Annotated in this window: 55 protein-coding genes (1 of these 55 only partly in view); 18 read left to right on the top strand and 37 right to left on the bottom strand. The window is 63.4% G+C overall.

From position 1 onward, the window contains the following. Window positions 1-92: 92 nt before the first annotated feature. The 4 genes from rpoN to lptC all read right to left on the bottom strand — a co-directional run bounded on the left by rpoN (window position 93) and on the right by lptC (window position 3,931). Entirely contained in the window at window positions 93-1,619 is a 1,527-nt protein-coding gene (gene rpoN, locus ACO07C_RS22185; RefSeq protein ID WP_421916300.1) for an RNA polymerase factor sigma-54, read from the bottom strand. Between the two features lie 197 nt (window positions 1,620-1,816). After that, window positions 1,817-2,635, bottom strand: a complete 819-nt coding sequence (gene lptB / locus ACO07C_RS22180) for an LPS export ABC transporter ATP-binding protein (RefSeq protein ID WP_421916299.1) — start codon at window positions 2,633-2,635, stop codon at window positions 1,817-1,819. After that, window positions 2,635-3,234, bottom strand: coding sequence for an LptA/OstA family protein (locus ACO07C_RS22175; protein WP_421916298.1), 600 nt, complete (start codon window positions 3,232-3,234; stop codon window positions 2,635-2,637). The genes lptB and ACO07C_RS22175 overlap by 1 nt, the downstream gene beginning before the upstream one ends. Continuing rightward, a complete protein-coding gene (gene lptC, locus ACO07C_RS22170; protein ID WP_421916297.1) occupies window positions 3,221-3,931 on the bottom strand; it encodes an LPS export ABC transporter periplasmic protein LptC in 711 nt (236 codons plus the stop codon). The genes ACO07C_RS22175 and lptC overlap by 14 nt, the downstream gene beginning before the upstream one ends. Window positions 3,932-4,232: 301 nt before the next feature. Between lptC and sppA the strand changes: the two genes are divergently transcribed. The 4 genes from sppA to ACO07C_RS22150 all read left to right on the top strand — a co-directional run bounded on the left by sppA (window position 4,233) and on the right by ACO07C_RS22150 (window position 6,932). Then, a complete protein-coding gene (sppA, locus tag ACO07C_RS22165; protein WP_421916296.1) occupies window positions 4,233-5,189 on the top strand; it encodes a signal peptide peptidase SppA in 957 nt (318 codons plus the stop codon). An 82-nt stretch (window positions 5,190-5,271) separates the two neighbouring features. After that, window positions 5,272-5,556 carry an integration host factor subunit beta gene (locus ACO07C_RS22160; protein ID WP_421916295.1) on the top strand — a complete coding sequence of 95 codons (285 nt, stop codon included), beginning with the start codon at window positions 5,272-5,274 and terminating at the stop codon, window positions 5,554-5,556. Between the two features lie 44 nt (window positions 5,557-5,600). Then, window positions 5,601-5,933, top strand: a complete 333-nt coding sequence (locus ACO07C_RS22155; protein WP_421916294.1) for a DUF1049 domain-containing protein — start codon at window positions 5,601-5,603, stop codon at window positions 5,931-5,933. Between the two features lie 33 nt (window positions 5,934-5,966). Beyond that, window positions 5,967-6,932 (top strand): ornithine cyclodeaminase family protein, encoded by a 966-nt coding sequence (locus ACO07C_RS22150; protein ID WP_421916293.1) that lies wholly within the window; start codon window positions 5,967-5,969, stop codon window positions 6,930-6,932. On the opposite strand, the gene ACO07C_RS22145 is transcribed toward ACO07C_RS22150, so the two are convergent. From ACO07C_RS22145 to ACO07C_RS22125, 5 genes are all read right to left on the bottom strand, one after another. Continuing rightward, a complete protein-coding gene (locus tag ACO07C_RS22145; RefSeq protein ID WP_421916292.1) occupies window positions 6,922-7,362 on the bottom strand; it encodes an EVE domain-containing protein in 441 nt (146 codons plus the stop codon). The two genes, ACO07C_RS22150 and ACO07C_RS22145, sit on opposite strands and share 11 nt — an antisense overlap. Next, on the bottom strand, window positions 7,362-7,742 hold the full coding sequence (locus ACO07C_RS22140) for a VOC family protein (protein WP_421916291.1): 381 nt from the start codon (window positions 7,740-7,742) through the stop codon (window positions 7,362-7,364). Before ACO07C_RS22140 ends, ACO07C_RS22145 begins: the two co-directional genes overlap by 1 nt. A 78-nt stretch (window positions 7,743-7,820) precedes the next feature. Beyond that, window positions 7,821-8,510: a helix-turn-helix transcriptional regulator gene (locus ACO07C_RS22135; protein WP_421916290.1), complete on the bottom strand. Its 690-nt coding sequence runs from the start codon at window positions 8,508-8,510 to the stop codon at window positions 7,821-7,823. Between the two features lie 153 nt (window positions 8,511-8,663). Beyond that, the gene (prfH, locus tag ACO07C_RS22130) at window positions 8,664-9,281 is read right to left on the bottom strand and encodes a peptide chain release factor H (RefSeq protein ID WP_421916289.1); all 618 of its coding nucleotides are present in this window, start codon (window positions 9,279-9,281) and stop codon (window positions 8,664-8,666) included. Continuing rightward, window positions 9,268-10,485, bottom strand: a complete 1,218-nt coding sequence (locus tag ACO07C_RS22125; protein WP_421916288.1) for an RNA ligase RtcB family protein — start codon at window positions 10,483-10,485, stop codon at window positions 9,268-9,270. The genes prfH and ACO07C_RS22125 overlap by 14 nt, the downstream gene beginning before the upstream one ends. A 344-nt stretch (window positions 10,486-10,829) precedes the next feature. Between ACO07C_RS22125 and ACO07C_RS22120 the strand changes: the two genes are divergently transcribed. The 6 genes from ACO07C_RS22120 to ACO07C_RS22095 all read left to right on the top strand — a co-directional run bounded on the left by ACO07C_RS22120 (window position 10,830) and on the right by ACO07C_RS22095 (window position 17,810). Further along, entirely contained in the window at window positions 10,830-11,924 is a 1,095-nt protein-coding gene (locus ACO07C_RS22120; protein WP_421916287.1) for an RsmD family RNA methyltransferase, read from the top strand. Further along, entirely contained in the window at window positions 11,925-12,779 is an 855-nt protein-coding gene (locus tag ACO07C_RS22115; protein ID WP_421916286.1) for a TrmH family RNA methyltransferase, read from the top strand. 16 nt (window positions 12,780-12,795) lie between these two features. Continuing rightward, window positions 12,796-13,275 carry a signal peptidase II gene (lspA, locus tag ACO07C_RS22110; protein ID WP_421916285.1) on the top strand — a complete coding sequence of 160 codons (480 nt, stop codon included), beginning with the start codon at window positions 12,796-12,798 and terminating at the stop codon, window positions 13,273-13,275. A 60-nt stretch (window positions 13,276-13,335) separates the two neighbouring features. Then, complete coding sequence (locus ACO07C_RS22105; protein WP_421916284.1) at window positions 13,336-14,325, top strand: MDR family oxidoreductase; 990 nt, start codon at window positions 13,336-13,338, stop codon at window positions 14,323-14,325. A gap of 178 nt (window positions 14,326-14,503) precedes the next feature. Beyond that, window positions 14,504-16,741 (top strand): response regulator, encoded by a 2,238-nt coding sequence (locus ACO07C_RS22100; RefSeq protein WP_421917582.1) that lies wholly within the window; start codon window positions 14,504-14,506, stop codon window positions 16,739-16,741. 193 nt (window positions 16,742-16,934) lie between these two features. Further along, window positions 16,935-17,810: a GNAT family N-acetyltransferase gene (locus ACO07C_RS22095; protein WP_421917581.1), complete on the top strand. Its 876-nt coding sequence runs from the start codon at window positions 16,935-16,937 to the stop codon at window positions 17,808-17,810. 51 nt (window positions 17,811-17,861) lie between these two features. On the opposite strand, the gene ACO07C_RS22090 is transcribed toward ACO07C_RS22095, so the two are convergent. Next, the gene (locus ACO07C_RS22090; RefSeq protein WP_421917580.1) at window positions 17,862-18,494 is read right to left on the bottom strand and encodes a trimeric intracellular cation channel family protein; all 633 of its coding nucleotides are present in this window, start codon (window positions 18,492-18,494) and stop codon (window positions 17,862-17,864) included. Between the two features lie 125 nt (window positions 18,495-18,619). Then, entirely contained in the window at window positions 18,620-19,249 is a 630-nt protein-coding gene (gene grpE / locus ACO07C_RS22085; RefSeq protein WP_421916283.1) for a nucleotide exchange factor GrpE, read from the bottom strand. A 237-nt stretch (window positions 19,250-19,486) separates the two neighbouring features. Between grpE and ACO07C_RS22080 the strand changes: the two genes are divergently transcribed. The 3 genes from ACO07C_RS22080 to ACO07C_RS22070 all read left to right on the top strand — a co-directional run bounded on the left by ACO07C_RS22080 (window position 19,487) and on the right by ACO07C_RS22070 (window position 21,919). Further along, entirely contained in the window at window positions 19,487-19,687 is a 201-nt protein-coding gene (locus ACO07C_RS22080; protein ID WP_421916282.1) for a hypothetical protein, read from the top strand. Window positions 19,688-19,872: 185 nt separating this feature from the next. Next, a complete protein-coding gene (locus ACO07C_RS22075; protein WP_421916281.1) occupies window positions 19,873-20,895 on the top strand; it encodes a fatty acid desaturase in 1,023 nt (340 codons plus the stop codon). Window positions 20,896-20,968: 73 nt separating this feature from the next. Further along, window positions 20,969-21,919 (top strand): phosphoribosylaminoimidazolesuccinocarboxamide synthase, encoded by a 951-nt coding sequence (locus ACO07C_RS22070; RefSeq protein ID WP_421916280.1) that lies wholly within the window; start codon window positions 20,969-20,971, stop codon window positions 21,917-21,919. A 26-nt stretch (window positions 21,920-21,945) separates the two neighbouring features. Here the strand turns inward: ACO07C_RS22070 and ACO07C_RS22065 are convergent, their stop codons facing one another. The 6 genes from ACO07C_RS22065 to cysG all read right to left on the bottom strand — a co-directional run bounded on the left by ACO07C_RS22065 (window position 21,946) and on the right by cysG (window position 28,570). Further along, window positions 21,946-23,556, bottom strand: coding sequence for a GMC family oxidoreductase (locus tag ACO07C_RS22065; RefSeq protein WP_421916279.1), 1,611 nt, complete (start codon window positions 23,554-23,556; stop codon window positions 21,946-21,948). 150 nt (window positions 23,557-23,706) lie between these two features. Beyond that, window positions 23,707-24,240: a DUF934 domain-containing protein gene (locus tag ACO07C_RS22060; protein WP_421916278.1), complete on the bottom strand. Its 534-nt coding sequence runs from the start codon at window positions 24,238-24,240 to the stop codon at window positions 23,707-23,709. 136 nt (window positions 24,241-24,376) lie between these two features. After that, on the bottom strand, window positions 24,377-25,141 hold the full coding sequence (locus ACO07C_RS22055; protein ID WP_421916277.1) for a phosphoadenylyl-sulfate reductase: 765 nt from the start codon (window positions 25,139-25,141) through the stop codon (window positions 24,377-24,379). Continuing rightward, window positions 25,116-26,786 (bottom strand): nitrite/sulfite reductase, encoded by a 1,671-nt coding sequence (locus tag ACO07C_RS22050; RefSeq protein WP_421916276.1) that lies wholly within the window; start codon window positions 26,784-26,786, stop codon window positions 25,116-25,118. Before ACO07C_RS22050 ends, ACO07C_RS22055 begins: the two co-directional genes overlap by 26 nt. Before the next feature lie 39 nt (window positions 26,787-26,825). Next, window positions 26,826-27,122: a DUF2849 domain-containing protein gene (locus tag ACO07C_RS22045; RefSeq protein WP_421916275.1), complete on the bottom strand. Its 297-nt coding sequence runs from the start codon at window positions 27,120-27,122 to the stop codon at window positions 26,826-26,828. Continuing rightward, entirely contained in the window at window positions 27,119-28,570 is a 1,452-nt protein-coding gene (gene cysG, locus ACO07C_RS22040; RefSeq protein ID WP_421916273.1) for a siroheme synthase CysG, read from the bottom strand. The genes ACO07C_RS22045 and cysG overlap by 4 nt, the downstream gene beginning before the upstream one ends. A 438-nt stretch (window positions 28,571-29,008) precedes the next feature. On the opposite strand from cysG, the gene ACO07C_RS22035 reads away from it, so the two are divergent. Beyond that, window positions 29,009-29,458, top strand: a complete 450-nt coding sequence (locus ACO07C_RS22035) for a host attachment protein (protein ID WP_421916272.1) — start codon at window positions 29,009-29,011, stop codon at window positions 29,456-29,458. Window positions 29,459-29,696: 238 nt separating this feature from the next. After that, complete coding sequence (gene ybaL, locus ACO07C_RS22030; RefSeq protein ID WP_421916271.1) at window positions 29,697-31,493, top strand: YbaL family putative K(+) efflux transporter; 1,797 nt, start codon at window positions 29,697-29,699, stop codon at window positions 31,491-31,493. A 31-nt stretch (window positions 31,494-31,524) separates the two neighbouring features. On the opposite strand, the gene ACO07C_RS22025 is transcribed toward ybaL, so the two are convergent. Then, window positions 31,525-32,334 (bottom strand): AraC family transcriptional regulator, encoded by an 810-nt coding sequence (locus ACO07C_RS22025; RefSeq protein WP_421916270.1) that lies wholly within the window; start codon window positions 32,332-32,334, stop codon window positions 31,525-31,527. A 179-nt stretch (window positions 32,335-32,513) separates the two neighbouring features. Here ACO07C_RS22025 and ACO07C_RS22020 point away from each other — a divergent pair, with 179 nt between their 5' ends. Next, a complete protein-coding gene (locus ACO07C_RS22020) occupies window positions 32,514-33,434 on the top strand; it encodes a zinc-binding dehydrogenase (RefSeq protein ID WP_421916269.1) in 921 nt (306 codons plus the stop codon). Between the two features lie 26 nt (window positions 33,435-33,460). Here ACO07C_RS22020 and ACO07C_RS22015 read toward each other — a convergent pair whose 3' ends face one another. From ACO07C_RS22015 to ACO07C_RS21975, 9 genes are all read right to left on the bottom strand, one after another. After that, complete coding sequence (locus tag ACO07C_RS22015) at window positions 33,461-34,213, bottom strand: SDR family NAD(P)-dependent oxidoreductase (protein ID WP_421916268.1); 753 nt, start codon at window positions 34,211-34,213, stop codon at window positions 33,461-33,463. A 150-nt stretch (window positions 34,214-34,363) separates the two neighbouring features. Further along, window positions 34,364-36,634, bottom strand: coding sequence for a transglycosylase domain-containing protein (locus ACO07C_RS22010; RefSeq protein WP_421916267.1), 2,271 nt, complete (start codon window positions 36,632-36,634; stop codon window positions 34,364-34,366). A gap of 24 nt (window positions 36,635-36,658) precedes the next feature. Then, window positions 36,659-37,201 (bottom strand): SGNH hydrolase domain-containing protein, encoded by a 543-nt coding sequence (locus tag ACO07C_RS22005; protein ID WP_421916266.1) that lies wholly within the window; start codon window positions 37,199-37,201, stop codon window positions 36,659-36,661. After that, window positions 37,198-37,986, bottom strand: coding sequence for a hypothetical protein (locus ACO07C_RS22000; RefSeq protein WP_421916265.1), 789 nt, complete (start codon window positions 37,984-37,986; stop codon window positions 37,198-37,200). The genes ACO07C_RS22005 and ACO07C_RS22000 overlap by 4 nt, the downstream gene beginning before the upstream one ends. A gap of 157 nt (window positions 37,987-38,143) precedes the next feature. Continuing rightward, a complete protein-coding gene (locus tag ACO07C_RS21995; RefSeq protein WP_421916263.1) occupies window positions 38,144-38,290 on the bottom strand; it encodes a hypothetical protein in 147 nt (48 codons plus the stop codon). Between the two features lie 32 nt (window positions 38,291-38,322). Beyond that, the gene (locus tag ACO07C_RS21990) at window positions 38,323-38,577 is read right to left on the bottom strand and encodes a GlsB/YeaQ/YmgE family stress response membrane protein (RefSeq protein WP_421916261.1); all 255 of its coding nucleotides are present in this window, start codon (window positions 38,575-38,577) and stop codon (window positions 38,323-38,325) included. A 110-nt stretch (window positions 38,578-38,687) separates the two neighbouring features. Further along, the gene (locus ACO07C_RS21985; RefSeq protein ID WP_421916260.1) at window positions 38,688-38,888 is read right to left on the bottom strand and encodes a hypothetical protein; all 201 of its coding nucleotides are present in this window, start codon (window positions 38,886-38,888) and stop codon (window positions 38,688-38,690) included. Window positions 38,889-38,974: 86 nt separating this feature from the next. Then, complete coding sequence (locus tag ACO07C_RS21980) at window positions 38,975-39,595, bottom strand: ribonuclease D (protein WP_421916259.1); 621 nt, start codon at window positions 39,593-39,595, stop codon at window positions 38,975-38,977. Between the two features lie 127 nt (window positions 39,596-39,722). Further along, entirely contained in the window at window positions 39,723-41,108 is a 1,386-nt protein-coding gene (locus ACO07C_RS21975; RefSeq protein ID WP_421916258.1) for a M20/M25/M40 family metallo-hydrolase, read from the bottom strand. A gap of 433 nt (window positions 41,109-41,541) precedes the next feature. Here ACO07C_RS21975 and polA point away from each other — a divergent pair, with 433 nt between their 5' ends. Next, a complete protein-coding gene (polA, locus tag ACO07C_RS21970) occupies window positions 41,542-44,505 on the top strand; it encodes a DNA polymerase I (RefSeq protein ID WP_421916257.1) in 2,964 nt (987 codons plus the stop codon). A gap of 79 nt (window positions 44,506-44,584) precedes the next feature. Here polA and ACO07C_RS21965 read toward each other — a convergent pair whose 3' ends face one another. From ACO07C_RS21965 to ACO07C_RS21930, 8 genes are all read right to left on the bottom strand, one after another. After that, a complete protein-coding gene (locus tag ACO07C_RS21965) occupies window positions 44,585-44,989 on the bottom strand; it encodes a Fur family transcriptional regulator (protein WP_421916256.1) in 405 nt (134 codons plus the stop codon). 204 nt (window positions 44,990-45,193) lie between these two features. Then, window positions 45,194-46,225 (bottom strand): L-glyceraldehyde 3-phosphate reductase, encoded by a 1,032-nt coding sequence (mgrA, locus tag ACO07C_RS21960; protein WP_421916255.1) that lies wholly within the window; start codon window positions 46,223-46,225, stop codon window positions 45,194-45,196. Window positions 46,226-46,345: 120 nt separating this feature from the next. Next, window positions 46,346-47,488 carry a Gfo/Idh/MocA family protein gene (locus tag ACO07C_RS21955; RefSeq protein WP_421916253.1) on the bottom strand — a complete coding sequence of 381 codons (1,143 nt, stop codon included), beginning with the start codon at window positions 47,486-47,488 and terminating at the stop codon, window positions 46,346-46,348. Between the two features lie 11 nt (window positions 47,489-47,499). Beyond that, window positions 47,500-48,246 carry a sugar phosphate isomerase/epimerase family protein gene (locus ACO07C_RS21950; RefSeq protein WP_421916252.1) on the bottom strand — a complete coding sequence of 249 codons (747 nt, stop codon included), beginning with the start codon at window positions 48,244-48,246 and terminating at the stop codon, window positions 47,500-47,502. A gap of 40 nt (window positions 48,247-48,286) precedes the next feature. Then, window positions 48,287-49,378, bottom strand: a complete 1,092-nt coding sequence (locus ACO07C_RS21945; protein ID WP_421916251.1) for an ABC transporter ATP-binding protein — start codon at window positions 49,376-49,378, stop codon at window positions 48,287-48,289. A gap of 5 nt (window positions 49,379-49,383) precedes the next feature. Further along, window positions 49,384-50,304 (bottom strand): carbohydrate ABC transporter permease, encoded by a 921-nt coding sequence (locus ACO07C_RS21940; protein WP_421916250.1) that lies wholly within the window; start codon window positions 50,302-50,304, stop codon window positions 49,384-49,386. Beyond that, window positions 50,301-51,194, bottom strand: a complete 894-nt coding sequence (locus ACO07C_RS21935) for a carbohydrate ABC transporter permease (RefSeq protein ID WP_421916249.1) — start codon at window positions 51,192-51,194, stop codon at window positions 50,301-50,303. Before ACO07C_RS21935 ends, ACO07C_RS21940 begins: the two co-directional genes overlap by 4 nt. 82 nt (window positions 51,195-51,276) lie before the next feature. Continuing rightward, entirely contained in the window at window positions 51,277-52,515 is a 1,239-nt protein-coding gene (locus ACO07C_RS21930; RefSeq protein ID WP_421916248.1) for an ABC transporter substrate-binding protein, read from the bottom strand. A 418-nt stretch (window positions 52,516-52,933) separates the two neighbouring features. Between ACO07C_RS21930 and ACO07C_RS21925 the strand changes: the two genes are divergently transcribed. Beyond that, on the top strand, window positions 52,934-53,977 hold the full coding sequence (locus ACO07C_RS21925; RefSeq protein ID WP_421916247.1) for a LacI family transcriptional regulator: 1,044 nt from the start codon (window positions 52,934-52,936) through the stop codon (window positions 53,975-53,977). 144 nt (window positions 53,978-54,121) lie between these two features. Here ACO07C_RS21925 and gndA read toward each other — a convergent pair whose 3' ends face one another. Beyond that, a complete protein-coding gene (gene gndA, locus ACO07C_RS21920; protein ID WP_421916246.1) occupies window positions 54,122-55,546 on the bottom strand; it encodes an NADP-dependent phosphogluconate dehydrogenase in 1,425 nt (474 codons plus the stop codon). Window positions 55,547-55,672: 126 nt separating this feature from the next. Continuing rightward, on the bottom strand, window positions 55,673-56,080 hold the end of the coding sequence (locus ACO07C_RS21915; RefSeq protein WP_421916245.1) for a copper resistance CopC/CopD family protein. 1,230 nt of this gene lie beyond the right edge of the window; only the last 408 of its 1,638 coding nucleotides appear in the window; the start codon falls outside the window, past its right edge — the gene reads right to left on this strand; the stop codon is at window positions 55,673-55,675.

The raw sequence follows: 56,080 nt of genomic DNA, 5'->3' as shown, positions 1-56,080 counted from the left end.
GGAGCAGTGGCCCCGTGGACAATGGGGGGTTTCCAGCGCCAACGGTCAGTTCAACCCTCGTGCAACAGGCGTCCAAGCTGAAACGGGCCGTATTAGCGCCCTGCGCTGGCCATGGCGCGCTTTTCGCGCCGCCTTTGCACCGACGAGGGAATATTCATGCCCTCGCGATATTTGGCCACGGTACGCCTGGCGATGTCGACGCCGCTCTCGCGCAACATGTCCACGATCGCATCGTCGGAGAGGACGTCGACCGGTTTCTCCTCGTCGATCAGTTGTTTGATCCGGTCGCGCACCGCCTCCGACGAATGCGCGTCGCCGCCGCCGGAAGCGGCGATCGACGCGGTGAAGAAATAGCGCAGCTCGAACACGCCGCGCGGCGTCAGCATGTACTTGTTGGCCGTGACCCGGCTGACCGTCGATTCGTGCATGCCGATGGCGTCGGCCACGGTGCGCAGGTTCAGCGGCTTGAGCTGGCGCACGCCGTGCACCAGGAAGGCATCCTGCTGGCGCACGATCTCCGACGCAACCTTGAGGATTGTCTTGGCTCGCTGGTCGAGGCTGCGCGTCAGCCAGTTGGCGTTCTGCAGGCACTCGGCCAGGAAATCCTTTTCCGTCTGGTTTTTCGCATGCGGCGACACCTGGGCGAAATAGATATGGTCGACCAGTACGCGCGGCAGCGTTTCGGCATTGAGTTCGACCGTCCAGCTGCCGTCATTGGCCGCGCGCACCTCGACATCGGCGACGATCGCGTCGCTGGTGCCGACCGAAAACGCTGTTCCAGGCCTGGGGTCGAGCGCACGGATCTCGGCCAGCATGTCGAGCAGATCTTCTTCATCGACGCCGCAAATCCGTTTCAGCGTCTGGAAGTCGCGGCGCGCCAGCAGTTCGAGATTGGCGACCAGTGCCTTCATCGCCGGATCGAGGCGGTCGCGCACGGCAAGCTGTAGCGACAGGCACTCGGCGAGGTCACGGGCAAACAGGCCGGCGGGCTCGAAAGTCTGGCAGACCGCCAGGACCTTGGCCACGGTGGCGGCGTCGGCACCCAGACGTGCCGCGATCTCGGCCATGTCGGCGCGCATGTAACCCGCCTCGTCAAGACCGTCGGCCAGTTCGCCGGCAATCAGGCGCGCGGCCGGGTCGGCGAAGGCAAGGGCAACCTGTTCACCGACATGGTCGCGCAACGTGATCGCGGTCGCTGCCATGTCGCCCGCGTCGAGGCCCTCGGATGACGCGCCTGATCCATTGCCGGACGCCGACTTCCATTGAGCCGTCAGGTCGGGACCAAGCCGTTCGCTCGTGCCCGGATCATCGGGAAACAGATTCTCCAGAGAACTGTCGAGCTTTTCCGAAATCGCCTCGGCGGTCCACGCCGTCTCGTTCTCGAACCAGTCTCCATCGCCTGCCGCTTCCGGCTCGGGATCGTTCTTCTGCGCCTGGTCGCTGGCGGCATCATCCTGGGGTTCGGCGCGCTCCAGGAGGGGATTGCGCTCGATCTCGTCGTCGATGAAGCGCTCCAGCTCGACATGGGTGAACTGCAACAGCCGAATCGACTGCATCAGTTGCGGCGTCATCACCAGCGACTGCGACTGTCGTAGCTGTAGCTTCGCCGCCAGAGCCATGGTTCGGTTTCAAACGCCTCGTCTACGCATCCGCACCGCGGAAAGAATTTTCTCAGCCGGACATAGAAACTGGCCCGGCTTTTGCTTGTCAAGCAATGACTAGCAAATCGCGTTTACGAAGACGTTATCAGGCGGAAGAAATCGAGGGAATCTCCCCAAAACCTAACAAGAATCGCGCTGTCGGCGCGATTTCGTGATCACAGAGTGAAACCCTCGCCGAGGTAGAGCCGCCGTACATCGGGGTTCGCGACCACTTCATCGGCCCTGCCATGGGTCAGAACCTGGCCCGCATGGATGATGTAGGCGCGGTCGATCAGGCCGAGCGTCTCGCGGACATTGTGATCGGTGATGAGCACGCCGATGCCGCGCGCCGTCAGATGACGCACCAGTTGCTGGATATCGGCAACCGCGATCGGATCGATGCCCGCAAAGGGCTCGTCCAGCAGCATGTAGGCGGGACGCGTCGCCAGAGCGCGAGCAATTTCCAGACGCCGCCGTTCGCCGCCCGAAAGCGACATGGATGGCGCCTTGCGCAAATGGCTGATGTGAAATTCCTCGAGCAGTTCATCGAGGCTGCGCTCGCGCACCTTGCGGTCCTTTTCGACCACTTCGAGCACGGCGCGGATATTCTGTTCGACGTTGAGACCGCGAAAGATCGAGGCTTCCTGCGGAAGATAGCCGATGCCCAGACGCGCACGGCGGTACATCGGCATCGCGGTGACATCGAAGCCGTCGATCTCGATCGTGCCTTCGTCCACCGGCACCAGGCCAGTGACCATGTAGAAGCAGGTCGTCTTGCCGGCGCCGTTGGGGCCGAGCAGCCCGACCGCCTCGCCCGCGCGTACGCCGAGCGTCACGCCGCTGACCACCTTGCGACCCTTGTAGCTCTTGGTGAGGCCCTTGGCGATCAAGGTTCCCTTGAACTTCGTGGCATCGACGGTCACCGTGGCCGGTGCCGCGAGCGTGCTCGCGGCACGTCCCGACAGACGCGCCATCAGCGAAGATGCACCGGCCATTAGGGCTTTGCCGCGTCCGGTTTTGCGTCCGATTTCGGCGGCGTGATCGACATCATGACGCGTTGACCACCACAGGGATCGACCTGGGCCAGGCCGCTCTTCATTTGCACCGTCAGCTTGCAGCCCACCAGCACGTTGTCGTTCTGCGACAGGACGACCTTCTTGCCCGAAAGCACCAGCACCTGGCTCTTCATGTCGAAACTGCCGCTGTCGCCGGTCGCGACCTGCTGGTCCGACTTGATGTAGACTTTGTCCTCGACCTCCAGGTGGTCGATATTGGCCGAGCCGGTCATCGCAGCTCCGGCCGCTTCCGTGCCCTTGGCGGCCGCGTTCGGATCCTTGACGTAGTAGACGGTCATCTTGCCCGCCTTGAGCATTGTGGGACCTTGGACGACGCTGACATTGCCGGTGAACACGGCCACGCTTTCCGCCTGCCGGACCTCCAGCTTGTCGCTCTCGATCTGGATTGGCTTGTCGCCGGAGAGTTTGAGGCCTGACATCTGGCTGGTTGTGTTCGTTTGCGCCCAGGACGATGCCAGCCCCAGGAACAGCAATGCCGAAGTCGCGGCCATGAGCCGCGCCGAACTACTGAGCCGCATTGGATTCTCCGCTCTTTCCCTCTGTCGCCAAGCTGGCGGAATCGATGTTGACGCGCACCCTGTTTTCGAAAATCAGGACCTTGCCATTGTCCTGAACCGACATTGAATCCGCGGTGATCCGCGATGCGCCCTTGCCGACATCGACGGGATCTCCCGTCTTCATAGTGCCTTTGCCCATGTCGAGGAAGACCGATTTGAATTTGGCTTCCATTCCGTCGGTGGTGCTTACCGTGACGTCGCTCGTCAGGTTCATCGTGTTGCCGTCGCGGTCATAAACGCCACGCGACGCCGATACGGTGGCGATGTTGTCGGTGGCGATCGGCAGCTTGGCGTTGATGCCCTCGAGTTCGATGATGCCCTGCTTGGTCACGTCCTGTATGGCGCGCAACGCCGTCATCGAATAGGGCTGCTTCTGCTTGGTGAAGCCGTTCAGCTTGGGATTGGCCATGACCAGCTTGCCGTTGGAAAAAGCCGTCCCTTCGGCCTGGACCGCGACCGACACGGGCGCGGAGAGATAGGAATAGGCCGGAAAACCGATGGCGATCACCACGGCAAGCAGCGGTATCGCAAGCTTCAGGAAACGCACGCGTCGCGAGTGGCGCTGCGCGCGATCGAAGGCATCGTCCCTCGCCAAGCCAGCCACCGGGGGAGCCAACTCCGTCTCGGCGTTGGTTGGTTCAATCGTTCGCGCTAACATCACAGCTTTCTTTACAACCCAGCCCGCCGGACACCGCCTATAGGTGGGAAGCCGACGCCTTCAAGCAAGCACAAGCGGAGGAAAACCGCAAAAATATGACAGTTTTCGTTGCGTGAACCAAATCAAATCCACGCAACGGCCTGTCATATCAGATACGGCTGCGAAGCGTTAATTTTTCGTCCACCACCAGTTGTCATGCCCCAAAAGCCTGCCTGGGCCGCGGCGGGCTACACAGGAAACCGGTAGCGGGGGGCGGGAGCTTGCTTTAAAAGCGTCAGCTTCCACGATTGTGAGGCAGACCATGGCATTGAGAGCCGACGACCTGATCGACCGCCGCCGCTTGCGGCGCAAACTGACATTCTGGCGCGTGGCGGCGATCGCTATCCTGGCACTCGGGCTGGTTGCCATTGCCTCCTGGTTCTATGGCGACGAGTTGGGCGGCGCCACGGTCGACCATATCGCCAAGGTCCGGATCGAAGGCACCATCACCGAGGACGAAGAACTGATCAAGCGCCTGGAAACCATCCGCAAGTCGGACAAGGTGAAGGGTGTGATCCTGTCGATCGATTCACCCGGCGGCACCACGGTCGGCGGCGAAACCATCTACGAGGAAGTGCGCAAGCTGGCGGCCGACAAGCCGGTCGTCGCGGAAGTGGGCACGCTCGCCGCGTCCGCCGGCTACATGATCGCAAGCGCGGCCGACCATATCGTCGCTCACAAATCCTCGATCGTCGGCTCCATCGGCGTGCTCATCCAGTATCCGGATGTCAGCGGCATGATGGACAAGCTCGGCATCAAGCTCGAGGAAGTGAAGTCGTCGCCGCTCAAGGCCGCGCCCTCCCCGTTCAAGCCGACGAATGATGATGAGCGCGCCATGGTCCGCAAGCTCATCCTCGACAGCTACGACTGGTTCGTCGGCATTGTCGCGGAGCGCCGCAAGATGACCCATGAGCAGGCGCTGGCGCTGGCCGACGGCTCGATCTTCACCGGCCGCCAGGGTGTCGCCAACGGGCTGATCGACGGCGTCGGCGGCGAGACCGAGGCAATCGGCTGGCTGGCGACCAAGGGTGTCGATGCCAAGCTCAAGGTGGTGGAGTGGAAGACCACCGAAAAGCGCGGCGGCTTCCTGTTCTCCAGGTCGATGCTGCGCACGATCACCAGCGCGCTCGGCTTGCCCGACTACAGCGGCGATGTGATGCACGAACTTGGCGCCGACCGCTTGTTTCTTGACGGTCTCGTTTCAGTCTGGCACCCTTGAGGGGCCGTTTGGGGCGAGTGAAAAAAGCAAATAAAATCATCCTCATAATTTTGACCGAACTGCTTTCACGGGGACCTCTCTCATGATCAAATACGAACTTGTGCAGATCATTGCCACGCGTAACCCGCATCTTTTCCTGCGGGATGTCGAGAATATCGTCGGCGCCATTTTCGATGAGATCACCGACGCGCTCGCCGATGGCAACCGGGTCGAATTGCGTGGCTTCGGGGCGTTTTCGGTGAAGAACCGCCCTGCCCGCACCGGCCGGAATCCGCGCACCGGCGAATCCGTCGAGGTCGAAGAGAAATGGGTGCCGTTCTTCAAGACCGGCAAGGAACTGCGTGAGAGGCTGAACGGAGCAAAATAGGCGCAGCCTCTTTCGACGAGGCCAGTGTTCCAGCGGAAAACATCATGCTCAATCGCTTCATGCTCATCGTGGTCTTCGTGCCGCTCGCCATCATCCTGATCGCGCTGGCCGTCGCCAATCGCGAGCTAGTGTCCTTCACCCTGGATCCGTTCAATCCCGGCAATCCGTCCCTGACGTTGAACTTGCCGTTCTTCATCTTCCTGTTCTTGGCCCTTGCCATCGGCATGGTCGTCGGCAGCATGGCAACCTGGGTCAGGCAAGGTCACTATCGCAAGCTGGCGCGCCAGCGCGGCGCCGATGCCGAGAACCTGCGCCAGTCGATCGCCCGGACTCCCGCCGCACCGCAGGGCCCCACCTTGCCCAAGCCAACCAACTGAACCGGTTGGCATTTTCCATCCACGGAGTTTCCCATGCTGACCATTTCGGCCGCCGAGGTCGATCATGCGCTGACGTTTCCCGGATTGGTCGAGACGTTGCGCACCGCCTTTCGCGACGGCGCGGTCCAACCCGTGCGTCATCACCATGGTGTCGAACGGCCCGACGGCGCGGCATCCACACTGCTGCTGATGCCTGCCTGGACCGACTTCAACGCGGCCGGCACGTCGTCGGGCGGCCACATCGGCGTCAAGATCGTCACCGTATCGCCCGACAACAACGCCATTGGAAAGCCGGCGGTGATGGGGCTTTACCTGCTGCTCGACGGCGCGACGGGTGAGCCCGAGGCGATGATCGACGGCCAACGCCTGACACAGTGGCGCACGGCATGCGCCTCCGCGCTCGCCGCCTCATACCTTGCCCGGGAAGATGCGTCGCGATTGCTGATCATCGGCGCCGGCGCGCTATCGCCATTCCTTGCCAAGGCGCATTCGGCCGTGCGGCCGATCAAGACCATCCGGATCTGGAACCGAACGCGGGCCAATGCCGAGAAAATCGCCAATGAGTTGCGCGTCGAAGGTTTGGCCGCGGAAGCTGCTGACGATCTCGACACCGAACTGGGCCAGGCCGACATCGTCTCCTCGGCGACCATCAGCACGACGCCGCTGGTCAAGGGCAAACTGCTGAAGCCGGGAACACATGTCGATCTTGTCGGCGGTTTCACGCCCACAATGCGCGAAGCCGACGACGATGCGATCATCAGGGCCCGCGTTTTCGTCGACACGCGTGCCGGCGCCACCAAGGAAGCCGGCGATATCGTCCAGCCTCTGGCCTCCGGCGTGCTGAAGGCCGAGGCCATCGTCGCCGACCTGCATGAACTTGCGCGCGGCCAGAAAAACGGCCGGCAGAGCACAAGCGAGATCACGCTGTTCAAGTCGGTCGGCGCGGCCCTCGAGGACCTCGCCGCCGGCATCGCGGTCTACCGCGCGCTCAAGCGGTAGCCTCGGCGCCTGTCGCGACGCCCATCGCCTTGGCGATCAACGCGAAGTCCCCGGCGCTGATGGAGAACAGGCCGAAGCGAAGCTGGTAGCCCCAGTTCGACTTGCCGGCGGTGAATTCCAGCCGGTCGAGCAGCGGCTTGATCGGCGCTTCGCTTGCCTTTGCCCATTCGACATCGCGCCGGAACGGCGTGAAGCCGCCGCCCATGTCGCCCTGGTAGGGCTCTCCCTCCCGTACGGTGCCGAGCGCGGTAAACGCCTGCAGACCGTCCTTCATGCCCAAAACGGTGCTCGGCGAGTAATAGACAATGCCGTCGCCGGGCTTGATCCGGCGCAACGGCGCTGACTTGCCGTGGTTGACCTGCATGAAGCCTTCTTGCCTGCCGCGCCGGACATGCTCGGCTGACGCGACCGCGATCCAGTGGGCGCTCATCACCGTTCCCCCGCATCGGACAGCCAATAGACGCGCAAGCGGTGATTGTCGGGATCGACCGCGACGAAGGTACGGCCGAAATCGAGGTCCGTTGGGGCCTGGATGATCTTCAGTCCCCGCTTTGCCCAGTCGGCATGGGTGGCATCGACCGCTGCCGGCGTTTCCAGGGCAAACACGACCTCGCCGCCGCCGCCGGCGGCCGCTGCTGCCGGCTCCACCGTATGACGCGACCAAAGTCCGAGCTTGAAACCGCCATCGAGCACGAATAGCACAAAAGTTGGCGCGCTCTCGACCGGTTCCCGGCCAAGCAGCGCACTGTAGAACACGCCGCTCTCAAGCGGCTGGTCGACGTAGAGGATGACGAAATTCGGCGTGGGCATGATCCTGGTCTCCAAGGCTTTCGCTAGTTCGATCTGGAGACCATAGAAGAGGCCACTGTCAGATTCTGGCAGTAGCCGTCATGAGCCGCGCGGCTTGTCGAGTGTCGCGCGCCATTCCTTGAGCAACGCCTGTCGCCGGCGCGGATAGCGTGTATCGGTGGCATTGAGCGCTGAGATACGATCGGCGCGAAAATGCCGGAAATCCTGCCGCATCTCGCACCAGGCCACCACCACCCGCACCTTGTCGAAGAAACCGACCGCAAAAGGCCAGACGGTGCGCTGGGACGCAGCACCACCCGCATCGCGATAGAGAAAGGCGAGCTTGCGCTCATCGCGAATGGCCTGCCTGACCACGCCGAGGTCGATGCCTTCCACCAGCCCGGCGGGCGGGCCCACCAGCAGCGCGGTGGCATCGAGGTCCTCGCGCGGATCGTCCGGCAGAACGGCGGCGATCTTGGCCAGCGCATTGGCGGCGGCGGCGGAAAGGCGGGCATCCGGCTGTTTGGCCACCCAGCGCGAACCCAGCACGATCGCCTCGATCTCCTCGTCCGTGAACATCAACGGCGGCAGCATGAAGCCGGGCCTGAGAACATAACCCAGCCCTGCCTCCCCCTCGATCGGCGCGCCCTGTCCCTGCAGCGTGGCAATGTCGCGGTAGAGCGTGCGGATCGAGATGCCCAGCTCATCGGCAAGCACCTGCCCGCTGACCGGACGCCTGTGCCGGCGCAATGCCTGGATGAGGTCGAGAAGACGTTCTGAACGGGACATGATTCTCGGGGCTTGCCTGCCCTCACGATAGTCCATCTCTTCTGAAAGCGCGCCGCGGTTTCTGGAACGACGAGCCGGACGACAGTGAAGATGCGAGAGCGGAGCGGCCAGACGTCGGCGGATAAGCCGCCGGAAAATCTGGCCGCACCATGTTCAGAGGCGGAACACCTTGACCTCGTTGCCGCGTTCCAGCGACTTGTTGGCCACGAACAGTTCCGCCTTCGACATCTCCAAATCGCGATCGGCAAGCATACGAAGCATCGATTCCAGCCGCCGCAGCGCGATTGCCTTGTTGCGGTGCTGGGAACGTTCGTTGCGCGCCGTCACGACGATGCCGGTCGGCAAATGGACGGCGCGCACGGCGCTGTCGGTGGTATTTTGGTGCTGGCCGCCTGGCCCGCCGGCCCGCAGCGTTTCGAAACGCACATCGCTGGGTTCGATCGAAACGGCGGCCGGTACGGCTTCCGCGAGATTCACCCGCTTCACGCCGACGAACCAGTTCTGGCGTTTGTGGCCATGGCGCACCGGGCTCTTGAAGATGAATTTTACCGTACCGCAATACTCCACGGCCAGTCCCTCGGCATTCGCCCCCTCCAGGCTGACCAATGCTGATTTCGCACCATGCACGTCCGGCCTGTGGCCGAAGGCGCTCTCGGCCTTGCAACCGCGCAGGCGAGCTTCGCTTTCGATCGCGCGGACCAGCGCCATCAGGGCTATGCGGCATTCGACCGGGCCATCGCCGGACGTGACCAGCAGATCAACCTCGGCCATGGCCTGCCCTCCCTCTTTCCCGCGACGGCTTGTTGCGCGTCCGGTCGGGTGGACCTTCGATGGCCTTCTTGTAGGTCACCAAAGGCCGCATGGCCGCAAGCTCCTGGACAAGGCCGGCATCGGCGAGGTCCTGTACCACCTGTCCGGCATCCTTGTAGGCGCCAGCCGCCTCCTCGATGACCAGGCTTCGGTCATCGCAGATCAGTTGTCCGCCCCACTCGTTCTTGAGCAAGGCGACCCGTTCCGACCTGTTGCGCCCGGTGCGTCCATGCATCGTCGCGCGGTCGTATTTGCGGCCCGCGCCATGGGAGATCCCTCCGAGCGATGGCCCCGTACTGTCGAGTGACCGCACGACATAGCTGAGGCTGGCGCGCGACCCGGCGATCGGCGCCATGTCACCGGCCTGGACAGCCGCCGAACCCTTGTGGTGGACCAAGGCTGTACCCCTGTCGCGGACAAGGTTGTGCGGCACATCGGTCACCAGCCGAAGATCCGCGCGCAACACGCTTGCCGCCCGCTCGGCGATCAGCCTGCGGTTCAGCGATGCCCAGGTGACGCAGACATCGTGCTGGCGACGCCAATGCACCCCATCCTCCGACGCCGGATCAAGTCCTGCGGTGATTGGCGATTGCAGGTCGAGCATCTGTCCGAAGACGAATGCACCGAGACCGCGAGAGCCGGAATGCACGAGAAGATAGAGCCTCTGGCGATCGAACATGCTTTGACCCGCCGCATCCACCGTCTGGTCAACGGCTTGCAGCTCGCAAAAATGGTTGCCGCCGCCGATAGTGCCGAGCGCTGCCGGAAACAGGTCAGGCGGCAGGCTCGAGGCGGCAAGGGCCTCGGCCGGATCGAAGACATCTTCCGCCTCGATCCGACGCAGGCCCTCGACAGCCCTGTCGATCCTCAGCTTGCGCAAGGGCAGATCGAGCTCGAACAGCGACATGCCGCATCCGATGTCGTTGCCGATCAGTTGCGGATGCAATCGTTGCGACAGCACGGCAATGCCGGTCGGGCCGTATTTGCCGGGATGAAGGTCCGGAAAGGCCGCGACCGAACTGACGCCCGGCAGGGCCGCGACGGACTTCAGCTGTTCAAGTGCCGCGCCCTCGATCCAGGTCCGCGACGAAAAATAGTTCTGGATATGCGCCGCCTCGGCAACGCATGGCGAAGAGGAGCCTGAGCTCCCGATAAAATTGCCCATGATGGAACACTTCTGGAAACAGGTCGGAAATCGGACGCCGTCAGGCATCCGTTCGACCGGCGGCAGTCAGCGAAACGCTGGCTTACGCCGGAACCCTTGCGGGGTGCGTGGTGATCATGGTCATCTTTCGCTCCCATTCCAGAAAAACAATGCCGGGTCTCATAGACGAAACCGGCAAAAACACAAGCGCGCACCGAAAACGAACAGCAACGCATCCCTTCGAAACCCGTCCATCCCGCCCTATATACCGCCGGCGTGCGCCAAATCGGCAAGACCATGATCGCTTGTTGCGCCATAGCGGTGGTCATGCCAAAAGCGGCCACGACGTTGGGAGATGCCGCTTCTTGAAGTCTTTTCGCGACAAACGCCGCGACAGCCGCCCGCATCAATCCGCGAAGGGCGCGACGGAACAATCGCGCCCGCGCTCCGGCCATGCCGCCGTGGCCAGGCCTGATCCAAAGCCGCGCGAGCAGCGCGAAGCTCAGGCTGACGAGCATTCCCAACCGAAGTCCGCGCCACGCATCCTGGCCCGCCGCGAAGGCGCCCTGCCAGCCGAGCACCTGCCGCTGATCCTGGAAGTCGCGCCCAACGCCGACTATGCGCTGCTGGACAGCGGTGCCGGGCAGAAGCTCGAGCAGTACGGCCCTTATCGCATCGTGCGGCCAGAAGGTCAGGCGATCTGGCAAAAGGCATTGCCGACAAAAGACTGGGAACGCGCGGACGCCATCTTCACCGGCGATACCGACGAAGAAGGCATCGGCCGCTGGCGTTTTCCGAAGGTGCCGCTCGGCGAGACCTGGCCGATGAAGCATGATGGCATCGACTATCTCGGCCGTTTCACCTCTTTTCGCCATGTCGGCGTCTTTCCCGAGCAGGCCTCGCACTGGGACCATATGGCCGGTCTCATCGCCGCGGCGAAACGGCCGGTGAAAGTGCTGAACCTGTTTGGCTATACCGGGCTCGCATCCCTGGTGGCAGCCCGCGCGGGCGCCGAGGTCACCCATGTCGATGCGTCGAAGAAAGCGATCGGCTGGGCGCGCGAAAACCAGGAGATGGCCGGCCTTGGCGGCAAGCCCATCCGCTGGATCGTCGATGACGCGGTGAAGTTCGCCGAGCGCGAGGAGCGCCGGGGCAGTCGCTACGACATCATCCTGTTCGATCCGCCGGCCTATGGCCGAGGCCCCAAGGGCGAGGTCTGGCAATTGTTCGAGGACCTGCCGGCGCTGACCGACCTCTGCCGGTCGATCCTGACGCCAAAACCGCTTGCCGTGGTGCTGACGGCCTATTCGATCCGCGCCTCCTTCTTCGCCATCCACGCCCTGATGCGCGATACTTTTGCCGGCATGGGTGGCAAGGTTGAATCGGGCGAGTTGATCATCCGTGAAAAATCCGCAGGCCGGGCGCTTTCGACCTCATTGTTTTCGCGTTGGGTGGCCTGAATGAATGAGCGACATACCGGCTCGCCGGGACTGGTGAAGGAAGTCACCAGCCTTGCCAATCCGCTGATCAAGGACATCAAGGCACTCGCGCAGAAGAAGTTCCGCGACCAGCAGAATGCCTTCATGGCCGAAGGGCTGAAACTGGTCATCGACGCGCTCGACCTCGGCTGGTCGATCAGGACGCTTGTGTTCGCCAAGGCCGGACGCGGCAACGCGGCGGTGGAGAAGGTCGCCGCGCGCACCGTCGCCGCCGGCGGTACGGTGCTCGAAGTGTCGGAGAAGGTGCTTGTCGCCATCACCCGGCGTGACAATCCGCAGATGGTGGTCGGCGTCTTTTCACAGAGATTCCTGCCGCTCAAGGATATCCGCGCCGCCAACGGCGACGTCTGGGTGGCGCTCGACCGCGTGCGCGATCCCGGCAATCTCGGCACCGTCATCCGCACCGTCGACGCCGTCGGGGCGAAGGGCGTCATCCTTATCGGCGAAACCACCGACCCGTTTTCCGTCGAGACGGTACGCGCGACGATGGGCTCGATCTTCGCTGTGCCCGTGGTCAAGGCAAGCCAGGAAGCCTTCCTCGCCTGGCGCGGCGGGTTTTCGGGCCTTGTCGGCGGCACGCATCTGAAGGGAGCGGTCGACTATCGCTCGGTCGATTACTCCCGCGGCCCGGTGCTGCTGATGATGGGCAACGAGCAGCAGGGCTTGCCCGACAATCTGGCCGCGAGCTGCGACAGGCTGCTGCGCATACCGCAGGCCGGCCGCGCCGATTCGCTCAACCTCGCCGTCGCCACCGGGATCATGCTGTTCGAGATCCGGCGCACCGCGCTGAAGCTAGAGCCTGTCGCCGACTTGTAATGGAGGCCGCCAAACCATGAAGTCATGGTCCCCCTACGTCCTGTTGACGGTCTTGGCCATCGCGCTCGACCAGTGGATAAAATACATGGTGGAGACCGGCCTTGCCTTTCAGGAAAAGGTCGACCTGGTGCCGTTCCTGGCGCTTTTTCGCACCTACAACACCGGCATCGCCTTCTCGATGTTCTCGTCCTTCGGCGACACCGGGCTGATCGTGGTCTCGCTCGCCGTCGTTGCCTTCGTGCTCTATCTCGCCACCCGCACGCCCTCCGGTCACGTCCTTGCCCGCACCGGCTTCGCCCTGATCGTCGGCGGCGCGCTTGGCAATCTGATCGACCGCGCCACCTATGGCCACGTCATCGATTACATATTGTTCCACACGCCGGTCTGGTCGTTCGCCGTCTTCAATCTGGCCGATGCCTTCATCTCGGTGGGCGCCGTCCTGGTCGTCGTCGACGAACTCATCGGCTGGCGGCACGAGGCGAAGCCCGAAGCCTGAACGATTGACCTGATGGCGCCCTCGCCGCACAGTCGGTCCAGCCAGACCGAGGAGAGAAAAATGCCGGAAACCTTCAAAGCCATCCTCGTTTCGCGTGACGCCGACAAGAAACAGTCGGTGACGGTGACCGACCTTACCGAGGCCGACCTGATGGAAGGTGACGTCACCGTCGCCATCGAGGCGACGACCGTGAACTACAAGGACGGCCTCGCCATCACCGGCAAGGCGCCGGTGATCCGCCGCTGGCCACTGGTGCCTGGCGTCGATTTCTCGGGCACCGTCACCTCTTCCTCCCATCCCGACTGGCACAAGGGCGACAAGGTCATCCTGAACGGCTGGGGCGTGGGCGAGACCCATTTCGGCGCCTATGCCGGACGCGCCCGCGTCAAGGGCGACTGGCTGGTGCCGCTGCCGGAAAGCATGAGTGCGCATGACGCGATGGCGGTCGGCACCGCCGGCTACACGGCCATGCTCTGCGTCATCGCGCTGGAGCGCCATGGCATCGTCCCCGACCGCGGCCCCGTGGTGGTGACGGGTGCCGCCGGCGGCGTCGGCTCGGTCGCTGTCTCGCTGCTGTCCAGCCTCGGCTATCATGTCATCGCCTCGACCGGCCGGAACGCGGAAAGCCCGTATCTCATCGACCTTGGCGCGGCGGAAGTGATCTCGCGCGACGAGCTTGCCCAGCCGGCCAAGCCGCTGGCCAAGGAGCGCTGGGCCGGCGGCATCGACGCGGTCGGCAGCCACACGCTGGCCAATGTCCTGTCGATGACGTCCTACGGCGGCGCGGTCGCCGCCTGCGGCCTGGCCGGCGGCATGGATCTGCCGTCGAGCGTGGCACCCTTCATCCTGCGCGGCGTGTCGCTGCTGGGCATCGATTCGGTGATGGCGCCGAAGGCGGTCCGCATGGAGGCGTGGCGCCGCATCGGCACCGATCTCGATCTCGAGAAGCTCGCCAGCCTCTCGACCACCATCGGCTTCGACGACATCATCGCCACCGCCCAGGACATCGTCGAAGGCAAGGTTCGCGGCCGCGTCGTGGTCGACATGTAGATCACGACGACGCCACACGCCGGTGGACGTGGGCGCAGGTCGACAACCAAAAACCGTACATCCGCTAAAATTCGAACGATCCGTCCCAATCTTCCATAAGGTCTCTCTGGCAAAGGATTTCCGCATGACCGCGGATTCCGTCATTGCAGAAACGGAGAGGGCCGAAGGCGTCGACGGGATGACCCCGCAGACGCCAAGGCGGCAGCTTGCCGCCACGCCACCGCTGGCGCCCGAATTGGCCGCAAGCAACCGCGAAGGCCTGGCGCTCATAACGCTCGTGGCCGTTGCCATACTGGCTGGCCTCGCGCATCTCACCGGAGCGCCGTTCTTCATAACGGCCGGACTGCTGGCCACCTGCATGGCCGGCATTGCCATGCATCTGCGCGCCAAGCGCGCGCACCGCCGCGCGGTGTCGCTTCTCGACGAGACCACTGCCCGCAACCGCGCGGAGATCGAGACGCTTGCCGACCGCATGTGGGAAATGCAGGAGAGCGAGGAACGCTTTCGCGGGCTGATCGACGCGTTGGGCGATCTCGTGGTCCATCGCGACCGCGACGGCCACATCGTCTATGCCAACAAGGTTTTCGCCGATCTTGTTGAGACAGACCCGCGTGACCTTGCCGGCAAGACGCTGGTGGAACTCGGCATCGATGTCGGCATCGTTCCCGACGCTGCCTTCTCCGACCATGAATGCCTGAGCTCCACCGACGTGGCGATCCGGTCACCCAACGGTCCACGCTGGTTCTCATGGATCGAGCTGTCGGTGCGCGACAAGGAAAGCGGCGCGGTTTCGCACCGCGCCATCGCCCGCGACATCACGGCGCGCAAGCGCGCCGAATCGTCGCTGATCACAGCCCGCGAACGGGCCGAATACGCGAGCCAGGCAAAGTCGCGCTTCCTGGCCACCGTCAGCCACGAAATCCGCACGCCCATGAACGGCATCATGGGCATGGCAAGGCTGCTGGCCGACACCAACCTTTCGCTGGAGCAGCAGACCTATGTCAGCGCCGTCTCCACCTCGGCCAGTGCCCTGCTCGCCCTGATCGAGGACCTGCTCGACTATTCCAAGATCGAGGCCGGGCGGTTCGATCCCGAGCCACAGCCGATGTCGGTGCGTGAGATTGCCGACAACGTCATCGAACTTCTGGCCGCCCGCGCCTTCGCCAAGAATATCGGCCTTGGTTGCCATGTCGAGCCCGACGTGCCGCAGATGATCACCGCCGACCCAGGCAGGGTCAGGCAGGTACTGCTCAACCTCATCGGCAATGCCATCAAGTTCACCGACAGCGGCGGTGTGCTGGTAAGCATCGCCCGCGCCCGTACAGAAACCACCGATCGCCTGTGCTTCACGATCGCCGACACCGGTCCGGGCCTGCGCGATGAGGACATGGAGCGCATCTTCGAGGAGTTCGAACAGGCCGACGGCACCTCCACGCGTACCCATGGCGGCGCCGGCCTCGGCCTCGCAATATCCAGGCGTCTGGTAACCGCCATGGGCGGCACCATCTCGGTATCGAGCCGACTGGGCCAGGGCTCTGAGTTCGTCGTCGAAATCCCGGCTGCATCGGCCGTCGAGGCCCCCCAGAGCCGCCGCAACGCGCTGCTGGGTCGCCGCGCCGTCATCCTCTCGAGGAATACGATAGAGGCCGACGCCATCGCACGCACGATCCGCGCCAATGGCGGCACCGTCGATCTCGCCACGACCGCCGCCCAGGCGATGCTCTACGCCGCGGGCTGCGACGTGCTGCTGATAGACGCGGCCATGGAAGAGAACGACGGAAGGCTGCTCAAGCGGCTGCGCCAAAGCGGCTTCACGGACTGCGAGGCCATAACGCTGATCGCGCCGACCGATCGGGGCATGCTCGGCGAGTTCCGTGCCAGCGGCTACGCCACGTTCCTGGCCCGGCCGGTGCGTGGCAGCACGCTGTTGCGCGTGCTTTTGACCAACCATGTCGGCGCCGTGGCCAGCCAGCCGCCCCCACAGAAGCGCGGCACGCCTCCTCTCCGGGCCGCCGGCGGCCGCCAGCACGGCCTCTCCGTGCTGATCGCGGAGGACAATGACATCAACGCCATGCTCGCCCGCGCCACGCTGTTGAAGGCCGGACATCGCGTGCAGGTGGTTGGCAACGGCAAGGCCGCGGTAGAGGCCGTCATCGAGGCTGCTCACAGGAACCGTTTCGACGTCGTGCTGATGGACTTGCATATGCCGGTGATGGACGGCTTGGATGCCATCGCGGCAATTCGCCGCCATGAGGAGGAAACGGCGACGCCGCCGGTTCCGATCATGGTGCTGTCGGCGGACAGCCAGGAAAAGACTCGCCATGCCGTGCTCGCCCATGGCGCCAGCGGTTTCGTCACCAAGCCGCTTGACCCCGAAGCACTGGTCAACGCCGTCGAGGCACAGGTGGCTGCGTGAGCTTTCTTGTGGTCCACCCACCTTTGTACAGGTTGGTTTTCCGCCCGTAAGATAGCCGGATGAAGGCATTCGCCAGCCGACGAAGTATTGCCCGCAACGTCGTATCACGTTACTGTCACAATCCTGTTGCACCTACACCGTATCCCCGTGCCAAGAGGGATGGCTCGAAGGAGAATCACTCGTGCATACAGTTATGCCGGAATGTGACACTCGGCCGAACGCTGGCGGCGCCTTGCTTGCCGGGCGGAACGTCGACGCGGTCATAAAAGGCGCATCGCTCGGTCGCATCGGCAACCTCGAAGTGCGGCTCGCCCGCAACGAGGCCGAGATCGCTGCCGCGCAGGAAGTGCGCTACCGGGTGTTTTATGACGAGCTTGGCGCAAGGAAGGACCTGTTCCAGGCACAGGACCGGCGCGATTCCGATCGTTTCGACCCGCACTGCGACCACTTGCTGGTGTTCGACACCACGCTTCCCGGCCCCGAGCACCGCCGCATCGTCGGCACCTACCGCCTTCTGCGACAGGAAATCGCGGCGACCGCCGGCGGCTTCTATTCCGAGGGCGAGTTCGAGTTGACCAAGCTGATCGCCCGCCATCCCGGCCAGCGCTTCCTTGAGCTCGGCCGCTCCTGCGTTTTGCCGGAATACCGCTCGAAGCGCACCATTGAGGCGCTCTGGCAGGGAATCTGGGCCTATATCAATCACTACGGCATCGGCGTGATGACCGGTTGCGCGTCATTCCCCGGCACGGTCCCGGCGGCGCACGCCGAAGCGCTCACCTATCTTGCCCATCACTGCCGGACAAACTCGGCCTGGGACGTGCGCGCGGTCGCCGGGCGCTATTGCTCGATGGACCTGATGCCGATCGAGGCCGTCAACACCAAGGCGGCGATCGCGGCGATGCCGCCGCTGGTGAAGGGCTACCTGCGGGTCGGCGCGCGCATCGGCGACGGCTGCGTCATCGACCGTGAATTCTCGACCGTCGACGTGTTCGTGGTGATGCCTGTCAAGGAGATCGGCGCTCGTTACGTCAACTACTATGGCGGGGAAGCGCAACGCTTCGCGGCCTGAGATCAGGGACGCCTGGACGTCCAATCCTTTTAACACGCTGCCTATTGCCCATCACGGGATGTCTTCCGGCCTCCGGCCGGGGCGGCCTTTGTAGGACGGAAACGACCAGCCGAACTTGAGCGCACCGCCGCGCACGGCTAAGGCCGCGATGAAGCCGGCGAGGCTCGACACGAGCGGCGGCAGGCCGGCTATGTCTCCGGCTGTGTAGAGAGACGCGCCCGCAAGGGCCGCGGTGACATAGATTTCCGGTCTCAGCAGCACCGATGGCTCGCCGGCAAGGAGGTCGCGCAGGATACCGCCGAAGGTGGCCGTCAGCATGCCTGTGATGATCGACACCACCGGCGAGCCGGTGATCGCAAGGCCCTTGGCCGCACCCATTACCGAAAAAGCGGCCAGCCCGATGGCATCCAGCCACAGCAACAGCTTGTAGCGGGACTCGAAGCGATGCGCGGTGAAGAAGACCATGACCGCCACCACCGCGCAGATCAGCACATAGTCGCGGTTCACCACCCAGAACACCGGCACGTTGAGGATGAGGTCGCGAAAGGTGCCCCCGCCGATGCCGGTTACGCTGGCCAGGAACAGGAAGCCGATAATGTCGAGCTGCTTGCGCGAAGCCGCGAGCGCACCCGTCGCCGCGAAAACGGCAACGCCGGCATAATCGAGAAGCGCGATTGGGTTCAAGGGCATGGGCAATAGGCAGTAGGGATTAGAAGTAAGGCGTATGAATAACACGAAGCAGCGTGATTGATACGACCGCCTTGGCTTCCCTACTGCCTATTGCCTACTGCCTACTGCCTGATCCCTAACTACGCGTCTTTCTCGGCCTGCTCGTTGACCGGGCCTGGCTCGACTGGCGCGGCCGCCAGCTTCGGACCGCCCTTGGCCACGCCGACCATGGCAGGGCGCAGCACCCGTTCTCCGATCGAATAGCCGGGCTGCACGACCTGCACGACGGTGTTGGCCGGCACGTCCGGATTGGGAACCTCGAACATCGCCTGATGGAAGTTCGGATCGAACTTCTCGCCTTCGGGCGCAAGCTTCTTCACGCCGTGCCGTTCCATGGCGGACAGCATGGCGCGCTCGGTCAGTTCGACACCGTCGATCAGCGCTGTGAAGCCTGCGTCACCCGACGCCTTGGCCTCGGCCGGAATGGCATCCAGCGCGCGGCGCAGATTGTCGGAGACCGACAGCATGTCGCGCGCGAAATTGGCGACGGCGTAAGTACGCGCGTCTTGCACGTCGCGCGCGGTGCGTCGGCGCAGGTTTTCCATCTCGGCCGCGGTGCGCAGCGCGCGGTCCTTCAGCTCTTCATTTTCCTTCAGAAGCCGCACAAGGGCTTCATAGTCGCCGTCGACACTGCCTTGCGCACGCTCGGCAGCGGCGTCGATCGCCTCGATTTCATCGGGCGCGCGTTCGTCTTTTGCCTGGTCGCTCATCGCCGTTTCCCGTCATTTCGAATGTTTCGGATTTGTGCCCGATATCGAGGTTTGGCGGCCAAAAATCAAGGGGTAAGCGATGCGGGAGGCCATAAGCCAACCTCTGGCAGCGCATGGCCGGTCCTTAGATTTTAATTCAAACTTTACCGTAATCGTTGGCTTTGGTTGCAACGATGGCGTGACGGGGGAACCATTCCCTTGCTGGAGGAGTTTCGAACCCGACAAAGGATTTTTGAAATGATGACCCGCAACAACGCCGAAAGACCGGAAGGACTAGCCGCCCACATCAGGCGCCAGATGGGCTCCGATGCGACGAAGCGCTTTCTGCGTAACTTGCCGGCGTTTCGTGCGGATAACGATATTCCCGACCGTTTTCAGGAATTGCTCGACCAGCTCGATGGAACCGAGGGCATGGACAGACGCGACAGGACACGTTAGCGCAGCGTTCGCCGTAAGGCGCATCGACCGTCCTCGCTTGATCGAGAAGTATTTCAGCAGCGGCCTCGAACCTCCACCCAGCCAACCCCGTTTGGCCGGCGATCGGCGATCGCGCGTCAATTACGCGCAGTAATTTCACGTGATCCTTGCCTTGCGGCGGCGTGTTGCGACGCCTATGCTTCGTGATGAACATGATTTCCCCTGACGCGGCCGCCAACAGCAAGCGGGCTTGGCTGAAGATTCTGTCCCGCTACAAGAAGCCGGACCGGCGGCGCAGCGCCGTTGAACTCGCCATTACCCTAATCCCTTTCGCCACGCTCTGGGCGCTGTCTTCAGCCGCCTACGCCTATGGCCATTGGTGGGGCCTGATCCTCATCCTGCCCGCGGCCGGCTTTCTGGTGCGGATTTTCATGATCCAGCACGATTGCGGCCATGGCTCCTTCTTCGCCAACCGCACCGCTGATGACTGGATCGGCCGTGCCTTGGGCATCCTGACACTGACGCCTTACGATTGCTGGCGGCGTGCCCACGCCACTCATCACGCCACTGCCGGCAATCTCGACGAACGTGGCATGGGCGACATCAAGACGCTGACCGTCACCGAATACCGGCAATTGTCCTGGCGCGGGCGCTTCGCCTATCGCCTGTATCGCCATCCCCTGGTCATGTTCGGCCTTGGCCCGACCTGGCTTTTCATCTTCGAGCACAGGCTGCCGGTCGGCATGATGCGCGGCGGGCTGACGCCCTGGGTGTCTTCGATGTCCACCAATCTCGCCATCGCGGTCGCAGCCGCCTTCCTCATCTGGCTGGTCGGCCCGGGCGCTTTCCTGGTCGTCCACCTGCCCATCGTCATCCTTGCCGGTTCTGCCGGCATCTGGCTGTTCTATGTCCAGCACCAGTTCGAGGAGACGGAATGGGCGAATGACGGCGACTGGGAATTCCAGCATGCCGCGCTGCACGGCTCGTCCTATTACGACCTGCCGCCGGTGCTGAACTGGTTCACAGGCAATATCGGCGTGCACCATGTCCATCACCTCTCCGCCAAGGTTCCGGGCTATCGTCTCCAGGAAGTGCTGAGGGACTATCCGGAACTGCGCGGCATCGGCCGGGTGACGCTTCTGGACAGCCTGCGCTGCGTCAAGCTGGCGTTGTGGGACGAAAGCCGCCGCAAGCTGGTATCGTTCCGCGAAGCGCGGATGGCGATTTAGAGCCATTCGACATTGATGGATCGGGCATGGAGCTTTAAGCACCATGCATCGACACCTGCAAAAGATACCACCAATGAGCGATCTCCGCGTCCTTTCAGAGGCATTCATTCCTGAACTTCCGAACCGCTACAGCGGCAAGGTGCGGGAAAACTACGACCTGCCAGACGGCCGGCGCATCATCATCGCAACCGATCGCATCAGCGCATTCGACGCCATCCTGACCTCGATCCCGTTCAAGGGCGAGATCCTTACCCAGATCGCGCGCTACTGGTTCGAGGAAACCGCCGATATCTGCCCGAACCATGTTCTTGAATATCCGGACCCGAACGTCGTCGTGGGTACCCGGCTTGAAATCCTGCCGGTCGAAATTGTCGTTCGCGGCTACCTGGCGGGAACGACCAGCACATCGATCCTGACCAAATACCGGAATGGCGAGCGCGATATGTATGGAACCGTCCTGCCGGACGGGTTGCGCGCGAACGAAAGGCTTCGCGAAGCCATCATCACACCCACCAGCAAGGCCTTTGACGGCGGCCACGATGAGCCTCTTTCGGAAGCACAGATACTGGAACAGGGCCTGCTCACGCCGGAGCAATGGCGGACCGTCTCAAGCTACGCCTTGCAGCTGTTCGCCCGGGGCCAGACACGCGCCGCGGAGCGCGGCCTGATCCTCGCCGACACCAAATACGAGTTCGGCGTCGACAAGGACGGCACCATTGTTCTTGCCGACGAGATCCATACGCCCGACAGCAGCCGCTATTGGATCGCGGCGACCTACGACCAGGCGCTCGAAAACGGCACGCGGCCGGAAAGTTTCGACAAGGATTTCATCCGGTCGTGGGTCACCGCGCGATGCGATCCCTATAAGGATCCGATCCCGACGATCCCCGACGAGATCGTCAACCAGGCCTCGCGGGTTTACGCGCGGGCCTATGAAGCGATCACCGGCAAGGCATTCTTGCCGGACCTTTCCGGAGACACGGTGCTCGATCGCGTCCGCGCCAATCTCGAGCGCTACTTCTAGCGCCACTGTTTCGACCAGGACTCCAATCAGGCAGCGGCGGCCTTGATCATGTCCGCGGCCTTCTCGGCGATCATGATGGTCGGCGCATTGGTGTTGCCGCCGATCAGCGTCGGCATCACCGAGGCGTCGACGACGCGCAGTGCGTCGAGACCGTGCACACGGAGTCGTGGATCGACCACGGCCATGGCGTCGACGCCCATCTTGCAGGTACCCGCCGGGTGATAGATCGTATCGGCGCGAGCCCGGATATGGGCCATCAGGTCGGCATCGCTGGTGACGCCGGCGGTGTAGATTTCCTTGTCGCGATAATTCGCCAGCGCCGGCGCTTCGACAATGCCGCGCATCATCTTCACGCCCTGGAGCAACAGGTCGGCGTCGCGTTCATCCGACAGGAAACGCGGGTCGATCCGTGGGGGTGCCAGCGGGTCCGGACTGGATAGGCCCACCTCGCCGCGAGAATGCGGCCGCAGCACGCAGACATGGCAGGAAAAGCCGTAACCCATGTGCAGTTTGCGGCCATGATCGTCGACGATGGCGATGCAGAAGTGCAGTTGCAGGTCTGGCCGCCCGATCGCCGGATCGGATTTGAGGAAGGCGCCGCCTTCCGCATAGGGCGTGGCGATCATCCCGCCACCATCCTTGCGCCATCGCAGCATATGCCTGACCAGGCTGGGCAGTCCGCGCAGGCCGATGCCCATCATGTCGGCATCCCTGGATCTCCAGGCCAGGATGAAGTCGAGATGATCCTGCAGGTTCTTGCCGACGCCAGGCAATTCATGGACGACAGGAATGCCATGCGCTGCAAGTTCGGCCGCGGGACCGATCCCGGACAGCAGCAGCAGTTGCGGCGAGCCGAAGGCGCCGCCGCAGATGATCACCTCGCGCTTCGCTTTAGCGACCGCCTCGCTCTTGCCCATGCGGTAGCGCACACCGGTGGCCCGGTTGCGGTCAAGCACGATGCGCGTTGCGTGCGCGCCGGTGATCACGGTCAGGTTCGGCCGATCCATCGCCGGATGCAGATAGGCGGCAGCCGCCGAACAACGTTCGCCGTCTCGGCGTTCGCCCCAGAATTGCGTAACCTGGTAGAGCCCTGCCCCTTCCTGCTCGGCGCCATTGAAATCGTCGTTGCGCCGGATCTGGTTTTCGCCGCAGGCCTCGACAAACGCTCGCGAGAGCGCACGCGGCTCCCGCTGCTCCGCGACCCGCAACGGTCCGTCGCCGCCGTGCAGCGCGTCGGCGCCGCGCTGGTTGCCTTCGGCACGCCGGAAATACGGCAGCACCTCGTCCCATGACCAGCCGTCGCAGCCGAGATCGGCCCACTCGTCATAGTCGCTCCGGTGCCCGCGCGTGTAGAGCATGGCATTGATGGCGCTGGAGCCGCCCAACGCCTTGCCTCGCGGCTGGTAACCCTTGCGGCCGCCGAGCCCTTCCTGCGGCACCGTCTCGAAGGCCCAGTTGTTGATCTTCGGCCGGCCCGGCAGCAACGCGATGATGCCCGCCGGCGCGCGGATGAGCAGATTCTTGCCCTCGCCGCCGGCTTCGATCACACAGACAGTGACGGATGGATCTTCGGAAAGCCGTGCGGCAAGCGCACAGCCAGCGGATCCACCGCCGGCTATGACATAGTCGAAAACCATGATCTCCTCCCGGTTGGAGCGCCGCGCGTCCAGGGAAGGCGCGAAGGACGTTCCAAGACTCGTGAACCCGCCCGGCGGATGTTTCCGTCCGGACGGCTCAGAGAAGGCCCGATCAGAGCTGATGTAAAGACGCGCGATGCTACCGCTGCGTCAGCCGCTGCGAACCCGACGCCAGGAATATTTGGGTCCCTTGGGCTCCGATACGGCGGTTGGCTGGTAGTAGAGGCCCAATCCGCCGACGCGGCCCTCTTCCAGGCGCTTCAACAGCACCGGATTGGAAATCTCGAACTCATCGAAGCCCAGCCGCAGCATGTGCGGCAACGGATCGACCAGCACCTGGCCGGTGGCACGGATCGCGCCCCCGAAGTGATGGCGGCTGCGCAGCAACTCGGCCTTGGAGAAGGAGCGGCCATCGCTGAACGCCGGAAAGGCCAGCGCCACCAGCGACAGCTGATCGAGGAGATCCACAATCTTGTCGAGCTGGTCGCCGGGCTGCAGCAGGACGCCCAGGCGTTCCTTCGCCGAGCGGCGCACCTCCGGATCAAGGTCTAGAAAAACCTGCAGCGGCAGGATGAAACGGCCGTTGCCGGACAGCGCCTCGGCACTTTCGGCGTGAGCCCAATCGTCCTCGCGAAAACCCGTCGGGGTCCACAGGCGGGTTTCCGGTTTCGTCGATTCAGTCATCAAAAATTCCTAAATTCTAGAACGCCGAGGGTGCGTGGCTTCCGGGAACCGGAGCGGAGCGTACTTCAAGTACGTGAGCACCGGAAGCGCGCAAGCCGCCATTCGCAGGTCGGCCTCGCCTGAATATCAATCCACCCTACAGTGACGCGTCGGTCAGCGACTTTTCCAGTCCCGACAGATGAATGCCGCACTCGGTCTTGGCATGGCCCGCCCAGCGGCCGCTGCGCGCGTCCTCGCCCGGCTGCACCGGCTGCGTGCAGGGGAAGCAGCCGATCGACAGATAGCCATAGGCGACCAGCGGATTTTCCCGCAGCGCATGCGCGCGCATGTAGTCGGCTTGGTCGGAAGTCGTCCAGTGCGCCAGCGGATTGACGCGGATGCGCGCGCCGACCGCCTCGAACACCGGAAGCCCTGCACGCGTCGATGCCTGGAAGCGCTTGCGGCCGGTCAACCAGGCACGAAAGGGCGCCACGCCACGCGCCAGCGGCTCGACCTTGCGCACGCCGCAGCACGCATCGGTGTTGCTCTGGTGCAGATTGCCCGTCGGATCGATCCGCTCAAGCGCGGCGTCTTCCGGCTTGACGATCCGCACATTGGTGAGCCCGAAATCAGCGGCTAGCGCATCGCGATAGCCGAGCGTCTCCTCGAAATGCTTGCCGGTATCAAGAAAGATGACCGGTAGCGTACGATCGATCTCGGAGACCATGTGCAGCAGCACGGCCGAATCCGCACCGAAGGACGACACGGCGGCAATCTCGCCGTGGAACAGGTCCCCGGTTGCCAGTGCGATGATTTCAAGCGGCTTGAGATGACCGTGAAGCGCGTCCAGCCTTGCCGCTTCGGCGGCAATGCCGGCCTCGACGTCGACGATCCGATCAAGCGGCCTTGGTTTCGCCAGCATAGAGCGCCTCCTTGAACGGCGCGGGCCCGACACGGCGGTAGGCGTCGATGAATTTTTCCGATTGGTCGAGCCGAAGGCCGAGATAGGTATCGACGATCGTCTCGATGGCGTCCGTGATCTCCTCCGACGAGAAGCCCCGGCCGATGATTTCTCCGACCGACGTGTTCTCGTCCGCCGAACCGCCGAGCGTGACCTGGTAGAGCTCGGAGCCCTTCTTCTCGACGCCGAGGATGCCGATATGGCCGACATGGTGATGGCCGCAGGCATTGATGCAGCCGGAGATCTTCAGCTTCAGTTCGCCAATCTCGCGCTGCCGTTCAAGCGACGCAAAGCGCTGCGAAATTTCCTGGGCTATCGGTATCGAACGTGCCGTCGCCAGCGCGCAATAATCGAGGCCCGGGCACGCGATGATGTCTGAAATCAGGTTGGAGTTGGCCGTCGCCAGCCCAATGTCGACCAGTGCGTCATAGACCGCCTTGAGGTCGGCGCGCGCCACATGCGGCAGGATCAGGTTCTGCTCATGGCTGACGCGAAGCTCGTCGAAGGCATATTTCTCGGCGATGTCGGCCACCGCTTCCATCTGGCTGTCGGAGGCGTCGCCAGGCACCTCGCCTATGCCCTTGAGCGAGATGGTCACCGCCGCATAGTCGGGATGGCGATGCGTCACCACATTCTGGTCGAGCCATTCCGAGAAGCTCTTGGAGTCGAGGCGCGCGAGCTTGACAGCCGCGTCGCCTTCTGGCCGGTCGGCAAGCGCCGGAGGCGCGAAATAGGCTTCGATCGCGCGGATATCGGCGTCCGGAAGTTTCAGCTCGGCGTCCTTCAACTGCTGCCACTCGGCCTCGACCTGGCGCGTGATCTCGTCGACGCCGGTCTCGTGGACGAGGATCTTGATGCGCGCCTTGTACTTGTTGTCGCGGCGGCCATGCAGGTTGTAAACGCGCAGGATCGCCGTGCAGTAGGACAACAGGTCCGCCTCTGGCAGGAAGTCGCGAATCTTCTTGGCCACCATCGGCGTGCGGCCCTGGCCGCCGCCGATATAGACGGCGAAGCCAAGTTCGCCGGCCGCGTTCTTCTTCACATGCAGGCCGATATCATGCGTCTGGATGGCCGCACGGTCCCGCTCGGCGCCTGTTACCGCGATCTTGAACTTGCGCGGCAGGAACGAGAATTCCGGATGCACGGACGACCATTGGCGCAGGATTTCCGCATAGGGGCGAGGATCTGCGACCTCGTCGGCGGCGGCCCCGGCGAAATGATCCGCGGTGACGTTGCGGATGCAGTTGCCACTGGTCTGGATGGCGTGCATCTCGACGCTGGCCAAATCGTCCAGGATCGCCGGAATGTCCGACAGCGCCGGCCAGTTGAACTGGATGTTCTGGCGCGTGGTGAAATGGCCATAGCCCTTGTCGTATTTGCGGGCGATGTGGCCGAGCATGCGCAACTGCTTGCCGTTGAGCGTGCCATAGGGCACCGCGATTCGCAGCATGTAGGCGTGCAGTTGCAGGTAGACGCCGTTCATCAGCCGCAGCGGCCGGAACTGCTCCTCGGTGATCTCGCCGGACAGCCGGCGGGCAACCTGGTCGCTGAACTCGGCGACGCGGGCCTGGACAAAATCGTGATCGAACTCATCGTAACGGTACATGCTTGGTCTTTCAGGGCGCGTCCGCCCGTGTCTGGTGTCTTACCGAGCTGCCCGGGCAGCCTGCTTGCCGAGATCGCCACGGATGGTTGGACCGGCGGCGCGGATCTTCTCGCGCAATCGCACCGGCTCGACAACGCCGTTGACGACATCCGCATCGATCAGATTGACGTCGACCACCTCGTTTTCGGCATAGGCCTTGGCGCCGATCGCCTCCAGCCGGTCCTCGGCCGCCTTGTCGTGGGCAAGGTCGGCCTGGTCCACCGTCTCGGCCCAGCCACCATCGGCGTACCAGACGGCAATGCCATCGCCGAGGCGATTGGCGGTCAGTATCTTCATTGCTGAACTCCTTCGACGGCAGCGACGGTCGCGCCTTCATGTCTGTGTGCGGCGAGCGGTTCCGACTGTTCGAAATTGGCGCCGGCGACCGCGTCGCCGATGATCGTCATGACCGGGCCGGTCAGGTCCGCGCGCGCTTCCAGCGACGGCAGGTCGGCGAGTGTGCCATGGAAGCGGCGGCGGTTCCGCAGGCTGGCATTCTCGACCACGGCAACCGCCGTGTCCGGAGACAGCCCGGCCTCGATCAGCCGGCCGGCAACCTCGGCGGCGACCGAACGGCCCATATAGACCGCGACCGTCGCCCCGGAAATGGCGAGCTTGGCCCAGTCCGGGAGCGAATTGCCCTTGAGGTCGTGACCGGTCGTGAACACCATAGACGAGGAAACGCCACGCAAGGTCAGCGGCAGCTCGAAGTCTGCGGCGGCGGCGAAGGCGGCGGTAACACCCGGCACCACCTCATAGCCTATCCCCGCATCACGCAGGGTCGCCATTTCCTCACCTGCCCGGCCGAACACCAGCGGATCGCCCGACTTCAGCCGCACCACGCGCTTGCCGTCACGGCCAAGCTCGACCAGCAGTGCATTGATCTCGGCCTGGCTCTTGGAGTGACAGCCCTTGCGCTTGCCCACGGCCAAGCGCTCGGCATCGCGGCGGCCCATGGCGACGACCGCCTCCGGCACCAGCGCGTCATAAACGATGACATCGGCCTCCATCAGTAGGCGGTGAGCGCGCAGCGTCAGCAGGTCTTCAGCACCGGGGCCGGCCCCTACCAGGGCGATGTGACCCAATGCAGGCGCTTTCGACAGCATCATGTCGAGGGCGGCATCATGCGCAAGCGAAAGCTGGCCTGCCTCCACCGCGCTGGCTGGCGCGCCACTGAAAAAATCGCTCCAGAAGCGGCGACGCGCATTGCCCTTCGGCACAAGCTTCTCGGCGGCGCCGCGAAGCGAAGCGGCAAGTGCCGCAAGCGAGCCGAGCGATGGCGGCAGCATGCGGTCGATACGACCACGCAGCATCTGCGCCAGCACTGGTCCGGCGCCCTCGGTACCGATGGCGATGGCAACCGGCGCGCGGTTGACCAGCGCCGGCGTGAAGAAATCGCAGAGTTCCGGCCGGTCGACGGCGTTGACGGGAATGCGGAGCCGGCGTGCATCGTCAACGATGCGATGATCGAGCGCCTCGTCGCCGCTGGCGGCAAACACCATCACGGCGCCTTGAAGATGAGCGCCATCATACGCGGCATCGATGTGGACGGCGCCGCTCTGCGCGATGAATGCCAGAAGGCCGGGTTCGGCCCCGTCGGCGATGATGCGCAGCACCGCGCTCGACTGATCGATCAGCCTTGCCTTCGCCAGCGCTTCCTCGCCATTGCCGATGATGGCCACGACCGCGCCCTCGACCCGCACGAACACGGGGAAGGCATTGAGCTTTGAGGGTGCATGGGACATGGCGACGAGGGAACCTGAACAATCCGGCAGTTTTACGCGCGAGCGCGAAAAACCAGAAGGAACCCACTCGCGCACTGCTCTATAAGAGGCAATCGCTTTTCTTAAAGCTAAAGAGCGAAGAGAAAATTATTCCACATTCAGACGCAGGGCGAAATCAAGTCGCTGTGGCGGGCCTTGATCAATCGTCGTTTTAGCGACTGGAAGAGCGTGTGGCAAAATAGTTTTTTCTAAATTCTACCAAATTAGTAGATTAAAGCACCGACAGCCAGACCGGCACCCGACCCTGCATTGTATCCCGATCCGCGGTCAGTACGCCCTGCTCGGGCCGGGCATGGAACCGAAGGGAACATTCCGCTTCGAGCAGACGTTTCGTCAGTCCCGGCCTGCTGAGCGGTCAACCGCGCCCGCGGGCCACGAAGCATGAAAAAGGAGAGCATAATGAACACCATCAATCTGAAACACGGCATCTGGGTGATGGTCGCCGATGGCGAGAAGGCGCTCTTCCTCAAGAACATCGGTGACAACACCTACCCCAATCTTCAGGTCGTGCAGGAGATGAAGCAGGACAACCCCGCCACGCGCGACCAGGGCACCGACAGTCCTGGCCGCCACAATGACGGACCGTCCGTTCACCGCAGCGCGGTCGAGGATACGGACTGGCATCGCATCGGCAAGGAACGCTTCGCCGACGAGATCGCCGATCGCCTTTACAAGCTCGCGCATAAAGGTTCGTTTGACGAGATCGTGCTGGTTGCGCCGCCCGTGGTTCTCGGCGCGATGCGCAAGAAACTGCACAAGGAGGTCTCTGACAAGGTCACCGCGGAGATCCCCAAGACCCTGACGAACCACGCAATTTTCGATATCGAGACGTTGCTGCAGGCAGCCTGATCGCAGCACCGGGCTACCCGTGCTCCCGCCACCGGAGTGGCTCGGGACAGAACATCTTCTCGCATCATCCGTTCCTGACGCCGGCCGGTTTGGCCGGCGTCAGGTTAATTGCTCTTTCGCGGTCGATTTCGTCGCCTTGCGGGTTGCATCATCGCCGCCCCATCCACCATATTGGAAAAGTGCCGGCCTAGGCGGGCGCACATCCGACATCGTTGTTTCGAAAGGCGCTCCATAGACAATGCCGCATGACACGCCCCTTATCGCCACCATCGTCGCCGGTCTGGGGCTGGCTTTTGTCTTTGGCGCCCTCGCCAATCGTTTCCGAATACCGCCGCTGGTGGGATACCTGATCGCCGGCGTGCTGGTCGGGCCGAACACGCCCGGTTTCGTTGCAGATGCCGGCCTGGCCAATGAACTGGCCGAGATCGGCGTTATCCTGCTGATGTTCGGCGTCGGCCTCCACTTCTCGCTGAAGGACCTTCTGTCCGTCCGCGCCATTGCCGTGCCCGGGGCCATCGTGCAGATCGGCTTTGCCACAGCACTGGGCGCCGGACTGGCCTGGATACTCGGCTGGTCGATGGGCGCCGGCCTGGTCTTCGGACTCGCCCTTTCCGTCGCCTCGACCGTGGTGCTGCTGCGTGCCCTGCAGGAACGGCGATTGATCGAGACGGAACGCGGCCGCATCGCCGTCGGCTGGCTGATCGTCGAGGATCTGGCCATGGTGCTGGCGCTGGTGCTGCTGCCGGCACTTGCCGGCGTGCTCGGCGGTCAGGAACAGGCGGACGTGCACTCAAGCGGGCTCCTGTCGCTTCCGGCCAGCTATGGCATCTGGGGCGTCGTTGGCATCACGCTGGCCAAGGTCGCCGCCTTCGTGGTTGTCATGCTGGTGGTCGGCCGCCGGGTCATTCCCTGGATCCTGCATTATGTCGCCCATACGGGGTCGCGCGAGCTGTTCCGTCTGGCCGTACTGGCCATCGCGTTGGGCGTTGCCTTCGGCGCGGCAAAACTGTTCGGCGTGTCGCTGGCGCTGGGCGCCTTCTTTGCCGGCATGATCATGAGCGAATCCGAGCTCAGCCATCGCGCCGCCGAAGAGTCGCTGCCGCTGCGCGATGCCTTCTCGGTGCTGTTCTTCGTCTCGGTCGGCATGCTGTTCGATCCGTTCAGCCTGATCAGCAATGGCTGGCCGATCCTGGCGACGCTGGTCATCATCGTCATCGGCAAGTCGCTGGCGGCGTTCGTCATTGTCCTTGCCTTCGGCTATCCGATCGCCACGGCGCTGATGATTTCGGCGAGCCTTGCCCAGATCGGCGAGTTCTCCTTCATCCTGGCCGAACTCGGGGTCGGTTTGAATCTGCTGCCCGAACAGGGGCGAGACCTGATTCTGGCAGGTGCCATCCTGTCGATCGTGCTCAACCCGCTGATGTTCATGGCCATCGACCGCATGAAGCCGTGGCTCGACAAGCGCGCCGCGAAAACCACGCCGCCCGCCGAGGCAAAGCCCCTCGGTCCGGCGACAGAGCCCGGCCAGGTGGCCTCGGTCGCAGCGGCCATCGCGAAGGAAGACGGCCCGCCGCCCAGGACCACGCTCAGCAACCACGCCATCCTGATCGGCTACGGCCGTGTCGGCGGCCTGGTGGGCGCGGCGCTGAAAGAGGCCGCCCTTCCCTTCCTCGTCGTCGAGGACGCCGACAAGACACTGGCGCGGCTAAAGGCCGACGGCATCGAAACGGTAGCCGGCAATGCGGCCAATGCCGAAGTGTTCGCGGCCGCCAACCCGGAAGGCGCCAGCCGGCTGATCCTTGCCATCCCCAATGCCTTCGAGGCCGGTCAGATCGTGCTGCGGGCTCGCGCCGCCAATCCGAGGATCAACGTCGTTGCCCGCGCCCATTCCGATGCCGAGGTTGAGCATCTCAAGGGGCTCGGCGCCAACACGGTGATCATGGGCGAGCGAGAGATCGCGCGCGGGATTGTCGAGGAAGTGCTTGGGCAAAAGCAGGTTTTACAGCCCGAGGCAGCCGAGCCGTCCGCGGCATGAGCTCAGCCTGAACCAGGCCAGGCCCGCTTAATCAGGCGACGAATGCAGAACCGCCATTCTGTGCGATGCTGCCGAGATACCGCGCCGGCGGCTTGCCGAGCGCCTTTTTGAACATGGTGATGAAGGCTGTGACGGACTCATAGCCGAGATCGCCCGAGACCCGCTGAACGGTTGCGCCCGACGCAAGCTCCCTTATCGCAACGATCAAGTGCAATTGCTGGCGCCAGCGGCCGAAGCTCAAGCCAGTCTCTTTCACGACGAGACGAGCAAGGCTGCTCTCGCTAAGCGCAACGCGTCTGGCCCATTCCGCCAGCGTGCTGCGATCGGCAGGATCTTGCGCCAACGCTTCGGCGATCCGCCTCAAGCGTGGCTCTGATGAGATCGGCAGGTGCAGTTGTTGGACAGCCATGCGCGGCAGTTCGGCAAGCAGCATCCTGGTCAAGAGGTCGCCCCTAGCCTCGCCATCATCCACGCAATCGGACAGTTCGATGATCAGTTCGCGCAGCAGCGGCGAGATCGCAAGCGTGCAGCACCGATCCGGCAGATCGGCGGCTCCCGGCTCGATATAGACGAAGAAAATCCGGGCATTGGCTGTCGCGACATTGCTGTGTTCCATGTCGCCGGGAATCCAGACACCGCAATGAGGCGGCACCATCCACAGTCCACTGGGAACATGGCATGTGACGCCGCCTCCGAGCGCGAAAACGAGCTGGCCCTTGCGGTGCCGATGGAAGGCGACCTCCGCCCGGCTGTCAGGGACATCGACCCGCACCGCGATCACCGGCGCGGAAAGCTCATCCACATCGAAATTGGGCCAAGGGTAGCGAAGCGGCTGTCTCATGCTGACTGTTTTTAGCGATTAAATGCCATGATAGCTAAATTATTTTACGGGCGAAGTCGATATCTGATCGGTCAGCGCTACGCACCCCATGGCGGGCATGACCCGCGACCGCGATGGGCGCTCGGCCTGCCGTGGCTCCAGGAGGGGCCGGCGTCCACGAACCAGAAGGTACGCTCCCAATGCTCGCCCTAGTCATGTCTCCCGACAGCGCCACCGGACTGATGCTCACCAAGGTCGAGGATCCTCGGCCCTCGGCGAATGAGGCGCTGGTATCGGTCCACGCAAGCTCCTTGAACCGTGGCGAACTGCGCCTTCTCACCATACGCCCGGAGGGCTGGATCCCCGGTCAGGACGTCGCTGGTATCGTCGAACGTGCCGCAGCTGACGGCTCCGGGCCTGCGAAGGGCGCCAGGGTCGCGGCTTTGGTCGATCAGGCCGGCTGGGCCGAACGTGTCGCCGTCCCGACCGACCGTCTCTCCGTCCTGCCGGATGAGGTCAGCTTCGTTTCAGCGGCCACGCTTCCGGTCGCGGGCACGACGGCGCTGAGGACTTTGCGCCATGGCGGCGATCTGGCCGGACAGCGGGTCCTGATCACCGGTGCCAGCGGTGCGGTCGGTCGTTTCCAGATCCAGATCGCCCGCGGTCACGGCGCCTCGGTGACCGCGATCGCCGCCGCGAGACATGCCGGGGATCTTCGTGATCTTGGCGCCGAGCAGGTCGTGGAGGCGATCGAACTCGCCGAGGGGCCGTTTTCGCTGATCACCGAATCGGTCGGCGGCCAAAGCCTCGCTCATGCGATCGAACGGGTCGCGCCTGGCGGCACCATTGTCATGTTCGGCTCGAGCAGCGGCGAACTCACCCCCATCGGATTCCGCCAGTTCGTCCCGGATCACGAGGGGGCAAGGCTTCAGACGTTTGCCTACTACACGTCCGGTCCCGACATCGGCGCCGACATCGCCTCGCTGCTCGCCCTGGTCGCGGCTGGCCGGCTGGAAACGCGCGTGGCCATGACCATGCCATGGACGGACATCGCCCGGGCACTGGACGCACTGCGACAGCGCAGCTTCAGCGGCAAGGCCGTTCTCACCATGGCTGGATAAGGGATCTTGGCCTGAACCCGATCGGCTCAGACGTGCTGGCCGCCATTGATGTGGATCTCCGAGCCGGTCACATAGGACGCCTGCTGCGAGCACAGGAAGTAGATGATGTCGGCGACCTCCGCCGTGGTGCCGAGCCTTCTCAGCGGGATCGTCTCGACGATCTTGTCCGTGCCCGGCGACAGGATCGCCGTGTCGATCTCGCCCGGCGCGATCGCATTGACGCGAATGCCGTGCGGGCCGAAATCATGCGCCATCTCGCGCGTCAGTGAGCCGAGAGCCGCCTTCGAGGTCGCATAGGCCGTACCGGCGAAGGGATGCACACGCGTTCCGGCGATCGAGGTGACGTTGACGATCGAGCCCTTGGCAGCGGCCAGTTCCTTGAAAAGCCCCCGCGCCAGCATGATCGGCGCGAAGAAATTGACCTGGAACACGTCACGCCAGACATGCATCGGCGTGTCGATCGAGTTCATGCGGCTGTTGCCGTCCTTCAGCTTCGGCGAAATGCCAGCATTGTTGACCAACGCGTGCAACTGGCCGCCATGCGCTTCCAGGCGATGTCTGATCTCGGATACGGCGATGCCGACATCTTCCTGGTCGGCGAGATCGACCTTGATATGGTCTTCCGGCCCTGCCGGCCACGGGCAATCCTCGGCGAAAGCCTGGCGCGAGCACGTGATGACGCGCCAGCCCTCGCGCGAAAAGCGCTTGACGGTCGCATGGCCAATGCCCCGGCTGGCACCGGTCAGCACGATGATTTTTCTGGTGTCGGGTTCAGCCATGTCAAAATCTCCGGGCGGAGATGTAGCCGAACACGGCAGCGGTGGCGAGGGGCGGATTGACGCCTCGTGGGAAAGGACCCCGCGCCTCAAACCTTTGTTTGATGCAAGTCGTTTCCCCAAAACCGCAGAGCACTTTTGGGCGACATGCCTTTAGCCGCCACCAAGAATGTCGAGGATCGAAGTCTTGCGTTTCTTCGTCGGTCCGCCGACATCGCCGGGCGGCACAGGGTGCTTGATCGACGCCGTGGCGCCATTGTCCTCCGGCATGTTCAGGCTATCGGCATCGACCGTCTGGGCAGGACGCACGGCGCGGACCGGCTGGGTAACCGGTGCGGGGGGCTGCGGCGCGGGTGCCGTCAGTTGGCCGGCGGACGCGGACGGAACCGGGGCCACCTGGTTGTTGTCGACCGAGGGTATATCGTCGGGCACGGCAGTGTCGGCGGGCGTCGACTTCCATGTTCCAGGCAGCGGCCGTACCGGTACACCCTCATGCGCGGCGACCATGAACTCATGCCAGGCCTGTGCCGGCAGCGCGCCGCCGGTCACCTTCTTCATGGCGCTGCCATCGTCATTGCCGAACCACACGCCCGTCGTCAGGTTGGCGGTGTAGCCGACGAACCAGGCGTCACGCGAATTCTGGCTAGTGCCGGTCTTGCCCGCCGCCGGCCAGGCGAAAGCCGCCTTCTTTGCCGAGCCGAACTCAACCGTGCCCATCATCATCGAGTTCATCATGCCAACGACCTCAGGGCTGGCAACGCGCGGCGCGTTGTCGTCATGGTTCTCGTAGAGCACCTTGCCGTCGGTCGTCGTCACACGGCGGATGAAGTGGATATCGGGCTTGTAGCCGCCATTGGCGAAGGGGACATAGGCCGATGTCAGCTCCAGTGGCGTCACCTCGGAAGTGCCGAGCGCGATCGAGGTGTTGGCCTGCAGGTCGGACTGGATGCCCATGCGGTGCGCCACCTCGACCACCGTGTTCGGGCCCACTTCCATGGTCAACTGGGCCGCCACCGAGTTCAAGGACTTGGCCAGCGCCGTTGCCAGCGTCACCTTGCCGAAATACTTGCCGCCGTAATTGTCGGGTGTCCAGTTGCCGATCTTGATCGGCGCGTCGTTACGGATGCTGTCGGGCGTACGGCCAGCCTCGAGCGCCGCCATATAGACGAATGGCTTGAACGCCGAGCCCGGCTGCCGGCGCGCGCCCGAGGCGCGGTCGAACTGGCTGCTGGCATAGTCATAGCCGCCGACCATGGCGCGCACCGCGCCGGAATTGTCGATCGACACCAGCGCGCCCTGGCTGACATTGAGCTTCTTGCCGCTCTCGTCGATGAGACGGCGTATGGATTGTTCGGCGAGCTTCTGCAGGGTCAGATCGACCGTGGTGTCGACGACGATGTCGCCGCGCACGTCACCGATCAGGTCCGGCAGTTCTTCCATGACGGTGTCGGCGACATAATTCTCCGAGCCCGTCCAGTAGGACGGCGCGCGCGTCGCCGGCGCGCTCATCGCCGAAGCCATCTCCTTGGCGCTGATCTTGCCCTCGTCGCGCATGGCCGCGAGCACGAGCTGCGAGCGCTCCTCGGCGGCCTTGGGGTCGCGCGCCGGCGACAGCCGCGACGGCGCCTTCAGGAGACCGGCAAGCAACGCGGCTTCCGACAGCGTGACATCCCGCGCGCTCTTGCCGAAGTAACGGCGCGACGCCGCTTCAACGCCAAAGGCGCCCGAGCCGAAATAGACCCGGTTGAGGTACATTTCGAGGATCTGGTCCTTGGTGTGCTTGTGCTCCAGCCATAGCGCCAGCAGCACCTCCTGCACCTTGCGCTCCAGCGTACGGTCGGGCGTCAGGAACAGGTTCTTCGCCAGCTGCTGGGTCAGGGTCGAACCGCCCTGCGAGAAATGTCCGCCCAGCAGATTTGTCACCATGGCGCGCGACAGGCCGATCGGATCGACGCCGAAATGCGAGTAGAAGCGGCGATCCTCGATGGCGATGACGGCTTCGGGAATATAGGGCGACATTTCATGCAGGCCGACCGCCTCGCCGCCACTCATGCCGCGATTGGCAAGCAGCTTGCCGTCGACCGCGACGATCTTGATGTTGGGCGCGCGGTCCGGAATGGACCATGTCGTGGCCGCCGGCATTTTCGCGCCATAGTAGATGACGAGACCGGCGACGGCGATGCCGCCCCAGATGGCCAGCACGAAGCACCAGTAGAACAACCGGCCGAGCACGCCGAACAGGCCGCGCCGGCTCCGGCCGCGTCCGCCACGCGAGGCTTTGCCCTTTGCCGGCTTACGCTTTGCGGGAGCTTTGCGGCTGCTCGGCACGACGCGATCCTCCTCGCTCACCGAAAGGCCGGCCGAGGGTTTCGCCCTGGACGATCCCTCGAAGCTGGGTTCGATGCGGTCTTTGCGGTTCGCCATGCGTTGCGCTGTCTGTCCCGATGCCTATGGCGATCCGATTGGAGAGTAGATGCGGCGGTTTAAAGGCGCGTTAAGCGTGAAAAGTTTGAAGCGTTTATGTGTCAATTGCATGCGACCCGCCGTTATCGGCCGGGCCGCAGGGAGACCTTGAGAACCGCCGTTCAACAGCCGCGCCATGATTTGATCGTAGAAGTGCATGCTTGCACCCAGGTATCGCGAACCTTCATGGGAGAGATGGGCGCCGTCGCGATAGATCATGACATCGCCGTCCCGGATCTTACAAAACGTCTCGCCGCACAGGAAATCGTCGAGATTGATGACCTTGTATTGGCTGCTGAAACTGTCCAGCATCCTGCGTACATTCGCACCCGACTCGCGCACATCGGTGATGGATGGTTCACATCCCCGGCCGTTTGTGCCCAGCCATCTCGATCGCACCAGACACCCGCCTATGTCACTGCCATCGATCGGGACCGGTGAAACCAGAACGGGAGTGATCCCCAGTCCGGTCAGCCAGTCGAGAGTGGCCTTGAGGCGGTCCCTGGCGAACTCTTTGTCACTTCTCAAATCGGTTCGAACGTCACATCTGGTGCATCGGGCCCGCCCGCTTGCCGCAGCAGGGTGACAAGCTGATCGCGCCTGTCGGCCGGCTGCTTTCGCCAGTTGGAGGCGTTCGTCACATGCAGCCAGCCATCAACCGACATGAAAAAATCTTCGTGCCGGTCATGGCCTTCGCCGAAGTGCAGCAACTTGTTTTCCGTGAACCGGACCAGCGCCGGATCGATCGAGCGGTACAGCAGCGGCCAGTTGCCACCCCCGGAATCCATGTGGAATTTGTAGCTCGGCGCGAAATCCAGCCGCCGCCGCAACAGGCTTCCCTCGAAAAAAGAGAAGGCCGGCCACAGGAACCAGCCGCCCGGCGTCGGCGTGTCATGCCGCACGCTGCCGTAGATGCTTTTGTCCTTCAGCCGTTCACGGATCGAAAAAGGTTCTGTCGGAAAGATATCATGGTCGATGAAACCGAAGAGCTTCGGGCTGAACCCAGCAATGAAATTCCGCACGATCCAGTTGAGCGCCTGGCCGTGTGATCTGCTGACGACCAGCCTGTTCCTCGGCAACGCCACGTAGGGGACGTGCAGGCGGCGGCAGAGGTCGCGGATTGCCTGCCTTGCCTCGTCCTTCTTGCTGTTGTCGAAGACGATGTAGCTCTCGTGCTCGGCCAGATATCGGCGCACGAGATGGATTTGCCATTCGATCACGTCGGGGCGGTTGAAGGCCACGGTGGCGATGACCGCATCGCGGAACGCCTGCTCTCGCCCCTGCAATTCGCTGACCGGAGCCGATGTCCTCAAGAAGCGGAATGTCCGCCAATGATAGCGCAACCAGGCCGCGCGCCTCGGCGGCCTGTTCAGCCGCTCCCATTCCGCAACGGTAATTCGGGGTGGACTGTCTCCCTCCGGCGCGTTGGAAGCCCCCATATCGAGCTCCTGCATCCGCTGCAAAGGCAGCCTAGTTCTGCTGGATCGAAATGCCCTTGTCGTCGATCTTGAGTTCGACACCCTTTGGCTTGCTTTCCTCGCGATAGACATAGATGCCGAGCGCGATGACCGCGACAACGAGCGCGCCAACGACGAGATAGAGAGTGTTCTGCTTCATGGCGCGCCCCTATATTGATTCGATCTTGAGCCTCAGGCTCGTCTGACCAGTCTGACCAGCAGAAGCAGGATTATGGCGCCGATCGTTGCATGGATGATGGCGGCGATAATTCCACCGCCAATAGCAAAACCTATCCTTGGGAACAACCAGCCGGCGATCAGCGCACCGACAATACCGACGACGATGTTGCCGAGCAGGCCGAAGCCGTACCCTGCGACGATGAGACCGGCGAGCCAGCCGGCGATGGCACCAATGATGATGAAGACGAGAAGGCTTTCAATACCCATAGAGCGTTCCTCCGAGCAAAAGCGCGACAGCGGAGCGGAAGGCCCCGAATCGGCCTTGATATCAACGACTTCAGGCTATTCGAAAGCAGTCGATCCCGCCAGCGACCCGCTCATTGGTCGTCATCGCTCGATGCCGGCCGCCAACTGGTCGGCTCAACCTTCTTCTGCGTATGGCTGTCGGTATAAACCCACCAGCCGTCGTCGCGGTATTGCGCGAGGGATTCGTTGATCACGCCGTCGCTGTCCTTCCACTGGACAGTGACCTTGGAGCCGTCCTTCGGCGCGGTCGATATCGGCTTGCGGTCTGCCATTTCATCCCCTCCATGAGCCGACAGAACGCGGCGGACGGCGCCCTGGTTCCTGATGCAAAGAGCCTTTTCCCAGAAGGCCGCTTCTATCAGCTGTGTGCGAAGATATCTTCTTCCGCCCAGCCCATGAGGTCGAGTTTGGCACGCGTCGGCAGGAAGCGGAAGCAGGCATCGGCTTCCTTGGCGCGGTTTTCGCGCGCGAGCCTCCCCGCCAGGACGTCGCGCAGCCGGTGCAGGTAAAGCACGTCGGAAGCCGCATATTCGAGTTGCTCGGGCGACAGCGTCTCGGCTGCCCAGTCCGACGACTGCTGCGCCTTTGACAGGCCGACGCCCAGAAGTTCGTTGCAGATATCCTTCAGCCCGTGCCGGTCGGTGTAGGTACGGGTCAGGCGGGACGCGATCTTGGTGCAGAACACCGGCTCGGGCATCACCCCGAAAGCGTTGTAGAGCACGGCGAGATCGAAACGGCCGTAGTGGAAGAGCTTCGTCACATTGCGGTTCTTGAGCAGGCTGACGAGGTTCGGCGCCCTCTTCTGCCCGGGCGCGATCTGGATGACGTCGGCCGTGCCGTCACCCGGCGAGATCTGCACGACGCAGAGCCGGTCGCGGTGCGGGTTGAGCCCGAGCGTCTCCGTGTCGATGGCGACCGCCCCGACATTGTAGTGCGCGAGATCGGGCAGGTCGTTTTTGTGGAAACGGATATCGGCCATTGTATTCTCCGGTGACGGCCCGCGGCGGCCCGCGCTATCGATACGCAAGCACGCCGCGGAACTTGAATTCGCGCCCGTCCTCGCCGCGATCCGCTGAAAAATCAACAGAAAGTTGATTCCGTGCCGCTCAGCGGGTCAAGGCCTCCAGGATGCGCGCCCACGAGCGCTGCCCCTTGTGGAAGGAACTCATCTCGTACTTCTCGTTTGGCGAATGGATGCGGTCGTCGTCCAGGCCGAAACCGACCAGCAGCGATTCCATGCCGAGATAGGTCTGGAAATCGCCGACGACGGGGATGGAGCCGCCGCTGCCCGTTGTCACCGCCGGCTTCGGCCATTCGTCGGACAGCGCGTTCTTGGCCTTGGCCAGGAACGGCGAGTCGTAGGAAAGCTGGATGGCCGGCGAGCCGCCATGCGGATGGAACTCGACCGAACAGTCGGCGGGAATGCGCTCCTCGACGAATTTCTGGAAGGCGGCACGGATCTTCTTCGGGTCCTGCTTGTGAACAAGGCGGAACGACACCTTTGCCGAGGCCTCCGCCGCGATCACCGTCTTGAAACCTTTACCGGTGTAACCGCCGATGATGCCGTTGAACTCGGCCGTCGGCCGCGCCCAGGTCAGTTCCAGCACCGAGCGGCCTTTTTCACCCGACGGGATCGACAGACCGACGGGCCCCAGGAAGGTCTCGGCCGTCTCGCCAAGCGTCTCCCATGACTTCAGGATCTGCGTGGGCGTCTCCTCGACGCCGTCATAGAAGCCTGGGATGGTGATGTGGCCATCCTTGTCGTGAATGTCGGCCAGGACCTTCGCCAGGATGCGGATCGGGTTGGCGGCGGCACCGCCATACAAACCGGAGTGCAGGTCGCGATCGGCTGCCTTGACCGTGATCTCCTCGCCAACCAGCCCGCGCAGACCGACGCAGATCGACGGCGTATCGCGGTCCCACATTCCGGTGTCGCAGACCAGCGCGAAGTCGGCCTTGAGTTCTTCAGCATTGGCTTCGAGAAACGGCTTCAGTGACGGCGAGCCGGATTCCTCCTCGCCCTCGAACAGGATCGTGACCCGGCAGGGCAGATTGCCATGCACCTGCTTCCAGGCGCGGCAAGCCTCGACGAAGGTCATCAACTGGCCCTTGTCGTCCGCGGAGCCGCGCCCGGTGATCACCTTGTGGCCGGGTTCGATCTCCTTGACCGAGGGCGCGAAGGGGTCGCTTTCCCACAGCTCGATCGGATCGACCGGCTGGACGTCGTAATGACCGTAGAACAGCACATGCGGCGCGCCCGCCGGTCCCTCGTGATGCGCAACCACCATCGGGTGGCCGGGCGTGTCGCGGACGCTGGCATCGAAGCCGATCAGATTGAGTTCGGAGACCAGCCATTCCGCCGCCTTGCGGCAGTCGCCGGCATAGGCAGGGTCGGTGGAAATCGACTTGATCCTGAGCAGGCCGAACAGGCGTTCCAGGCTCTGGTCGAGGTTCTTGTCGAGACGGTCGAGGACGGGGGAAACTGCGGACATTGTTGCGAGCCTTTCGATTCAGAGGCCGAACCGTAAAGGCAGAGCGCGCAAACGAAAAGCCGTGATCATTGGACCACGGGGACGAACAGCCGTCGAAAGGCAAAAAAATGCCGCCGTGGTGGAGGGGGAACCACGGCGGCTTTTTACTCGAAACGATGCGGCAGCCCGGAGAGGGGGGATAGGCTGCCGCAATGTCCGGGATAGGCGGGGGACGGGCCTTGCTCCGGACTTCGGCGAAAACTGCCGATGACGTTTATCTGTGTCTTTGAACGTGGCGATTCAAGGGCGCGAAAATTACAAGTTTGTAACATGGGCGTGAGCGGATGGCGGCTGCCGGCGTGCATCGACCGATCTGTCAGGGTGTTTCCGTAACAGCCATTTGCAACCGCCTTTGGCATGGACCGCGACGCCGCGCCGCGCTATCCCTGCCGGCATGAAAAAAGGCGATCATCTCTTCCTTGTCGACGGCTCCGGCTACATCTTCCGCGCCTATCACGCGCTACCCCCGCTGACGAGAAAATCCGACGGATTGCCGGTGGGTGCGGTCTCCGGCTTCTGCAACATGCTGTGGAAGCTGATGCTCGATGCCCGCAACACCGATGTCGGCATCGTTCCCACGCATTTCGCCGTCATTTTCGACTATTCGTCCAAAACCTTCCGCAATGAACTCTACCCCGAATACAAGGCCAACCGCTCGGCGCCGCCGGAAGACCTGATCCCGCAATTCGGCTTGATCCGCCAGGCGACCAGGGCGTTCAACCTGCCCTGTGTCGAGATGGAGGGGTTCGAGGCCGATGACCTCATCGCCACCTATGCAAGGCTCGCCCGTGAAGCGGGCGGCGACACCACCATCATCTCCTCCGACAAGGACCTGATGCAGTTGGTTGGCGACACGGTCGGCATGTACGACCCGATGAAGGATCGCCAGATCAGCATTCCCGAAGTCATCGAGAAATGGGGCGTGCCGCCGGAAAAGATGGTCGACCTGCAGGCGCTGACCGGTGACTCCGTCGACAACGTGCCGGGCGTTCCCGGCATCGGCCCGAAGACGGCGGCGCAGTTGCTCGAACAGTTCGGCGACCTCGACACGCTGCTGGCCCGCGCCGGCGAGATCAAGCAGGACAAGCGCCGGGAATCGATCATCGCCAACGCCGACAAGGCGCGCATCTCGCGCCAGTTGGTGACGCTGAAGGACGACGTGCCGGTCACGGAAGGCCTGGATGATTTCGTTCTGCACGCGCCGGACGGACCCAAGCTCATCGGCTTCCTCAAGACCATGGAATTCACCTCGCTGACCCGGCGCGTCGCGGAAGCAACAGCAACCGAGGCGGGCGACGTGCAGGCTGTAGCGGTAACCGTCGAGCGCGCCGATGCCGCGCATGGACCCGATGTCGGTTCAGGCACTGCTGCCGGCCAATCGGTTCCCGGAGCCCAGGCGTCTGAGGATAGCCAGGCGGCGACGGCATCCGGCGCAGCCACGGCAAAGCAGGGCGACACGCCTTCGCTTCTTTCGGCCTTTCGCCTTGAGCGCGCGGCCACCGGCAAGATCGATACGGCAGCCTATCATGGCATCCGCGACATCGCGGCCCTGAGGGCCTGGGTTGCCGAGGCGACCGAAGCCGGCCTCGCCGCCTTCGACGTCAGGGCGACATCATCCGATCCGATGCAGGCCGAACTGATTGGCCTGGCAATAGCCACGGCACCTGGCCGCGCCGCCTACATTCCCTTCGCCCACAAGAGCGGCAATGGCGACTTGCTCGGCGGTGGCGTGCTCGATAACCAGATTCCGCTTCGCGAGGCGCTGGCGGTTCTGAAACCGCTGTTCGAGGACAAGTCGGTTCTCAAGATCGCGCAGAATCTGAAATACGATCTTGTGATCATGAGCCGCTATGGCATCGACGTCGCGCCCTTCGATGACACGATGCTGATCTCCTACGTGCTCGATGCCGGCACCCATCATGGCCACGGCATGGACGCTCTCGCCGAGAAATGGCTTGGACACACACCGCTCCAGCTCAAGGATGTGACCGGCTCCGGCAAAAGCTCCGTCGGCTTCGACCAGGTCGACGTCGACAAGGCGACCGCCCATGCGGCCGAGGACGCCGATGTGACATTGCGGCTCTGGCGGGTGCTGAAGCCGCGGCTTGCCGCCAAGGGCCTGGTCTCCGTCTACGAGCGGCTGGAACGCCCGCTGGTGCCGGTGCTGGCGCGCATGGAACAGCGCGGCATCTCTGTCGACCGGCAGATCCTGTCGCGGCTCTCCGGCGAACTGGCGCAGGGCGCTGCCCGCCTCGAGGAGGAAATCTACCAGCTGATCGGCGAGCGCATCAACATCGGCTCTCCCAAGCAGCTCGGCGACATACTGTTCGGCCGCATGGGCCTGCCCGGCGGCTCCAAGACCAAGACCGGACAGTGGTCGACCTCGGCGCAGCTTCTGGAGGACCTCGCCGCCGAGGGCCACGAACTGCCCAGGAAAATCGTCGACTGGCGCCAGCTGACCAAGCTGAAATCGACCTACACCGACGCCCTGCCCGGTTTCATCCATCCGGACACGAAGCGCGTGCACACTTCCTACGCGCTTGCCGCCACGACGACGGGCCGTTTGTCGTCTTCCGATCCGAACCTGCAGAATATTCCGGTGCGCACGGCTGAAGGCCGCAAGATCAGGACGGCCTTCATCACCGACAAGAGCCACCGGCTGGTCTCGGCCGACTACAGCCAGATCGAATTGCGGGTGCTCGCCCATGTCGCCGAAATCCCGCAACTGCGGCAGGCCTTCGCCGACGGCGCCGACATCCACGCCATCACCGCATCGGAAATGTTCAACGTGCCAGTCGAAGGCATGCCTTCGGAAATCCGCCGCCGCGCCAAGGCGATCAATTTCGGCATCATCTACGGCATCTCGGCCTTCGGCCTCGCCAACCAGCTGTCGATCCCGCGCGAGGAGGCGGGCAATTACATCAAGAAGTATTTCGAGCGCTTTCCGGGCATCCGCGACTATATCGAGGAAACCAAGGCCTATGCGCGCGAGCACGGTTTCGTCGAAACGATCTTCGGCCGCCGCATCCATTATCCGGATATCCGCTCCTCGAACCCGTCGCTGCGCGCGTTCAACGAGCGCGCCTCGATCAACGCGAGGCTGCAAGGCACCGCCGCCGACATCATCCGCCGCGCCATGATCCGCATGGAGGAGGCGCTGGACAAGGCTGGCCTTTCGGCGCGCATGCTGCTGCAGGTCCACGACGAACTGATCTTCGAGACCGTAGAGGCGGAAGTCGAGGCGACCATACCGGTCGTGCGTCATGTCATGGAGAACGCGGCAATGCCGGCGGTGTCTATGTCGGTGCCACTGCATGTCGACGCCCGCGCCGCCAACAACTGGGACGAGGCGCACTGAGGCCTCGCCGCTTCGTCATCCTCGGGCGAAGCAAGGAACGAAGCGACGCAGCGCAGACCCTGGGATTAAGAATAGAAGCCTAGGCCGCCTTGGCGAGACACTTGGCGCAGATCCCACGGAACTCGATCACCGCCTTCTTGGCGGCGAAGCCAGTGGAGCGCACCCATTCGTCGAGCTTGTGGCCGACATCATGGTCGGAGAATTCGCTGACCTTTCCGCACGTGTCGCAGATGGCGAAGGCGGTCATCGAATGGCTGTGGTCGTGCGGCTCGGCGCAGGCGACGAAGGAATTGAGGCTTTCGAGCCTGTGCACGAAGCCGGATTTCACCAGCGTGTCGAGCGCGCGGTAGACCTGCAGCGGCGCGCGGAACCCCTGCTCACGAAGCTGGTCGAGCAAGGTGTAGGCGCTGAGCGGCCCGCTGGCGGCCTCGAGTTTCTCGAGCACGCACACCTGGTTCTTCGTCAGCACGTTCCTTGCCGCCATCATTCTGTTCCCAGCCCGTTGTCAGCCGCCTGCGCGCCCTTTCGGCACGCAAGCAATTCCCTTTCCAATCAGATAGCGACGAACAGGCTTTTTTGCCACTGTTTCTGCCGGGAAGACAATATCGTCGTCCCCGAGCCGGGCCGTTGGCTTCATGGAAGGCCGATATGAACGCAACCCGGTCGGACCCGCTTGCTTCATGGACGGTCAGTCGCGTTCCGCGGAAGCCGCCCACAGATTGATGTCGGACTCGCGCGCATAGGTGTCGATCTCGGCGAGTTCGGCATCGCCGAAGTCGAGCGCCTTCAACGCACCGACGCAATCCTCGACCTGTTCCGGCCGGCTGGCGCCGATCAGCGCCGAAGTCACCCGGCCCTTGCGCAGCACCCAGGCCAGCGCCATCTGCGCCAGCGTCTGCCCACGCTTGCCCGCGATCGCGTTCAGCGCCTTGATGTTGGCGATGGTCTTGTCGTTGATGAAGGCCGTGCTGAGCGATTTGCCCTGGGAAGCACGGCTGCCATCGGGGAGGCCGCCAAGATATTTGTTGGTCAACATGCCCTGAGCCAATGGCGAGAACACGATCGAACCGACGCCGAGCCCTTCCAGCGTGTCGAGCAGGCCGTCGTCCTCGACCCAGCGATTGAGCATGGAATAGCTCGGCTGATGGATAATGCAGGGCGTGCCGAGCCGCTTGAGGATATCGGCGGCCTCGCGCGTGCGCTGCGAATTGTAGGAGGAGATGCCGGCATAGAGAGCCTTGCCGGAACGCACCGCATGGTCGAGCGCGCCCATCGTCTCTTCCAGCGGCGTATCCGGATCGAAGCGATGCGAATAGAAGATGTCGACATAGTCGAGCCCCATGCGCTTCAGGCTCTGGTCGAGGCTGGCCAGCATGTATTTGCGCCCGCCCCATTCGCCGTAGGGACCGGCCCACATCTCGTAGCCGGCCTTCGTCGAGATGATCATCTCGTCGCGATAACCGGCGAAATCGGCGCGCAGGATCTCGCCGAAGGCGATCTCGGCCGAACCGGGCGGCGGGCCGTAATTGTTGGCAAGATCGAAATGGGTTATGCCGAGGTCGAAAGCCTTGCGCGCGATCGCCTGCTTGGTGCTGTGCGGCGTGTCGTCGCCGAAATTGTGCCACAGGCCCAGCGAAATCGCCGGCAGTTTCAGACCGGAGCGGCCACAGCGATTGTAGATCATGTTTTCATAGCGGTTTTCGGCGGGCGTGTAGGGCATCGGAAATCCTCGAATGAATGCGAGCCGGGCTGTTGCCACCGCGCCAAGGCGATGAGTCGGCTCTTCCATTCTCCCTTACCCCCTCCCCGCGAGAACGGGGAGAGGGTTGAGGCACATCGCCTATTTCTTCTTTACCAGCAACTCCTTGGCAGCCTTCACGCCAAGTGCCGCTGGACGCTCGCAGGTCGTCTGCATGGCCACGAACTTGCCGGTCTCGCCCGAGCGCAAAATGCCGGTCATGACATCGACGGCGTGCAGCGCCAGGTCCATCGAGCAGCGGTGCGGCCGCCCCTCGACGATCGCCAGCGCCATGTCGGCGAGACCGGCGGTGCGGTAATTGGCCATCATGCCATGCCCGTGCATCTCGTTGGGCACGCCCAGCGGGTGCTTCCATTTAGGCAGCTTTTTGACCGGCTTGTCCGCTTCGGTGAAACGGACATCGCCACCGAAAAAGTTCGGATCGGGAACGAACACCGTGCCTTCCTCGCCGTAGAGTTCCATCGGCGCGTGGCCATGCGCCCAGACGTCCCAGCTGGCGTTGAGCGTGACGACCGCGCCATTCTCGAACTCCATCACACCGTGGATCGTCGTCGGCGTGTTGACCGGAACTTTCTCACCCGCGCGCGGCTTGGACGAGATGGTGCGCTCCTTGGCCGGGATCGAGGCGAAGGCCGCCACCTGCCTTACCGGCCCGATCAACTGGATCAGGTTGGTGATGTAGTAAGGTCCGACATCGAGCACCGGACCTGCGCCCGGCTGGAAGAAGAAGTCCGGATTGGGGTGCCAGTGCTCCATGCCGTGACTCATCACATGGCAGGTACCGCTGGTGATCTTGCCGAGCCTGCCGGTATCGATCAGGTCGCGCACCAACTGATGGGCGCCGCCGAGGAATGTGTCGGGCGCCGAACCGATGCGCAGACCTTTGGCTTCGGCGCGTTTCTTGAGGTCGAGCCCTTCCTTGACCGACAGCACGAAAGGCTTTTCCGAATAGACATGCTTGCCGGCGTCCAGCACCTGCTTCGACACCTCATAGTGAACAGCGGGAATGGTCAGGTTGACGATGATGTCGATATCGTCTGCCTTGAGCAGATCGTCGACTGTTTCTGCACGCAGCTTGAATTCCTTCGCCCGCGCCTTCGCAGCCTCCATGTTGATGTCCGCGCAGGCGCGCATCTCGATGCCGCGAAACAGCGGCGCCAGCGAAAAATACGCTTTCGAGATGTTGCCGCAGCCGATGACGCCAATGCCAAGTTTCTTTGCCATGCTGGTTGCTCCTAGTAGGCCTTGGCGGCTGCGATCGAACGGCGCGCGAAGCGCTCGATGTCGTTGGGATTGTCCTGTTCCATGACGTAGTATTTGGCGGCGCTCCTTGCGCGCAGCGCCTTGATCAGGGCGGCCCAGTCGATGGTGCCGTGGCCGACATCCGACCAGCCATCCTCGTCAGCCCCCTCGCCCGGCTTGGCGATGTCCTTCACATGCACGGCGCTGATGCGCTTGCCATGCTTCTCGATCCAGGGCAGCGGATCATCACCGCCGCGCACAACCCAGGCGACATCCATCTCCCAGCCAATGTCGGGCGCGGCGGCGAAGATGAGATCCTGCGGCACCGATCCGTCGGCGAGTTTCTTGAACTCGAAATCATGGTTATGCCAGGCAAAGCCATAGCCTGCCTTCTTAGCCGCCTCGCCGACCTTCGCAAGGCGCTCGCCGAAACCGCGCCAGCCGGCGGCATCGGCCGGCCTCTGCTCTGCCACGAGATAGGGGCAGATGACCAGCTTGATGCCGAGTGCATCGGCTGTCTTGCGCACGCCGTCGAAATCGTTCTCCAGCGCGTCGATGGAGAAATGCCCGGTCGGCATCGCCAATCCGTTCCTGTCGAGTTCAGCGCGGAACGCCTTGGGATCGTCATAGACGCCGCCGAACCCTTCGACCTGGGTATAGCCGAGCTTGCCGAGCGTATTAAGCACGCCTTCCCAGGGTTGGAAGTTACGGGCGCTGTAGAGTTGGAATGACCAGTTCATCGTCTCTTTCCGTTTGCTTGGGGGATGGATGTTTTGGGAGTTACATGCGGTTGCCGGATTGGGTGTCGAACAGCGAAGCGCGGGCAGGATCGAAGCCGATCCTGATCGGATCGCCGTTGCGCAGCGTCTTTTCCGCCTCGACGCGGAAAGAAAAATTATGGCCGCCGAGCTTTGTCCACACCAGCGTGTCGGAGCCCATCGGCTCGACGATCTCGACCTCGGCATCGATAGCGAAGGGCATGGTATTCGTGGTCTCGCCAAAGGCCACATGCTCCGGCCTTATGCCGAAAACGCAGGGGCCCGGGCGGCTGCCGCTATCACCTTCGAAGGCATAGCGGTCCAGCGGCACCGCGACATTGCCGGTCTTGAAGACTGGACTGCCGTCCCCGTTCAGTTGACCGTCGAGGAAATTCATCGCGGGCGAGCCGAGGAAGCCGGCAACGAAGCGGTTGACCGGGCGGTTGTAGATCGTCTGAGGCGCATCGAGTTGCTGGATCACCCCGCCCTTCATCACCGCGATGCGATCGGCCAGCGTCATCGCCTCGATCTGGTCGTGGGTGACGTAGATCATGGTGTTCTTCAGCTTGCGGTGCAGCAGCTTGATCTCGACACGCAACTCCGCCCGCAGCTTGGCGTCGAGATTGGAAAGCGGCTCGTCGAACAGGAAGACATCGACGTCGCGCACCAGCGCCCGCCCGATCGCCACGCGCTGGCGCTGGCCGCCGGAAAGTGCGGCCGGCTTGCGTTGCAAGAGCGGTTCGATCTGCAGGATTTCGGCCGCGCGCGCGATGCGCTTGGCGATCTCGTCCCTGGGCGTGCCGGCGACGCGCAGCCCGAAGGACAGGTTCTTCTCCACCGTCATCTGCGGGTAGAGCGCGTAGGACTGGAACACCATGCCGATGCCGCGGTCCTTGGGCTCCTCCCAGGTGACGTTCTTGCCCTTGATGAAGATGCGGCCTTGCGAGACATCAAGCAGGCCGGCAATGCAGTTGAGCAAGGTCGACTTGCCGCAGCCCGAGGGACCGAGCAGCACGATGAACTCGCCGTCCGCGACATCGAGATTGAGGGTCCGCAGCACGGTCACGGCGCCGAAGCTCAGCGACAGGTCCTGGATCGAAACGCTGGTGCCCATCGCGATCAACCTTTCACCGCACCGGCGGCAATGCCCCGCACGAACAATTTTCCGGACACGAAATAGACGACCAGCGGCACCAGGCCGGTGATCAGCGTCGCGGCCATGTTGACGTTGTATTCCTTCACGCCCTGAACCGAATTGACGATGTTGTTGAGCTGCACCGTCATCGGATAGGTGTCGGGCTTGGTGTAGATGACGCCGAACAGGAAGTCGTTCCAGATGCCGGTCACCTGCAGGATGATGGCGACGACGAAGATCGGCAGCGACATCGGCAGCATGATGCGGAGATAGATGCCCCAGAAGCCGGCGCCGTCGACGCGCGCGGCCCGGAACAGTTCCTCCGGCATCGACGAAAAATAGTTCCGGAACAGCAGCGTCAGGATCGGCATCCCGAAGACCGAGTGCACCAGCACCAGGCCCCAGATGGAGCCGTAGAGGCCGATCTCGCGCAGCACGATGACGATCGGATAGATCATCACCTGATAGGGGATGAAGGCGCCGACGATCAGGATGGTGAAGAAGAAATCCGCGCCCTTGAAGCGCCAGTTGGCGAGCGCGTAGCCGTTGACCGAGGCGATGGCGATCGACAGGAACACCGACGGCACGGTGATGCGCACCGAATTCCAGAAGCCCCGCGAAAGCCCGTCGCAGTTGAGACCGGTGCAAGCGGTCGACCACGCCTTGACCCAGGGCTCGAAGGTGATCTCGAGCGGTGGCGAGAAGATGTTGCCGAGCCGGATTTCCGGCATGCCCTTGAGCGAGGTGACGACCATCACATAAAGCGGCAGGAGGTAGTAGGCCGCCACGACGAAAAGCGTGCCGTAGAGGAAAATGTTGCGGCGCGAGAACACGCGGCGCGGCTTCGGACCGTAGGGCCCGGTGACCTCCCGAAGGGCGCTGGCAGTAGTATTTGCAACGCTCATTTGCGCCGCCCGAATTCGAGATAGGCCCACGGCACGATGACGATGACCACCGAGAGCAGCATCATCGTCGAGGCGGCAAAGCCCTGGCCGAGATTCTGGGCGTGGAACATGTATTCGTAGACGTATTTGGCCGGCACTTCCGACGAGATGCCGGGACCGCCGCTGGTCTGGGCAACGACCAGGTCGTAGACCTTGACGATGCTGGCGGCGATGATGACCAGCGTGGTGATCAGCACCGGCCGCATCATCGGGATGATGATGAAGACGTACGTCTTCCAGGTGGGTATCCCGTCCACCCGCGCAGCCTTCCAGATGTCCTCGTCGATGCCGCGCAGCCCGGCCAGCATCAGGCACATGACCAGGCCCGTCCCCTGCCACAGCGCGGCGATCAGGATGCCGAAGATGACGATGCTGGAATCATAGAGCGGGTCGAAGGCGAAATTCTTCCAGCCGAGCTCGCGCACCACATGCTGGACGCCGAAATTCGGGTTGAGGATCCATTGCCAGACCAGTCCGGTGACGATGAAGGACAGGGCGAACGGATAGAGGAAGACGGTCCGGAACGTGTCCTCGAAACGGATTTTCTGATCGAGCAGCGCCGCCAGCAGGAAACCGATGATGAGCGAAAAGACCAGCATGCAGGCGCCGTAGATGGCGAGGTTCTCGACCGCGACCAGCCAGCGCGGCGTTACCCAAAGCCGGCGGTACTGGTCGAGGCCAACGAAATTCAGTCGCGGCAGCAGCCTGGAATCGGTAAAGGAATAGACGATCGTCCAGACCGTGCCGCCGAGGAAGATGACCAGCGCGTTGAGGATCATAGGGATCGACGCGATCTTGGCGTTGAGATTGCGAAACAAACGGCTGGGCCGCCTGACAGTCTGTTCGGTCATGGGATGCGCCTCACCGGATCGGATCGCGTTGCGGCTTCCCTCCGGCCCTCGCGAGAGGACCGGAGTGTCGATAGACGGGTCGTCAATCTGCCTTGGCGACGATGTCGGCGAAGCGCTTCTGCGCATCTTCGGGCGTCATCGTCGGCGTCGCGAAGAACTCGGCGAACAGGTCGTTGACCTGGGTCAGCGAATCCTCGGTCATCAGCTGGTTGGTGTCGGGAATGGTGTTGCCCTTTGCCAGGATGTCCAGGCCCTTCTTCATGCAGTCATTGGCTGCATTGAGATCGACATCGCCGCGCACCGGCAGCGAGCCTTTCTTCAGGTTGAAGGCAACCTGTGTCTTTGGCGACAGCATGGTCGAGGCCAGCACTTCCTGCGCCTTGGACTTTTCCGGATCCTTGAGCACAGGGAAGTAGAAGGAATCGCCGCCGGTCTGGATGACGGCGTTGACGCCGAGACCCGGCAGGCAGTTGTAATCCTTGCCGGCGACCTGGCCGGCGAGCTGGAATTCGCCCTGCGCCCAGTCACCCATGATCTGCCCGCCGGCCTGGCCGGTGATGACCAGATTGGTTGCCTGGTTCCAGTCCTGCACCTTGGACTTGGCCGACATCTTGCGCGCGTCATCGGCGGCCTTGAACACCTTGGCCACGTCCGGCCCGCCGGCGACCTTGGCATCCTTGTCGCCATAGACCTTCTTGTAGATGTCGGGCCCCCCGATCGCCACCATCAGCACCTGGAACGCGCCCGACGTCTGCCAGGCCTGCTGGCCGACGGCGAGCGGCACCTTGCCGGCCTTCTCGAGCGCGGGCGCGGCCGCGACAAACTCGTCCCAGTTCTTCGGCACCGGCACGCCGGCGTCGGCGAAGGCCTTGCTGGAGAGCCACAGCCATTGCCAGGAATGGATGTTGACCGGGATGCAGTACACCTTGCCGTCGACCGTGCATTCGGCCAGCAGGCTGGCCGGACGGATGACGTCCTTCCAGTGTTCCTTGTTGGCGAGATCGGTCAGGTCGCGCATGAGGCCAGCCTTCACCAGTTCCTCGGCCTGGCGGCCATGGTTGAACTGGGTGGCGCCCATCGGATCGCCGCCGGTGATGCGGCTGATCATGATCGGCCGCGCCGTATCGCCCGAGCCCGCGATGGCGCCGTCCACCCAATGATTGCCGGTGGCGTCGAACGCCTTGGCGAATTCCGCGACCGCCGCCGCCTCGCCGCCGGAGGTCCACCAATGGGTGACTTCCAGGTCCGTCGCCGCCGCCGGACCGGCGAACCGCAGCGCGGCCGTCGCTGCCAGCGCGGCAGTCGTGAGTTTGTATCGCATTTCGGTTCCTCCCAGAATCTGAAACGTTACAGATTTTTGATACGGCAATTGTTTTGGGTGTGCAACCCTCGGCCTGAAACCGGCTTGATATTTATTCGAGACGCGAACAAATTCATTCACCATGGATCCGCTCGGCGCGCTGCAATACGACATGATTCACCGCGAAATGATGCTGCAATGCACGAAATCCGGCAACAGGCGCTGACGAGGTGCGATTCCCCGCTGATTCCAAACGGTTTTCCTTTGCGGCTTTCCCGACCGGTTTTGCTTCCCGCCCCGATCCTTTGCTTGACAGCGGTGACAATCTGTAACGTTTCAGTATATTAGCGCCTTGTCAGGCGAGAGTTGTGTCCTGCGGCGATACCGGCGATTGCCGGTCCGCGCGCCGGCTGCTAATGCGCCTGACGAGGCGGGACGGATGGACAGGCACCAGGCGGACAAGGACGACGAAGCAGCGGCCCGGAACCGGCCGACGCTGAAGACGCTCGCCTTCATGACAGGGCTCGCCGTCACCACCGTGTCGCGCGCCTTGAAGGACGCGCCTGAAATCGGCGCCGAGACCAAACGGCGCGTCCAGCTTGTCGCCAGGCAGATCGGCTATAGGCCCAACCGTGCCGGCGTACGCCTGCGCACCGGCAAGACCAACGTCATCAGCCTCGTGCTCAACACCGAGCATGAGATCATGAGCTTTGTCTCGGACATCATCTACGGCGTCTCGGAAGTGATCGCCGACACGCCTTATCACCTGATCGTCACGCCCTATTCGCGCTCGCAGGATCCGCTGGACCCCATACGCTATCTGGTGGAGACCGGATCCGCCGACGGCGTCATCATCTCGCGCACGCAGCCGAACGACCCCAGGGCCCGCTATCTGCTGGAGCGCGGCATTCCCTTTGCCACGCATGGCCGTACCGATATGGGGCTCATCCATCCGTATCATGATTTCGACAATTACGCCTTCGCGACCGAGGCGGTACGCTGCCTGGCCGGCATGGGACGCCGCAGGCTGGCCTTGCTGGCGCCACCGGTCGGGTTGACCTATCACGGTCATACGGTGAACGGCTTCGCCGACGCATTGAGCGAGGCCGGCGCCAGCGAAATCCCGTTCAACACGGTTTCGATCGACCATTCCATCGATCAGATCAGGATGCGGACCGCGCAGGTCATGCGCCGTGAGAACCGGCCCGACGGTTTTATCAGCAGCGGCGCCGCCGCGACGCTCGCCATCGTCGCCGGCATCGAGGATGCAGGCCTCAAGCTTGGTCGGGACGTCGATGTCGTGTCCAAGCAGTCGTCGGACCTGCTGCACCTGTTCCGCAGGGAATTGCTGGTCGTCAACGAAGACTTCCGGCTGGCCGGCGCCGAACTCGCCCGTTCGGTGCTGGGCTGGATCGGCGGCGCGGCGCCCGGCACGCTGCAAAGCCTGAGCGTGCCGAGCGAAGTGCTCGCCGCTCGCCCTTAGCCTGGGTGCGTTGAGATTCAGGTCAGGCCGAGTCGAAAATGGCGTCTGTCGAGAACCGGAGCGCAGCGGACTTTTTGGTCCGTGAGCACCGGAAGCGCAGAAAGACGCCATTTGCAGGCCGGCATCACCCGAATATCAATGTACCTAGGCGGCCCCGCTGCCCCACGGACCATGGAACGCGCCCTGTTCGCCGATGCGCTCGAAGCCATGCGCGCCGAAGAAATCGCGCTGCGCCTGGATCAGGTTCGAGGTGCCGCGACCCTGGCGATAGCTGTCGAAATAGGCGAGCGCCGACGACAGCGCCGGCACCGGCGCACCGGCCTCCGATGCCTTGGCCACCACGCGCCGAAGCGACGGGTGCGCCTCCTGCATCATGGTGATGAAGGCCGGCGCCATCAGGAGATTGGTCGAGGCGCAGCCCTTGCCGAAGGCTTCGGCCATCGTGTCCAGCATCTGCGAGCGGATGATGCAGCCGGCGCGCCAGATCTTGGCGATGGTCGGCATCGGCAGGTTCCAGTTGAACTCCTTCGACGCGCCGCTCATCACAGCGAAACCTTGCGCATAGGCGGCGATCTTGCCGGCGAACAGTGCCAGTTCCAGATCGTGCAGCAACGCATCCTTGTCGCCGGAAATCTTCGTCACGCCGATATTGCCATAGGCTTTGTCGGCCGCCAGCCGCTCGTCCTTGATCGACGACAGCACGCGCGCGGCCACCGCCGCCTCGATCGCCGTCGCCGGAATGCCCAGTTGCTGCGCCTCGATCACCGACCATTTCCCGGTGCCCTTCTGGCCGGCGCGGTCGAGGATGATGTCGACCACCGGCTTGCCGGTCTTGGGATCGTCGGCGGCCAGCACCTTGGCGGTGATCTCGATCAGGTAGGAATTGAGCCGGCCCTTGTTCCAGTTGGAAAACACGGTGCCGATCTCTTTCGGCCCCATGCCGAGCCCGTCGCGCAGGATGCCGTAGATCTCGGCAATCATCTGCATGTCGGCATATTCGATGCCATTGTGGATGGTCTTGACGAAATGCCCGGCCCCGTCGGTGCCGAGCCACGCCGCGCAAGGCTCGTCCTTGAACTTGGCGGAGATGGCGGTCAGCACCTTCTCGACGCGCTTCCATGAGTCTTCCGTGCCGCCGACCATGATCGACGGGCCGTGGCGCGCGCCCTCCTCGCCGCCGGATACGCCCATGCCGATGAAGGTAAGGCCGGAGCCGGAAAGCTCTGAGAAGCGGCGCATCGTGTCGCGGAAATTGGCGTTGCCGGCGTCGATGACGATGTCATTCGCCGACAGGACGCCGCGCAGCGCCGCGATCTGTTCATCGACCGGTTTGCCGGCCAGCACCATGATGATGATCGGGCGCGGCGGCCGGATCGCGGCGGCGAGTTCCTCCAGGCTGTAGCAGGGAACCACCATGTTCTTCAACGCGCCGGCATTCTCGACAAAGGCGTCGGTGCGTGCCCTGGTGCGGTTGAAGACGGCGATGCGGTGTCCGTGCTCGGCGATGTTGAGCGCCAGGTTGGAACCCATCGTGCCAAGGCCGATCAGGCCGATTTCGGCTTTTTCCATCGTTTCTTCCCTGCTTTCGGATCTTGTTGTTGGAGCCCGTTGGGGCGATGCCCAATTTGCCCGCGATGATTGACGGGCCTTCGTGCCTGCGTCAACCGCCGCGCCACAAGCGGGCGATATAGAGCATCATGGCCTGATGTCGATGGGCGCCTCGATCTTCACGATCTCGAAGTCCGAGACCAGAATGTCGACCCGCGCCGTCCACCGGCCCGGCACCGGGATCACCAGCTTGTCGACGCGCCAGCTGCCATCGCCAGGCTTTGTTGCTGGCCGCTTGAGCGGCTCGATACCGGAGTCGGGTTTCGACAGCACCAGCGTCACCTCCTTGGCGTCGAGCGGCCCGAAGTCTCCGGTCATGATGATGATCGAGGCGGCAACCGGCCCGGCGTGGCCGGGCGCGATGCTGAGATCGGCCATCGCCTTCAACGCATGGATATGCACCGACGCCGGTTGCGAAGCGGCGATCGCCAGCGCACGCGGCGGCGGTGTGAAACGCCAACCGGCGGCAACGCCGAAAATGGCCAGCACGATCAG

It is taken from the genome of Mesorhizobium sp. (genome assembly GCF_965229135.1).
Lineage (GTDB): Bacteria > Pseudomonadota > Alphaproteobacteria > Rhizobiales > Rhizobiaceae > Mesorhizobium.
Note: the sequence above shows the minus strand (reverse complement) of the source record. Positions and strands in the feature narration are given on the sequence as shown.

What these genes read in the sequence shown, in the direction of transcription:
- rpoN (WP_421916300.1), bottom strand. Translation starts at nt 1,619, where the DNA reads ATGGCTCTGGCGGCGAAGCTACAGCTACGACAGTCGCAGTCGCTGGTG.
- lptB (WP_421916299.1), bottom strand. Translation starts at nt 2,635, where the DNA reads ATGGCCGGTGCATCTTCGCTGATGGCGCGTCTGTCGGGACGTGCCGCG.
- ACO07C_RS22175 (WP_421916298.1), bottom strand. Translation starts at nt 3,234, where the DNA reads ATGCGGCTCAGTAGTTCGGCGCGGCTCATGGCCGCGACTTCGGCATTG.
- lptC (WP_421916297.1), bottom strand. Translation starts at nt 3,931, where the DNA reads ATGTTAGCGCGAACGATTGAACCAACCAACGCCGAGACGGAGTTGGCT.
- sppA (WP_421916296.1), top strand. Translation starts at nt 4,233, where the DNA reads ATGGCATTGAGAGCCGACGACCTGATCGACCGCCGCCGCTTGCGGCGC.
- ACO07C_RS22160 (WP_421916295.1), top strand. Translation starts at nt 5,272, where the DNA reads ATGATCAAATACGAACTTGTGCAGATCATTGCCACGCGTAACCCGCAT.
- ACO07C_RS22155 (WP_421916294.1), top strand. Translation starts at nt 5,601, where the DNA reads ATGCTCAATCGCTTCATGCTCATCGTGGTCTTCGTGCCGCTCGCCATC.
- ACO07C_RS22150 (WP_421916293.1), top strand. Translation starts at nt 5,967, where the DNA reads ATGCTGACCATTTCGGCCGCCGAGGTCGATCATGCGCTGACGTTTCCC.
- ACO07C_RS22145 (WP_421916292.1), bottom strand. Translation starts at nt 7,362, where the DNA reads ATGAGCGCCCACTGGATCGCGGTCGCGTCAGCCGAGCATGTCCGGCGC.
- ACO07C_RS22140 (WP_421916291.1), bottom strand. Translation starts at nt 7,742, where the DNA reads ATGCCCACGCCGAATTTCGTCATCCTCTACGTCGACCAGCCGCTTGAG.
- ACO07C_RS22135 (WP_421916290.1), bottom strand. Translation starts at nt 8,510, where the DNA reads ATGTCCCGTTCAGAACGTCTTCTCGACCTCATCCAGGCATTGCGCCGG.
- prfH (WP_421916289.1), bottom strand. Translation starts at nt 9,281, where the DNA reads ATGGCCGAGGTTGATCTGCTGGTCACGTCCGGCGATGGCCCGGTCGAA.
- ACO07C_RS22125 (WP_421916288.1), bottom strand. Translation starts at nt 10,485, where the DNA reads ATGGGCAATTTTATCGGGAGCTCAGGCTCCTCTTCGCCATGCGTTGCC.
- ACO07C_RS22115 (WP_421916286.1), top strand. Translation starts at nt 11,925, where the DNA reads ATGAATGAGCGACATACCGGCTCGCCGGGACTGGTGAAGGAAGTCACC.
- lspA (WP_421916285.1), top strand. Translation starts at nt 12,796, where the DNA reads ATGAAGTCATGGTCCCCCTACGTCCTGTTGACGGTCTTGGCCATCGCG.
- ACO07C_RS22105 (WP_421916284.1), top strand. Translation starts at nt 13,336, where the DNA reads ATGCCGGAAACCTTCAAAGCCATCCTCGTTTCGCGTGACGCCGACAAG.
- ACO07C_RS22100 (WP_421917582.1), top strand. Translation starts at nt 14,504, where the DNA reads ATGACCCCGCAGACGCCAAGGCGGCAGCTTGCCGCCACGCCACCGCTG.
- ACO07C_RS22095 (WP_421917581.1), top strand. Translation starts at nt 16,935, where the DNA reads ATGCCGGAATGTGACACTCGGCCGAACGCTGGCGGCGCCTTGCTTGCC.
- grpE (WP_421916283.1), bottom strand. Translation starts at nt 19,249, where the DNA reads ATGAGCGACCAGGCAAAAGACGAACGCGCGCCCGATGAAATCGAGGCG.
- ACO07C_RS22080 (WP_421916282.1), top strand. Translation starts at nt 19,487, where the DNA reads ATGATGACCCGCAACAACGCCGAAAGACCGGAAGGACTAGCCGCCCAC.
- ACO07C_RS22075 (WP_421916281.1), top strand. Translation starts at nt 19,873, where the DNA reads ATGAACATGATTTCCCCTGACGCGGCCGCCAACAGCAAGCGGGCTTGG.
- ACO07C_RS22070 (WP_421916280.1), top strand. Translation starts at nt 20,969, where the DNA reads ATGAGCGATCTCCGCGTCCTTTCAGAGGCATTCATTCCTGAACTTCCG.
- ACO07C_RS22065 (WP_421916279.1), bottom strand. Translation starts at nt 23,556, where the DNA reads ATGGTTTTCGACTATGTCATAGCCGGCGGTGGATCCGCTGGCTGTGCG.
- ACO07C_RS22060 (WP_421916278.1), bottom strand. Translation starts at nt 24,240, where the DNA reads ATGACTGAATCGACGAAACCGGAAACCCGCCTGTGGACCCCGACGGGT.
- ACO07C_RS22055 (WP_421916277.1), bottom strand. Translation starts at nt 25,141, where the DNA reads ATGCTGGCGAAACCAAGGCCGCTTGATCGGATCGTCGACGTCGAGGCC.
- ACO07C_RS22050 (WP_421916276.1), bottom strand. Translation starts at nt 26,786, where the DNA reads ATGTACCGTTACGATGAGTTCGATCACGATTTTGTCCAGGCCCGCGTC.
- ACO07C_RS22045 (WP_421916275.1), bottom strand. Translation starts at nt 27,122, where the DNA reads ATGAAGATACTGACCGCCAATCGCCTCGGCGATGGCATTGCCGTCTGG.
- cysG (WP_421916273.1), bottom strand. Translation starts at nt 28,570, where the DNA reads ATGTCCCATGCACCCTCAAAGCTCAATGCCTTCCCCGTGTTCGTGCGG.
- ACO07C_RS22035 (WP_421916272.1), top strand. Translation starts at nt 29,009, where the DNA reads ATGAACACCATCAATCTGAAACACGGCATCTGGGTGATGGTCGCCGAT.
- ybaL (WP_421916271.1), top strand. Translation starts at nt 29,697, where the DNA reads ATGCCGCATGACACGCCCCTTATCGCCACCATCGTCGCCGGTCTGGGG.
- ACO07C_RS22025 (WP_421916270.1), bottom strand. Translation starts at nt 32,334, where the DNA reads ATGAGACAGCCGCTTCGCTACCCTTGGCCCAATTTCGATGTGGATGAG.
- ACO07C_RS22020 (WP_421916269.1), top strand. Translation starts at nt 32,514, where the DNA reads ATGCTCGCCCTAGTCATGTCTCCCGACAGCGCCACCGGACTGATGCTC.
- ACO07C_RS22015 (WP_421916268.1), bottom strand. Translation starts at nt 34,213, where the DNA reads ATGGCTGAACCCGACACCAGAAAAATCATCGTGCTGACCGGTGCCAGC.
- ACO07C_RS22010 (WP_421916267.1), bottom strand. Translation starts at nt 36,634, where the DNA reads ATGGCGAACCGCAAAGACCGCATCGAACCCAGCTTCGAGGGATCGTCC.
- ACO07C_RS21995 (WP_421916263.1), bottom strand. Translation starts at nt 38,290, where the DNA reads ATGAAGCAGAACACTCTCTATCTCGTCGTTGGCGCGCTCGTTGTCGCG.
- ACO07C_RS21990 (WP_421916261.1), bottom strand. Translation starts at nt 38,577, where the DNA reads ATGGGTATTGAAAGCCTTCTCGTCTTCATCATCATTGGTGCCATCGCC.
- ACO07C_RS21985 (WP_421916260.1), bottom strand. Translation starts at nt 38,888, where the DNA reads ATGGCAGACCGCAAGCCGATATCGACCGCGCCGAAGGACGGCTCCAAG.
- ACO07C_RS21980 (WP_421916259.1), bottom strand. Translation starts at nt 39,595, where the DNA reads ATGGCCGATATCCGTTTCCACAAAAACGACCTGCCCGATCTCGCGCAC.
- ACO07C_RS21975 (WP_421916258.1), bottom strand. Translation starts at nt 41,108, where the DNA reads ATGTCCGCAGTTTCCCCCGTCCTCGACCGTCTCGACAAGAACCTCGAC.
- polA (WP_421916257.1), top strand. Translation starts at nt 41,542, where the DNA reads ATGAAAAAAGGCGATCATCTCTTCCTTGTCGACGGCTCCGGCTACATC.
- ACO07C_RS21965 (WP_421916256.1), bottom strand. Translation starts at nt 44,989, where the DNA reads ATGGCGGCAAGGAACGTGCTGACGAAGAACCAGGTGTGCGTGCTCGAG.
- mgrA (WP_421916255.1), bottom strand. Translation starts at nt 46,225, where the DNA reads ATGCCCTACACGCCCGCCGAAAACCGCTATGAAAACATGATCTACAAT.
- ACO07C_RS21955 (WP_421916253.1), bottom strand. Translation starts at nt 47,488, where the DNA reads ATGGCAAAGAAACTTGGCATTGGCGTCATCGGCTGCGGCAACATCTCG.
- ACO07C_RS21950 (WP_421916252.1), bottom strand. Translation starts at nt 48,246, where the DNA reads ATGAACTGGTCATTCCAACTCTACAGCGCCCGTAACTTCCAACCCTGG.
- ACO07C_RS21945 (WP_421916251.1), bottom strand. Translation starts at nt 49,378, where the DNA reads ATGGGCACCAGCGTTTCGATCCAGGACCTGTCGCTGAGCTTCGGCGCC.
- ACO07C_RS21940 (WP_421916250.1), bottom strand. Translation starts at nt 50,304, where the DNA reads ATGAGCGTTGCAAATACTACTGCCAGCGCCCTTCGGGAGGTCACCGGG.
- ACO07C_RS21935 (WP_421916249.1), bottom strand. Translation starts at nt 51,194, where the DNA reads ATGACCGAACAGACTGTCAGGCGGCCCAGCCGTTTGTTTCGCAATCTC.
- ACO07C_RS21930 (WP_421916248.1), bottom strand. Translation starts at nt 52,515, where the DNA reads ATGCGATACAAACTCACGACTGCCGCGCTGGCAGCGACGGCCGCGCTG.
- ACO07C_RS21925 (WP_421916247.1), top strand. Translation starts at nt 52,934, where the DNA reads ATGGACAGGCACCAGGCGGACAAGGACGACGAAGCAGCGGCCCGGAAC.
- gndA (WP_421916246.1), bottom strand. Translation starts at nt 55,546, where the DNA reads ATGGAAAAAGCCGAAATCGGCCTGATCGGCCTTGGCACGATGGGTTCC.